Here is a 54652-nt window from a genome sequence, read left to right on the forward strand (position 1 = left end):
GGTGATCGAGGTAGCGATCGTTCGCCCCGGTCCCATCCAGGGCAATATGGTGCATCCCTATCTGAAGCGGCGCGAAGCCCAGCGGGAAAGAGGGGAGCCTATTAACTATCCGAGCCCGGAGTTGAAGGCGGTCCTGGAAAGGACGCTGGGCGTGCCGCTGTTCCAGGAGCAGGCGATGCAGATCGCGATCACAGCGGCCGGTTTTTCGCCCAGCGAGGCCGACCGCCTGCGCCGCGCCATGGCCACCTTCAAGCGGACCGGTACGATCCACACCTTCGAGCGGAAGATGGTGGAGGGCATGGTCGCGAATGGCTACGAGAGGGAATTCGCCGAGCGCTGCTTCAACCAGATCAAGGGATTCGGCGAATACGGCTTCCCCGAAAGCCATGCTGCCTCCTTCGCCTCTCTCGTCTATGCCTCGGCCTGGCTCAAGACCTATTATCCGGACATCTTCTGCGCCGCGCTCCTGAACGCACAGCCGATGGGTTTCTATGCGCCGGCGCAACTGGTGCGCGATGCCCGTGAACACGGGGTCAGAATGCTGCCGGTCGATATCAATCATTCGGATTGGGATGCCCTGCTCGAAGGCGAGGGCGCCTTCGACAAGAATGCTGTCCACCCGCGCCACGCCAGCATGCGGGAGGTGATCAAAACCCGGAAGGCCGTGCGGCTGGGCTTCCGGCTGGTCAAGGGCCTGAAGCAGACGGATATGAAGGCGCTCGTCGCGCGCCGGGGGGAGGGATACCGCTCCGTTCATGACCTGTGGCTTCGATCAGGGCTCTCCCGCTCCGTTCTGGAGCGTCTTGCGGATGCCGATGCCTTCCGGTCGATAGGCCTCGACCGGCGGGCGGCCCTCTGGGCGGTAAAGGCGCTCGACGAGCAGTCGGCGGTGGAGCGATTGCCGCTTTTCGAGGGGGCGGGTTCCGACGATCTGCAGATCGAGCCCAAGGTCGCTCTTCCCGATATGCCGGCAGGCGAACAGGTCATTCATGACTATCGCACCCTGACGCTCTCCCTGAAGGCGCACCCCGTTTCCTTCATGCGGGAGGATTTTTCGCGAATGGGTATCCTGCGCAGCCGGGATCTGGCGGCAACCGCAACTGGAAGATGGGTGACGGTGGCAGGCCTTGTACTGGTCAGGCAGCGGCCGGGCTCTGCCAATGGCGTCATCTTCATGACGATCGAGGACGAAACAGGGATCGCCAATATCATCGTCTGGGAAAAGACGTTCCAGAAATACCGGCGGCAGGTCATGGGATCGCGGCTTGTGAAAGTCCGCGGCCGCTTACAGAACCAGAGCGGCGTCATTCACGTGGTCGCCGATCATCTGGAGGATATAACGCCGATGCTTGGCCTGCTGCGCCGGGAGGCGCGGCGTTTCGGCGTCAACGACCGCGCGGACGGGGCCTTGCGGCCGAGCGCGGACGCCCGCGAAAAGAAAAAACTCCGGCAATTGCGCCTGGGCCTGCCCGCTCGCGCAGCGCCGGAGGGCGAGGCGGCCGCCCAGGTAGCGGAGGTCATGCCGAAGGGGCGCAATTTTCATTGAGCCCCAGTCGTTACGCGCATCGAAGTCGCCTTGCGCTTGAGGCCTCCAGGGCGCCCCCTGTGTAAAAATGTCGCAGGCACCGCTGCCGGAATTACAAGTCATGGAGGAAAAATCCTCTCCTTAGAATCGCCTAATGTAATGAAAATGCGATGATTTCCGTCAAGTTTAGAATCGCTCTAATGCATTCCTCAACCATATGGAGAAGAGTTTTTAGTTGACGGCAAATGTCCTCTTTTGCTTTATCGCAAAATCAGAGCGTTGCGTATGATGGACACGACGAAATGCTGGTTTGCAGTTGCAATTTCATCACCGAGAAAGAGATCGAGGACACGATCGTCGGCCTCCTCGACGAGGACTGTTGGCAGTTGATCGTGCCGGCGAAAGTCTATCATGCGATGGAAAAACGCGGCCGTTGCTGCGGCTGTTTTCCCAATGTCGTCGACATCATCATCCGCACCACCGAGCAATATCACGCCCGCCGCGACTCGACGGACGCCGATATATTTGATTTCATGACCCGCCTCAGACAATTCCATGAAGAAAACCGGAGGGCGGATCTTGAAAGGCGACGCAAAGGTCATCGAGCAGCTTAACGAAGCGCTCTATCTCGAACTCGGTGCCGTAAACCAGTACTGGCTGCATTACCGCCTTCTCGAAGATTGGGGCTATACGCTGCTCGCCAAGAAGGAGCGCGCCGAGTCGATCGAGGAGATGCACCACGCCGACAAGCTCGTCTCCCGCATCATCTTCCTCGAAGGCCACCCGAATCTGCAGACGGTCGCGCCGCTGCGCATCGGTCAGAACGTCAAGGAGGTCCTGGAAGCCGACCTAGCCGGCGAGTACGACGCGCGCACGGCGTATAAGAATTCCCGCGACATCTGTCACGCGGCCGGCGATTACGTCTCGATGAAGCTCTTCGAGGAACTGCTCGCCGACGAGGAGGGCCACATAGACTTCCTCGAAACACAGCTCGATCTGCTCCGGAAGATCGGTGAGGAAAAATACGGCCAGCTCAACGCCGCTTCGGCCGACGAAGCCGAATAAGTTCCAACCTTCTCAAGGGGCGGCGAATTGAATCAGCCCCTCATCCGGCTGCCGCCACCTTCTCCCCGCCTGCGGGGAGAAGGGACACGCCGCTCTGCCTTGCCCCGCATTCGACGGCGGAAGAGGCCTGGCGTTTGCCGCTTGTCCCCTTCGCCCCGCTTGCGGGGAGAAGGTGGCCGGCAGGCCGGATGAGGGCGACATGCCGGTCTTTTCTCTCATCGCACCAAATGCGAAAACGCAGCGACGACCTCTTCATAGGCCTTGCGCTTGAAGGGCACGATCAAGCCCGGAAGTTCGTGCATGGGCTTCCATTCCCAGGCGTCGAATTCCGGCTCGTGGCCGCCGGGCGGCGGGTTGATGGCGATCTCGCCTTCGTCTCCCTCGAAGCGGAATGCGTACCAGCGTTGCCTCTGGCCGCGGTACTTGCCCTTGAGGCCGATCCCGATCAGGTGCGACGGCAGGTCGTAATTGATCCAGTCCGGCGCCTCTGCGAGGAGCGAGACCGAGCGGATGCCGGTCTCCTCGTAGAGTTCGCGATAGGCGGCCTCGAGCGGGTCCTCGCCCTCGTCGATGCCGCCTTGCGGCATCTGCCAGAGCTGCGGCGAACCGTCATATTCGGAATTGCCGACGGCGAGCCGGTGCCCGGCCCAGACAAGTCCCTGCCGGTTGAGAACCATGACGCCGACACATGGCCGATAGGGCAGATCCTCAGCCGTCATGACGCGCCCCTTATCCTTCCCCATATCGTCCTTCCTTGCATGTTGCCGCGAGCCGTATGACCCGGTGGTCTACTGCGCTTAAATCAGTTTTGTTTCGGATCTTTGACGAGTGCGGCGACGCCGATCACCTCGATGCCCCGTCCACCGGCTTCCTCTATCCATTCGGCAATGGCCGCCACGCTTTCATCGAAGGCGGAAGCGACCCCGATCGCGGTGCCGTTCCTCCGCGCGATCCGCTCCAGCTCGTCCAGCCTGCGCAGGACGGCATTGCGGCTGAGTTCGCCATCGAGCACGAGATCGGCAAAACCGTGCGGCACGTCGAAGGCCCCGGCGAGCGTTCCCGAGAGCGATTGCGCCGACGTCCCGTCGTCCAGGAACAGAAGGCCCCGCTTGCCGAGATCGCGCATGACCGGCTCGAGAGCATCCGCATTGGAGAGAAAACGGCCCCCGAGATAGTTCATGACGCCGGTGTAGTTGGTGATCTGTCCCATGCTGCGATGCAGTTCCGCAAGGTTCTTCCCGGCATCGGAAGAAACGCGCAGCGCGTGCGGGCCTGGATCGTTGGTGGCGTAATCGAATGGTTCCATCGGCACCTGCAGCAGGATCTCGTGGCCGTCACGCCTCGCCTCCTGCATCCAGCGCTGGAGGCTGTTTCCGGCCGCAGCGAAGGCGAGCGTCACCTCCGGCGGCAGATCGCGGATGGCGCGCTGCGTGCCCGTCTGGCTGAGGCCGAGGCCGCCGACGACGATGGCGATCCGGGTTCCGCGCGCGCCGGACCAGGGGCGCGCATACTGCTCCATCGGCCTCAGCCCGTCCGGGCCGATGACCGGCAGGCGGCCTTCGGGGCGGTCTTCCAGAAGGCTTTCATTCGGAAGGGCTGCCATGCGGGGGTCCTGCCCGCGCGTCGGCTCGACATCGATCAGTGCGGGGCCGCCGGTTTCGCGCGAACGCGGCGTGTATTTCCTAACCGTCGCGCCATCATCGGTCAGAACTTCCTCGACATGTGCGCCGGAGAGAGCACCGCTCCGGTGGAGCGCCCCGGGCCCGTTGCTTTGGCCCTCGGAGGGTGGCGCTGGTTCGGTGGCGAGGGTCGCTTCGGTCGCTGCGGGCATTGCAGGCGAACGGGTCTGGTGACCGGGAGAAAGGGCGCTCCATGCCGAGATCCCGATGACCGCAAGGGCTCCCAGACTGAGGCCGCAATAGCGCAGGAGGCGACCGAGATCGCGCTTGCGTGCCGGTCTCTCCTTCCGGTTCTGGCCCAGGGGGGCATTGAGGTCAGTTGCCAAACGGGGCCTCGGTCGAGCTGCGATCCTGGCGCGAATCGCCGCTGGCCATGACGATGGACTTGAAGGAGGCCAGAATCATCGCACATGCGGCTGCATGCCGATGGATAATATAAAGGCGCCGGGTTGAACAGCCCGGCGCCTCCTTGATTCATGTTGCCCGGAACTCTGCGGGTGAGGGGGCTATTCCTTCAGCTGCGCCTGTTCCGGATTGGCCGGGAAGGACGGATCCGTCTTCTTGCCGCGCAACAGGTCGAACGCATAGTTCAGCTGAATGTCGTCCTTGGTTTCCGGCGGCACGTAGGCGACCGAGCCGGAGCCCTCTTCGGTCTCCTCCTGGCCCGGAATGTGGCCGCGCAGATCGGATTCGCCCTGCGCTTCCACCTTGCCCAGAAGCTCGGGCGGCAGCGGCTGCTCCACCTTGATGTCGGGCGTGATGCCGGTGCCCTGGATCGACTTGCCGGACGGCGTGTAATAGAGCGCCGTCGTCAGACGCAGCGCGCCGGCGTCGCCGAGCGGGATGATCGTCTGCACCGAACCCTTGCCGAAGGAGCGCGTGCCGAGAACGGTGGCGCGCTTCAGGTCCTGGAGAGCGCCGGCCACGATTTCCGACGCGGATGCTGAACCGCCGTTGACGAGCACGACGACGGGCTTGCCGCCGGCCAGATCGCCCGGGGTCGCATTGAAGCGGCGGGTTTCATCCGGATTGCGGCCGCGGGTCGAAACGACCTCGCCACGCTCCAGGAATGCGTCCGAGACATTGATCGCCTGGTCGAGCAGGCCGCCCGGATTGAGGCGCAGGTCGAGAACATAGCCCTTGAGCTTGTCCGCGGGAACTTCCGCCTGGATCTTCTCGATGCCCTTCTTCAGGTCCTCGAAGGTCTTCTCCGTAAACGAGATGACCCTGAGATAGCCGACATCTCCTTCGACACGGACCTTCACCGCGCGTACTGCGATCACGTCGCGTACGATCGTCAGCTCGATCGGCTTTTCGGCTCCCTTGCGCAGGATCGTCAGCTTGATCGGCGTGCCGACGGCACCGCGCATCTTGTCGACCGCTTCCTCGAGCTTGAGGCCGCGGACGTCCTGACCGTCGATCTTCGAGATGAAATCGCCTGCGAGCACACCGGCGCGCGCGGCGGGCGTGTCGTCGATCGGACTGGTCACCTTGACGAGATCTTCCTCCATAGTGACCTCGATGCCGAGGCCGCCGAACTCGCCGCGCGTCTGGGTGCGCATATCTTCGGCGTCGGTCGAATTCATGTAGCTCGAATGCGGGTCGAGAGACGTGAGCATGCCGTTGATCGCGTTCTCGATCAGCTTGTCGTCCTGCGGCGGCGTCACGTATTGCGCGCGCACGCGCTCGAAGACGTCGCCGAAGATCGCCAGTTCGCGGTATGTCGACGAATTTGCTGCCACGGCCGGCATGGTTGCCGAGTAGACGACGCCCATCGCCGTCGCGCCCATCAGCGCCCCGACCAGGACAAGTGAAGCTCTACGTATCATTTCGCGCCCTTCCAACCTCTGCTGCGGTCCACCACGGTCGGGAATCAACCGGCTTCCCGTCTTTTCTGAATTCAATGTAAAGCGTTGGCCTGTCGGTTTCCAGCGCCAAGGCCGCCGCACTCGCCACTCTTTTTGCACCCATCGCCGCCACCGGCTCCCCGGCCACGACGAATTGCCCCGGCCGGACGCTGACGTTCTCCATGCCGGCAAGCACGATATGATACCCGTCGCCGGCATTGAGAATGATCATCTGCCCGTAGCTGCGGAAACTCCCGGCATAGACGATCCACCCGTCCGCCGGCGTGGTCACCAGCGCGCCTGCATTGGTCTCGAGCATGATCCCCTGCAGCGAATGCCCTGTTCCGTCCGCGTCGCCAAAACGGCGCACAAGCGAACCCGCAACGGGATAAGCCAGCCGCTCCCGCAGCTCGGAAAAGACATATGCCGGCGCAATGCGGTTTTTGTCGGGCACCGCACTCCTGGCGAGCTCCCGCGCAGCCTCGCGTTCGGCCTCGCTCATGCGGCGGCGTTCCTCCTCCTCGGCGCGGGCCGCGGCGGCCGCTTCGCGCACGGAGGAGATCTCGTTTTCGAGCGATGAGATCAGGCCCTCGAGGTTCTCCGCCTGCAGGGCGAGTTCCTCGGCCTTGCGCTGTTCGGCCGCCAAATCGGCCGCATTGCGTTGCCTCAGCTTCTCCTTTTCTGCAACGAGCATCGACATGCGCCGCTCTTCCTCGAGCCGGGCGGTCATTGCCGCGGTCAGTTCCTCGCGTTCCCTGGCGATGCCGCTGCGGATATCCGCAAGCGCCTTCAGGTCGGCGACGAGGCTGTCGGTCTGCTCGCGTATTTCGGGAACGACGGCGCCGAGCAGAATGGCGCTGCGGACGGAGCCGAGCGCATCCTCCGGGGTCACGAGGATTGCCGGCGGCGGATTGCGGCCCATGCGCTGGAGGGCGGCGAGCACTTCGGCCAAAAGGCCGCGGCGGGCGCGCAGCGAGCGCCGCACCACATCCTCCTTGACGCGCAGATCGCCGAGCGTTCTTTCGCCGTCTGAAATCCGGCGTTCGAGTTCCTGCCGCTTGGCTGCCGAATCCACGAGGGCGTCACGCAGGGTCTCGTTGCTCTTGTCGATCTCGGCAATCGTCTTTTCGAGTGCCTCGGAGCGATCCCGCGAGAGCGTGATCGTCTTCGACAGCGCCTCGAGCTCGCTCGCGGTACTGTCGCGCCGGACCGCCAGATCGGCAGCCGGATCCGGCGGCGTCGCCTTGGCGGCCCCCGCATCGGCCGGCGCGGCGGCGGGCGCGTCCTGAGCCGCAGTCGGGCCGATCACCGACAGGAAGAGCGCCGCAACCGCAGCGCCGCGGCGGATCCGCCGCGCGCCGGATAGCAAACCGGCTCTGTTCGTTGGAGGTTTCATCCAGTCTCGTAAGTCCAAAAGTTAGAAGACCCTAATCCGATTTGGCTGGGCACACCAATACATATTCTCGTTATTGGCGGGGAGGGGCCGTCTCCGACCCGTGGTCTACGCCCGATGATAAGGATGTCCCGAAAGGATCGTTACGGCGCGATAAAGCTGTTCGGCGATGAGGATGCGCACGAGCTGGTGCGGCCAGGTCATCTTGCCGAGGTTGAGCACGGCGTCGGCGCGGGCGTGGAGTGCGGGATCGAGTCCGTCGGCACCGCCGATCGCTATCATCAGATCGCGCTTGCCGCTGTCTCTTAAGGTTCCGAGCAGGCGCGCGAAGGCTTCCGAGTCGAGCGCCTTGCCGCGCTCATCGAGCAGCACGAGAACGCTGCCGTCGGCGAGCGCTTTTTTAAGCTGGCCGGCTTCCTCGCGTTTGCGCGTCTCCGCATTGGCGGCGCGGCTTTCGGCGGTCTCCACGACGCGGGCCAATTCGAGGCCGACGGCCGGGCCGGCCTTGGCGAACCGGTCGAGATAGCGGCCCGCGAGATCCTTTTCCGGCCCCGCCTTGAGGCGGCCGACTGCGAAAAGTCCGATACGCATGACCCGATCCGTCCCCGCCGGCGCCGATCGGAAATTATCGACCGGCAAAATTCTTGCCGCCATCCGCCTTATCGGCGATGGCAACCGCATGTCACCTTCGGCACCGGCCGCCGCTCCGTCCTGAGTCGATGGTCAGGATCGGGCGACGTGTCTCAGTGCAGGGTACCGTCTTCGATCTCGGGAGCCGCCCACATCTTTTCGATGTTGTAGAACGCCCGGATCTCCGGCCGGAAGATGTGAACGATCACATCGCCGGTGTCGATCAGTACCCAGTCGCCACCCTCAAGACCTTCGACGCGAGCCCTGCCGAGGCCGTCGTCCTTCAGGTCCGTGATCAAGTGGTCGGCAATGGCCATCACATGCCTGTTCGATCGCCCGGAGACGACGACCATGAAGTCTCCCAGCGCCGATTTTCCGGCAATGTCGATGGTAACGATATTTTCTGCCTTCGAGTCCTCTAGGCTTTCGAGGACCAGTTGAAGCGCACGGACAGCGGCTTCGTCGCTCGATTCCGTGCTGCGCGGGAATGCGGATGCCGCAAATCCCTTGGCGTGTGCTGTTGTCAGGGTTTTTCCTTTCCAAATGAACAGAACAGGCACGTTCGATTCGAAATATTTCTTCGAACCGTATCTAAATGTAGGCATCAAACCTATACGGTTTCAAGACACGAGATCCGAATTACGGGAAATCACCCGGATTTGGCCGAACGAAGCGCCGTCGAGCTCAAGCCCGAACGGGGGCCGTGAATGAAGGTCCAGGCGGGCGCGCGGCGGAAAGCGAGGGTTCCCGCATCATCCTCGTCGACGCGGGCGCTGCTGAAAGCCCTCGCCATCGGCGAGGACAGATAGGCAAGGGTCGATCCCGGCCGGTCGACGACGGCGATCGGGAAAGTGGCGACGATCTTGCGCCAGTCCTGCCAGCGGTGAAAGTTCTTGAGATTGTCGGCGCCCATGACCCAGACGAAACGGACATCGCGGTTGCGGGCGCGGATCACTTCCAGCGTGCGGGCCGTGTAGCTCTGACCGAGCGCCTGCTCGAAAGCGGTCACCTTGATGCGCGGGTTGCGGGCGATCTTCTCGCTCATGGCGATACGTTCGGCAAGCGGCGCGAGATGGTTGCGGTCCTTGAGCGGATTGCCGGGCGTCACCATCCACCAGAGCTGGTCGAGCCCGAGCCGGCGCAATGCGGTCTCGGCGACGAGCGCATGCCCGTCATGCGGCGGATTGAAGGACCCGCCGAACAGGCCGACGGCCATGCCGGACTCGACATGCGGCATGCTGAGGTAGCGCGCATTCACTTCGCTCGGTGTCGTCAGGGCCGCACCTGTCCGGTGCCGCGCACACGATACTTGAACGAGGTGAGCTGCTCCACGCCGACGGGCCCGCGGGCGTGCATCTTGCCGGTGGCGATGCCGATCTCGCCGCCCATGCCGAACTCGCCGCCGTCGGCGAATTGCGTCGAGGCATTGTGCAGCAGGATCGCCGAGTCGATCTCTGAGAAGAATCGCTCGACCACCGCAGGGTCCTCGGCGATCACGGCTTCGGTATGGGCGGACGACCAGGTGTTGATGTGCTCGATCGCGCCGGAAATGCCGTCGACCAATCTCGCCGAAATGATCGCGTCGAGATATTCGGTCGCCCAATCCTCGTCGGTCGCAGCTTTCAGGCCGGGCATTACACTTGCGAGGTCATCGGAGGCGCGCACCTCGCAGCCGGCATCGACGAGCGCCTCAAGGAGGGGCTTTGCGAATTTCTCGGCGGCGTTGCGGTCTATCAGCAGCGTCTCGGCGGCGCCGCAGATGCCGGTCCGGCGCATCTTCGCATTGACGACGATCTTCTTCGCCATGTCGCGATCGGCCGACGCATCGACATAGATGTGACAGAGACCTTCGAGATGGGCGAAGACCGGCACCCGCGCCTCGTTCTGGACGCGCGCGACCAGGCTCTTTCCGCCGCGCGGGACGATCACGTCGATCGCGCCGTTCAAGCCGGTGAGCATGGCGCCGACGGCAGCACGGTCGGCGACCGGCACCATCTGGATCGCATCTTCCGGCAGGCCCGCGGCCTTCAATCCCTCGGTCAGGCAGGCATGGATCGCCCGCGACGAGTGAAAGCTGTCGGAGCCGCCGCGCAGGATCACCGCATTACCGGCTTTGAGGCAGAGCGCGCCGGCGTCCGCCGTGACGTTCGGACGGCTTTCATAGATGACGCCGATGACGCCCAGGGGCGTGCGCACCCGTTCGATGTGGAGCCCGTTCGGGCGGTCCCATTCGGAGATCACCTCGCCGACGGGGTCCCTGAGTTCGGCGATCGCGCGGATGCCGTCCGCCATGTCGCGGATGCGGCTTTCCGTCAGCGTCAGCCGGTCGATGAAGGCGCTGGCGACGCCGCTTTCGCGCGCGTTTTCGAGGTCGAGCGCATTGGCGGCAAGGATTTCCGCGGTCCGTGCGACGATGACGCCTGCCATGGCGACGAGTGCCGCATGCTTGCGCTCGGCGCTTGCGGTCGCGAGCGGCCAGGCGGCCGCTTTGGCGCGGCGTCCGATCTCCAGCATCATCGCGTTGACGTCCTTGTCCTGTTCGACCGTCTCAAGCATGGAGCTTGCCCTTTCCCTCGTCGCTTTCCTCTACAAGGCGCGCGCCCGATGGAGCCGTCATGACCAGATCGTCGCGATGCACCATGGCGGTGCGGCCGGCATAGCCGAGGATGGCGGCGATCTCGGCCGACTTCTTGCCGGCGATCTGGCGCGCCTCGTCGGCATCGTAGCCGGCAAGACCGCGGGCGATCTCGCGGCCGGAAGCGCCGATTATCGCAATCGTATCGCCGCGGCTGAAGCTTCCCGTCACCTGCCGGACGCCGGCCGGCAGCAGGCTCTTGCCGGAACGCAGCGCCGTTTCCGCTCCGGCATCGATCGAGAGCGAACCGGCCGGCAGGAGCTGTCCGGCGATCCAGGTCTTGCGGGCGGTCACCGGAGAGCCTGATGGCGCGAACCAGGACGAGCGCGCGCCCGCCTCGATCGCGGCCAGCGGATGATCCGGCTTGCCGGAGGCGATGATCATCGCGCAGCCGGCAGTGGTGGCGATCTTGCCGGCGTCGATCTTGGTGCGCATGCCGCCGCGCGAAAGCTCGGAGGCAGCGCCGCCCGCCATTGCCTCGATTTCGGGCGTGATTTCGGCGACCGTTTCGAGGAAACGGGCGTTGGGATCGAGATGCGGCGGCGCGGTATAGAGCCCGTCGATATCCGAGAGCAGGACCAGGAGATCGGCGCCGACCATGGTCGCGACCCTCGCTGCCAGCCGGTCGTTGTCGCCATAGCGGATTTCTGTGGTCGCGACCGTGTCGTTCTCGTTGATGATCGGCACCGAGCCGAGCTTCAGAAGCTGGCCGATCGTCGCGCGGGCATTGAGGTAGCGCCGGCGCTCCTCGGTGTCGCCCAGCGTCAGGAGAATCTGGCCGGCGACGATCGCGTGGGTCGAGAGGCTCTCCGACCAGGCACGCGCCAGCACGATCTGGCCGACGGCGGCGGCCGCCTGGCTCTCTTCGAGCTTCAGCGCACCCGCCGGCAGGTCGAGCACCGTGCGTCCAAGCGCGATCGCTCCAGAGGAGACGACGAGCACTTCCACGCCCTTGGCCCTGAGGGCCGCAATGTCGGCGCAGAGCGCGTCGAGCCAGCTCTTCTTCAGCCCCGTCCTGCGGTCGACGAGGAGTGCCGAGCCGATCTTGATGACGACCCGGCGGTATTTCTCGAGCGCTTTGCGGGCCTTGGTCATGCTTAAGCTTCCTCTTCGCCCGCCTTGGCCGCGGCGATGACGCTGCGCAATGCTCTCAGCGCCTCCGTCATACCCTTGTTGGTCACGGCGGAGATGAGGAGCGGCGGCGTGCCGCAGGCTTTTCCGAGCGCCTTGGCCTTCGCCTTCAATTCCTCCTCGTCCAGCACGTCGATCTGCGACAGAGCTACGATCTGGGGCTTCTCCTCGAGCCCGCCGCCATAGGCCTCGAGCTCGTGCTTCACGGTCTTGTAGGCCTTGGCGACATCCTCTTCCTGCGCGGAGACGAGATGCAGCAGCACCCGGGTGCGCTCGACATGGCCGAGAAAGCGGTCGCCGATGCCCACGCCCTCATGCGCCCCTTCGATCAGCCCCGGAATGTCGGCGATGATGAATTCCTTTTCATCGATGGTCGCAACGCCGAGATTGGGATGCAGCGTCGTGAAGGGATAATTGGCGATCTTCGGCCGAGCCCGGGTGCAGGCGGCGAGAAAGGTCGACTTGCCGGCATTCGGCAGGCCGACGAGACCGGCATCGGCAATCAGCTTCAGCCGCAGCCAGATCGTCTTCTCCTCGCCCTCGAGGCCCGGATTGGCCCAGCTCGGCGCCTGGTTGGTGGAGGACTTGAAATGCGCGTTGCCGAAGCCGCCATTGCCGCCGGCGGCGAGCCGGTAGCGCTGCCCTTCCGCCACCATGTCGACGATCAGCGTCTCGTTGTCTTCCTCGAAGATCTGGGTGCCGACCGGCACCTTCAGCGTCACGTCGCCGCCCTTTGCGCCGGTGCGGTTGCGGCCCATGCCGTGCGTGCCGGTCTTGGCCTTGAAATGCTGCTGATAGCGGAAGTCGATGAGCGTATTGAGGCCGTTGACGGCTTCCACCCAGACATCGCCGCCGCGGCCGCCGTCGCCGCCGTCGGGGCCGCCGAACTCGATGAACTTCTCGCGGCGGAAGGAAACGGCGCCCGCGCCGCCGTCCCCTGACCGGATATAGACTTTCGTTTCGTCGAGGAATTTCATCGGTTCGCCATTTCTACGTGATCGCTTCAAGTTGAGGACGGAATGCGGGGCAGCCCGCGCACGTTCCCGATCCCGCTCTGCTTTTGCGCCATCGATATAGGCGCTTCCGGCAGAGGTCAAAGATTATCGACATGAAGAACCCCGCCAGGAGCGGTACTGGCGGGGTCCCGTATCCGTTCAGTCCGGGCGGCGCAGGTCCTCGGCCGCAAGCCGGGTTTCGATATGCGCGACCATCGCATTGCGGGCGAGCGCATAGATCTGGCTGCAGCCGGTGATCCGGAAGCCGAGCTTTTCCTGCACCTTGAGCGAGGCCGGATTGTCGGCGAAGACGCCCGAATGCAGCACCGTTTCCGGCATGCGGCGGAAGAAGCGTTCGACCGCGGCATGGACCGCCTCGCTCGCCAGCCCCTTGCCCCAGTAGAACCGGTTCAGCCAGTAGCCGACATGCCATTGGCCGTGCCGGAGCTCGATGCCGATGCAGCCGATATGGACGTCGTCGCCCGGGGTAGTGATGGCGAGCGTCCAGTCCGGCAGCATATCGGCCGTCTGGCGGTTGAGCCAGTCGAGCGCATCCTGGTGGTGGTAGGGCGCTGGAACGCGCGAAAGCATCCGCGCCACCTGGAAGTCGCCGAGCGACTCGGCGATGGCCGCCGCATCGGAAAGCCGGTGCGGCCGCAGCCGCAGCCGTTCCGTTTCGATGACCGGAGCCGGGCCGGGGCCGGGGCGGGCGACCGTCCGGGCGCGCTCCGTGACCAGGGCGTTCATCGGACACCTCCCCAGCTTCTTAGGGAGACCCAGGTCTTGCGGTCGAGCCTGTACCATTCGACCGGGACCATGCCGCCGAGCGCCAGGCTGCCGACCATGCCGGAACCCTGGAACTGGAAGCCGCACTTCTGGATGACCCGGCGCGACGCGATGTTCATGACCCGGCAGCGCGCATCGATCTGGTCGATGTCGCGGGTGCGGAAGGCCATGTCGGTCAGGGTCTGTGCCGCCTCGGTCGCATAGCCCTGGTTCCAGTAGGGCTCGCCCAGCCAATAGCCGAGCTCGACGGTCCTTTCGTCGGCGTGCGGCTCGACACCGCAGCAGCCGAGGAATGCGCCATTGTCCGCTTTCGTGATCGCGTAGACGCACTTGCCAATCGTGCCGGCTTTTGCGCGTCGCACGAAATCGGCCGCATCCGCCGTCGTATAGGGGTGCGGCATGCGCGAGACCATGGTGGCGATGTTGGCATTGTTGGCAAGATGGGCAAGGGCGTCGATATCGTCTTCATGGGGCGCGCGCAAAACGAGCCTGGGCGATAACAATATCGGGCAATCGGTCCTTGACCGCTGAGGCCTCAGCCTTTGTTCGGGAGACCGGGATTGGTCTTCCCTGACGAGCTCGGTTTGCATGGTTCTTCCTCCAGACATGCGAAAAGGGGAGTTGGGTATCGCCCCATCTCCCCTTTGAAGTCTGGCTTTTGAACCTTGCGGTGCGTCAGCCGGGTCGATGAGACGCCGGCTGTTTTAGAGCGCTACCGGCTTATTCCGCTGCTTCGGCTTTCGGCATTACAGACACGTAGACTCGGCCGTTGGCCTTCTTGCGGAAGTCCACGTTGCCCGTCGTAAGCGCAAAAATCGTATGGTCCTTGCCGAGGCCTACATTGGCGCCGGCATGCCACTTCGTGCCGCGCTGGCGCACGATGATGTTGCCTGGAATGACGGCTTCGCCGCCGAACTTCTTCACGCCAAGGCGCTTGGACTCGGAATCGCGACCGTTACGCGACGAACCGCCAGCTTTCTTGTGTGCCATTGGTGTTCTCCTTTAAACCTTCGATCCCGGAACTCAGTTTGCAGCTTCAGCGGCGGCTTCGGTCTTCTTCGAAGCCTTCTTCGCCTTGCCGCCGGCGGCAGCGATGTCCAGGATACGGACGATCGTCTGATGCTGGCGATGGCCGCGCGAGCGCTTGGAGTTCTGGCGGCGGCGCTTCTTGAAGGCGATGACCTTCTTGGCGCGGCCCTGGTCCACAACTTCGGCGCTGACGACGGCACCTTCGACAAACGGAACGCCGATGGTGGCATCGGCGCCGACGCCGACCATCAGGATCTCGGTGAATTCGATCTTGTCGCCAGCAACGCCTTCCAGCTTTTCGATGGTAATGACGTCATTGGCCGCCACGCGGTACTGCTTACCGCCGGTCTTGATGACTGCGAACATATTTTGTCCTTTCATGTTCGGTCCGGCTCTTTGCCCGAAGACAAGGCCGTCTTTTTGTCAGTCGCTAACGTGGAGCGAAGCGCCTCGGAAATCCTCGACCTTCGCCAGTGAACGGGCACAACACTTACCCGGCGCGGCGGAGGCTAAGCCCACACCACCTCATGGCGCGGATTACGGGAACGGCCCTTGCTTGTCAAGGCGAAAGCCACCATATCGCAGATATTCTTATCGGAAGCCCTTGCCAGCGGCAGAAACTGCCGCTATGAACCGGCCGCGCTTGAACAGCGCCGACCGGCCCCGCGGAGAGGTGGCAGAGTGGTTGAATGCACCGCACTCGAAATGCGGCATGGGTGCAAGCCCATCGGGGGTTCGAATCCCCCCCTCTCCGCCATAAATTCTCTGGTTACAAGTGCTTTGCTTCCCAAGAGAGCGGCCTGGACGTCCGATTGTCTTTCACTCACTTAGTTACACTCCGGCACGCCCGAGCTTATGAGGCGGGATGAGCTTGCACACCGGTTTTACTTCCATCGTCGGCTTCGACTCGGCCTGGACTGACAACCCGAAAGCTCCCGGAGCGATCTGCGTCATTCGTCTGGATGGAGACGGCGCTCATTTGTATCTCGCACCCCGGCTTGCCTCGTTTGCGGAGGCTCTGGATGTCATCGAGCGCGAGCGCAAGGAGGCCCAGAAGTGCCTTGTGGCACTGGATCAGCCAACGATCGTCCCGAACCTCACCGGCTCGCGTCCCGTCGACAGGGTAGCCGGATCGCTGATCTCCTGGATTGGAGGCGGCGTTCAGCCTGCAAGCCGGTCGAAGAAGGGTATGTTCGATGACGGCGCACCGATCTGGCGGTTCAAGCAGGCCTTGGGAGCGACGGAAGAGCCGGAACTCGCACGAGCAGCATCCAGCGGCCTCTTCCTGATAGAGGTTTTTCCGGCTCTGGCACTGGCTGCTATCGAGGGAACCTTCTGTTCGAGGCTTGCAGCCCCGAAGTACAATCCTGCCAACCGGCAGCGCTTCAAGATCAGCGACTGGCAGGCAGTCGCAGAAGCGGTCAGGCGGTTCGGCATGCTGAACTCGCTGCGGCACCTGGACGAATGGTGCTTGATAGCGGCAAACTCCGAGGCGCCGAGGAAGGCGGACCAGGACAAGGTCGACGCATTGATCTGCGGCCTGATCGGGCTGCATTGGCTTGCCGCTCCGCGTGACCAATCGGTGATGCTCGGTGACCTGGAGAGTGGCTATATGATAGCGCCGGCGACGCGCGGCGTGCATGAGAGGTTGCGCGCAGCGGCGCGACAGCGGGATGTGGCGATTGCGTGAGAAGAGGCCACAGACACAGGCCCGTCACTTCCATTGCTGGAAAATCGGTCCTAAAGGCAGGGAGGCGGATCTCAACTCGGTCCTATAAGGTTTAGCCTATGAGGACACAGGTCGAAGCATCCTTATGCATCCCCTCCCGCATCACTCCCCCGCATTCCTCCTAAGCCACGCCTCCAATCCCGCGATTACCGACAGCCTCAAACTGGCATTGCGCGTCAGCGCCCGGGCAAGCGGGCGGCCGTCGGGCGGGAAGCCCATTTCGGCCATGACGTCGGCAGGTTTCAGCCCGCGCCGGGCCATTATCGTTCTGATCTCGGCGATCGCTGAGGGAAGCAGGTAGCGGCCGCTGGCGATCGGGGTTTCGGCGGGCTGCGGGCCGGCATCGGGCGGGGCGGCGGCGGGCGCGGGCAGCGTGCCTTTGGATTTGAGCCAGGCGAGGAAGCTTTCGCGTTCGGCATCGCTTGCCTTCGCCCAGGAGTTCTTGAGCTTCTCCAGCCGGCTGCGCTCCGGCTTCAGGCCGGCGAGGACCAGCGCCCGGCGCAGCGACGGGATCTTGCCGGTGGCAAGCGCGGCGTGGATTTCCGGAAATTCGGCCTTGAGGCGGTGCAGGTCGGGGGCGTCGTCGCCTTTGGTTTTCTTCGCCATCTTGGCTCCGCTTGTGACTCTCCCGGGCGGTCTAGAGCATTTCAACGTTTCATAGAAACACTGAAATGCTCTAACGGATCCAACGCAGTTTCGGACGGAAAACCGTTACACACTTTCCTGGAAGTGCTCCAGCGCGCCGGGGACGAGCGAAATATCCGGTGTCCGCTGCCCTTCGTTTGAAAGCCGGTCTCGCTCCAGTTCTGCACAAGTCAGCCTTTCTAACGTCGCCGGACAGCCGTAATGAATGCGGCGAAGGAAGGACGATTCGATGTCTGACGATTTTGAGCGCTACAGCGACCCGCAGGATGCGACCGTGGCCCTGTACCTCATGAACAATGACGGTGGCGAGCTGACCGAGGTGCTGGTCGCTGCGCTCGAAGACGCGTTCCGGATTCTCAAAGAGGAATGGTCGAGCCGGTCGATGCATTGAGGTATTGCCGGTAAAGCCTGTCCCTCGAACGGCCATCCCGCGCGAGGGAACGCGAAGCTGTTCACCCGTTCTTCAGCAGATCCTCCATTGCGGCCGCAGCACCAAGCAGCATCGCGTCCGCGCCGTGCTGGCCCATCAGCATCAGCCCCGCCGGCCGGCTCGTGCCTGCCATCGGCAGGCTTATTGCGGTCAGGTCGAACTGGTTGGCGACCTGAGTGTTGCGCAGCAGCACGTCCTCCACGCGGCGGTATTCGGCCCTGTCCTCTTCGACCGAGGCGATGCTGACGGCGGGGATGGGTGTGGTCGGCAGCAGCGTGAGATCGAAGGGTGCCAGCCGCTCGTCCATGGCGCGCATGAGCTCTTGCCGCTTCCGCAGCAGGTCCTCGATCGCTGCGTCGTGGACCGTGAGGCGGCGGCGCAATGTGGATTTTACGCGGATGTCGACCGGCGCATTGTCGTCCAGGAGCCAGTCCGCGTGCACACGGCTTGCCTCGAGGCCCGCAAGCGAGCCGATCGCGGTTGCCTCGGCGAAGCGGGCGAGGAGATCGTCGATCCCGCATGCGGCGAGTTTCGCACCCGCGCGGGAGAAGGCTTGCAGGCTTCTTTCGAAAGCCGCCGCAATTTCCGGCGCAAGCCCTTCGAGAAGAGCGCCTTCGGGAATGCCGAGCTTCAGGCCGGCGAGCGGCATGGGCTCGAGCGGTCTCGGCGTCTCGCCGGCCATGACCGCGTCGGCGGCCGCGCAATCGGCGACCGTGCGCGCAAGCGGGCCGATCGAATCGAGGCTGGGGGACAGGGGAAAGGCGCCTTCCAGAGATATGCGGCGGGCGGTGGGCTTGAAGCCGACGAGGCCCTGCAGGGCGGCCGGAATGCGCACCGAGCCGCCGCTGTCGGAGCCGATGGCGATCTCGCTCGTGCCCTCCGCCGCCGAGACGGCGGCGCCCGAGGAGGAACCGCCGGGAATGAGGCTCGGGTCGATAGCGTTGCCGGGCACCGGGTAATGCGGATTGAGGCCGACGGCGGTAAAGGCGAATTCCGTCATGTGAGACTTGCCGATGATGACGGCGCCGGCCGCGCGAAGGCGCCGGACGATCGCCGCGTCCGCTGTTGCCGGAGGCGCCGCGCGGCGGATGATGGAGCCCGCAAGCGTCGGCTCGCCCGCGATGTCGAAGAGGTCCTTGATGGAGACGATCCGCCCGTCGAGGGGCCCGAGGCTCTTGCCCTCGCGCCGCCTCCCGTCGGCAGCGTCCGCTTCCGCGCGGGCTGTCTCGGGATAGAGCTTCACAAAAACGCGTTCATCGTTCCGCCGCCCGTCGAGGCGGGCGAGAACGGTTTCGAGGCGGTCGCGGGCGGGCGTATCTGACGGGGGCAAGGAAGGACCTCGTGAATTGCGGGCCAAGTCCGGAAGGAAGTCCTTGGAAGCGCTCCAATATTTAAAGGATCGCACGATTGATGTACAATAGGGGGCGATAGGGACAAGCAATCGGGAAGACGCCGATGCGAATTCTACGATCCTCCGCAATCCTCGACTCCTCCGCGATCCATGAGGTCAGATACGATGTACCGCGCCGGACGTTGAGCGTCTGGTTCCTCGGCAACCGCAGGCCCTATCATTACCTCGACGTTCCGGAAGAGGTTTACGAGGAACTGCTGCATGCGGATTCCGCCGGCAACTATTTCAATCGGCACATACGCCATCACTACGGGTTCCTGCATTAGGGATTGCCCCTTATCCGCCTGCAGGCAGCCCCTTCACAGAACTGTCGCCAAACCGTCCGAATAGTTTCATCCGCCTGTAAAGCCGCTGACATCTGGCTCGCCAATGGTCCGCTCGCGAGAACCGACGATTCGCGAAACGGAACCGGAGGCAGGGATTGGCCGCTCTTCGAAACACCCTCACCAGGCGTTCTTTCCTCTTCTCCGCCGGCGCCGCCGGTCTTGTCGCTTCTTCCGGTCTCGCCACGCCGTTCTACGCGCGCGGCTACGGACGGCCGGAATTCGCCCATGGGGTACAGTCCGGCGACGTCGATACGGGCTCGGGGATGATCTGGACGCGGGTCGATCGGCCGGCGCGCGTTTCCGTCGAGTATTCGACCACGGAAAGCTTTTCGAATGCCGTCAGGCTTGCCGATATCGATGCGACGCCGCTGACCGACTGCGCCGTCAAGTGCCGGCTCGACAGTCTGCTGCCGGACCAGGACATCTTCTATCGCTTCATCGCGACCGATCTCTACGACGCCAATCGCGTCTCCGAACCGGTCGTCGGGCGCTTCCGGACGGCTCCCTTGCGCCGCCGCTCCGTGCGCTTCGTCTGGTCCGGCGACACGGCGGGGCAGGGCTGGGGCATCGACGAGGTCGGCATGAAGACCTATTCGACCATGCGGCTGCACGAGCCGGATTTCTTCATCCATTCCGGCGACACGATCTATGCCGACAATCCTATCCCCGACGAGATCAAGCTGCGCGACGGCGGCATGTGGAAGAACCGGATCGTCACGCCCGAGAAGCGAGACGTCGCGCGGACGCTCGAGGAATATCGCGGCCAGTGGAAATACAACCTGCTCGACGAGCATGTGCGGAGGCTCCATGCCGAATGTCCCACCTTCTATCAGTGGGACGACCACGAGGTCCTGAACAACTGGTCGGCCTCGACCGATCTCAGCGACGACCCGCGCTATCCGGAGAAGGATGTCGCCGTCTATGCCGCCCGCGCGGCCCGCGCGTTTCACGAGATGACGGCGATCCGCACGCTGCCGACGGAGCCCGGCCGCATTTTCCGCAAGATCGCCTATGGTCCGCTGCTCGACGTCTTCTTCGTGGATCTGCGCTCCTATCGCGGCCCCAACCAGGAAGAGGGGGGTGGCGGCCTCTTCGGCTGGCGGCAGGCGGACTGGCTGAAGCGCGAGCTTGCGGCGTCCAGCGCCACCTGGAAGGTGATCGCCTGCGACATGCCGGTCGGCCTCATCGTCTGGGACGACTATTCGGCAAGGCGCGGATCGGATGCCATCGCCGACGGCGACCATGGCGCGCCGAAGGGGCGCGAGAGCGAATTTGCGGATCTCCTGCGCTTCGTCCGCGACAATGCGATCGAGAACCTCGTCTGGCTGACGGCGGACGTGCATTACACGGCGGCGCATCACTACGATCCCTCGCGGGCCGCCTTCAAGGACTTCTCGCCGTTCTGGGAGTTCGTCTCCGGGCCGCTTCATTCCGGCACCTACGGGCCGAAGGAGCTCGACATGACCTTCGGCCCCGAGGTTCGCTTCATGAAGGCGTCCGGCGGAGGAATCGACAGCAACCTGCCGCCGTCGGCGGACCTTCAATTCTTCGGCATCGTCGATATCAGCGGCCAGACGCGGCAGATGACGGTGCGGCTGATGGACCGGCAGGATCAGGAACTCTGGCGGGTAACCCTCGATCCGGCGGTTTCCGCTTGAGCCGGCGGCGCCTCACGCAGGTCAGCCCTGCGCGCCGGCCCCCTTTCGCTTCCGGGAAAAAACCTGTATGAGCGCGGCAACTGAAAAGCGGTACCTGCCTCGTCGCGCGTGCCCACGAACTTTCCGAGACAAAAAATGAGCATTCGTAACATCGCGATCATCGCGCACGTCGACCATGGGAAAACCACGCTCGTCGACGAACTTCTGAAGCAGTCGGGCTCCTTCCGCGAAAACCAGCGCGTCGCCGAGCGCATGATGGATTCCAACGAACTGGAAAAGGAACGCGGCATCACCATCCTCGCCAAGGCGACTTCGGTCGAGTGGAAGGGTACGCGCATCAATATCGTCGACACCCCCGGCCACGCCGATTTCGGCGGTGAAGTCGAGCGTATTCTGTCGATGGTGGACGGCGCCATCGTTCTGGTCGACGCCGCCGAAGGCCCGATGCCGCAGACGAAATTCGTCGTCGGCAAGGCGCTCAAGGTCGGTCTTCGGCCGATCGTGGCGATCAACAAGATCGACCGACCCGATGCCCGTCACGAGGAAGTCATCAACGAGGTATTCGATCTCTTCGCGGCGCTCGATGCGACCGATGAGCAGCTCGACTTCCCGATTCTCTACGGTTCCGGCCGTAACGGCTGGATGAACGTCGCGCCGGAAGGTCCGCAGGATCAGGGCCTGGCACCGCTCCTCGATCTCGTTCTCGATCACGTTCCGGAGCCGAGCGTCGGCGAAGGCCCGTTCCGGATGATCGGCACCATTCTCGAAGCCAATCCCTTCCTCGGCCGCATCATCACCGGGCGCATTCATTCCGGTTCGATCAAGCCGAACCAGGCGGTCAATGTCCTCGGGCAGGACGGCAAGGTGCTCGAGTCCGGGCGCATCTCCAAGATTCTTGCATTCCGCGGCATCGAGCGTCAGCCGATCGAGGAAGCCCATGCGGGCGACATCGTGGCGATCGCCGGCCTCTCCAAGGGCACCGTCGCCGACACGTTCTGTGATCCGGCCATCAACGAGCCGCTGAAGGCGCAGCCGATCGATCCGCCGACCGTCACCATGTCCTTCCTCGTCAACGATTCTCCGCTCGCCGGCACCGAAGGCGACAAGGTCACTTCGCGCGTCATCCGCGACCGTCTGTTCAAGGAAGCCGAGGGCAACGTCGCATTGAAGATCGAGGAATCCTCCGAGAAGGATTCGTTCTACGTGTCCGGCCGCGGCGAACTGCAGCTCGCGGTTCTGATCGAAACGATGCGCCGCGAAGGCTTCGAGCTCGCCGTCTCGCGTCCGCGCGTGGTCATGCACAAGGATGAGAACGGACAGCTCCTGGAGCCGATCGAAGAGGTCGTCATCGACGTCGACGAGGAGCATTCGGGCGTCGTCGTCCAGAAAATGTCCGAACGCAAGGCCGAAATGGCCGAGCTTCGTCCCTCCGGCGGCAACCGCGTCCGGCTGGTGTTCTTCGCGCCCACCCGCGGTCTCATCGGCTATCAGTCGGAGCTTCTGACCGATACGCGCGGCACGGCGATCATGAACCGCCTGTTCCACGACTACCAGCCCTATAAGGGTGAGATCGGCGGCCGCGTGAACGGTGTTCTGCTCTCGAACGACGCCGGCGAATCCGTGGCCTATGCGATGTTCAACCTCGAAGATCGTGGCCCGATGATCATCGACGCCGGCGAAAAGGTCTATGCGGGCATGATCATCGGCATTCACACGCGCGACAACGATCTGGAAGTCAACGTCCTCAAGGGCAAGAAGCTCACCAACATGCGCGCGTCCGGCAAGGACGAGGCGGTAAAGCTGACGCCGCCGATCCGCATGACGCTCGACCGGGCGCTGTCATGGATCCAGGACGACGAACTGGTCGAGGTCACGCCGAAGTCGATCCGGCTTCGCAAGATGTATCTCGATCCGAACGAGCGCAAGCGCTTCGAGAAGTCGCGGACGGCCGGCGCTGCTTAAGGGGCTAAAAGCGAGCCCCTCATCCCGCTGCCGCGACCTTCTCCCCGCATGCGGGGAGAAGGGGTATGCCGCGCCGCCTCCGTCCGCTCTCCCCGCGAGCGGGCTAGTCCTCGGGTTAAAGCCGAGGAGAGGGGCAAGTCCAACCTTCTGATTTCGTCGATCTACAAACCCCCGGAGCGATCCGGGGTTTTTGCTGTGTGTGCCTTTCGCGGGCGGCTTGCGGATAAAGTTAAAAAGGCGTTAACCTTGGGGCAGGTGCCGTTAAAGTTGCCTGTGGGTTAACGCCGCGCGACAGCCCGGCGGGATTCCTGTCCGCCGCGTCGTGTGATTAGAGTCGCAAGTCATGAAGACTGTTTCGATCGAGGTTCGGCCTGGGGAGCCGCATGAGGCGGCGGCAATCGCCGACGTGCATCGCGTTTCCTGGTTGCAGGCCTATGGCGGCATCATTCCGCACCGCCCCCTTGTCCGAATGGTCAATCGCCGCGACGAGACCTGGTGGCGCAAGGCCACGCGCGGACCGGCGACCCTTCTCGTCGTCGACGTCGCCGGCACGATAGCCGGCTACGCGACGCTGGGCCTGAGCCGGGCGCGGGCGCTGCCGCAGGAAGGCGAAATCTACGAGATATATCTGAGGCCCGAATATCAGGGCATCGGCCTCGGGCGTGTCCTCTTTGGGGAAGCAAAGAGCCTTCTGAAATCGCTCGGCTGCGAAGGGCTCGTCGTCTGGTGCCTGGAAGACAGTGCGAATGCCTATAATTTCTTCCATTCGGCGGGCGGTCGCGACATTGCCGAAGGCATGGAGGATTTCGGCGAGAAGCACCTGAAGAAGGTCGGCTTCGTCTGGAGTTGAGGAGTGCCGCAAGGCGCTGTCATCGGTCCGGGCGTCTCGCAGAGCCTCATTTAGGCAGGAAGTGCATGGGTTCGCCCGCCTTCTCGCCGCGATTTCCGTGATAGGATGCCTGGTCCGTGCCGCAGCGGAAGCTTGCGGCTCTTTCGTCGGCTATCCTGCGCGCCAGCGTGTTCGCATCGGCATTGGCGAGCGCGTCGACATAGCCGATGACGCAGCCGTCGCCGTCCTCCTTCTGCGCGACCTTCGAGATCACCAGAACCTGTCCCTCGAACGCCTTGGTGCTCCTGTCCGTCTGCGGATCCGGGTTCTCGATAATCCAGCGCAGGATGGCGGCGACCGGCTTCCCGTTGGCGTCGAGGCGCCATTCGACGGTCGTTTCGGCATGGTTGAAGGTACCGAAACTCTCGAAGCCGTTCTCCAGATAGCTTTGCCTGGCATGGCCGAAGAAGAAGCTCTGGCGCATATCGCTCTCGATGAAATGGACGGGATAGTCGCCTATGCCGGGACAAAGCATCTGCGACGAGGCGCCTTCCCACTCGCGCAGGAGCCGGCACTTGTCGCGGCTGGCGTCTGTGTAGGCGCTGTCATTGGCAAGTGCAGGCGCCGAGATCAGGGCGGCGGAAAGAAAATAGCGAAGTTTCGGGCGCATTGTCTCTCCTGCGAAGATAAATATCAGCCCTGCCCCTTTTTGGCCGCGCGGCGTGCCTACAGCAAATCCGCCCGCCCGGAACCAAAGTCATGTTGCATCGCGGCATGTTTCCCTTTATCCGACGGGACGACTTTTCAAACGACCCCTGGAGGTGCTCATGCGGATCGACGCGATTTCCATCGGAAAGAATCCACCGGAAGATGTCAATGTAATCGTGGAAGTCCCGGTCGGCGGGCATCCGATCAAATACGAAATGGACAAGGAGGCCGGCACGCTGGTGGTCGATCGCTTCCTCTACACGCCGATGACCTATCCGGGCAATTACGGCTTCGTGCCGCACACGCTTTCCGACGACGGCGATCCGATCGACGTGCTGATCTGCAATACCCGTCCGCTGGTTCCGGGCTGCGTCATCAATGTCCGCCCGATCGGCGTGATGATGATGGAAGACAATTCCGGTCAGGACGAAAAGATCATCGCGGTCCCCTCCGCCCATCTGACCAAGCGCTACGACAAGGTGCACGATTACACCGACCTGCCGGAAATCACCCTCAAGCAGATCGAGCACTTCTTCGAGCACTACAAGGATCTGGAGCCCGGCAAGTGGGTGAAGATCTTCGGCTGGAAGGATGCCAGCATGGCCAAGCAGCTGATCCGGGAAGCGGTCGAGCGCGCCAAGACGAAGAAATAATCGTTTCGCTGTTTTACTGAGACATGAAAACCTCCGGCTCGGCCTCGATCCGGAGGTTTTTTGCGCTTTAGTCTAGATCACGATGATTTTAGGTGGAGTCGGCCTGCACGGGCGAAACCGCACACACTTTTCCTTATCCCGCTCTAACGCAGCAGCGCAGGAGCGATGGTGGTGTTCAGGAAGAGCTGGATGAAATAGAGGATCACCAGCACGACGAGCGGCGAAAGGTCGACGCCGCCCATGTCGGGCAGCACGCGGCGGATCGGCCGGTAGAGCGGCTCGGTCAACTGATAGAGCGAGCGGCCGATCATGTTGATCGCCTGATTGTTCACGTTGATCACGTTGAACGCATAGAGCCAGGAGAAGATGGCCGAGGCGATGATCAGGAACCACGCAATGTTGATGATGAAATTCAAAGTGCCGATGACAGCAAGCATGCCGGTCTCCAATTCGTTGTTGACAGACATGTAGACATTAGGAACTAAACGAGCAAGTACGCCGGCCTGCCTCGCGTGATCATGTTTAATGGCACGGAGCGCGCCTTTCTTCCCTTCCCTGCAGTGCTCCGCGGTTTTTCCGATGCGCAAGGATCGCTGCAGGATTTCAATTTCTGCACGCTCCCGCTGCTCGGTCGGCGACGTATCAGGAGCCTGCAGCAGGAGCATTCCAGCATGTCGGCCGTCCATGCCGCGCACCGTTTCGCCGCCTTCAGGCATGTCGGATACCGGCGTTATTTCTTCTCCCGCCTGCTCGCCTATTTCGCCGTCCAGATCATGTCCGTGGCCGTCGGCTGGCAGATCTACGATCTGACGCGCGATCCTTTCTCGCTCGGTCTCATCGGCCTCTTCCAATTCCTGCCATCCCTCGTTCTCATCCTCGTGACGGGCAGCGTGGCGGACCGCTACAATCGCCGGGCGATCATGGGCATCTGCATGCTGGTCAGCACGCTCTGCGGCGCAGCACTTCTCCTTTTGACGGTGACGGGACTATTTTCACCCTGGCCGGTTTACGCGATCCTTGTCGTGTTCGGCATAGAGCGGGCTTTCCTGGGGCCCGCTTCACAGTCGCTGGCGCCCAATCTGGTGCCTGCGGAAGATCTGCCCAATGCGATCGCGTGGAATTCGACCTCGTGGCAGACGGCGATGATCGTCGGCCCGGTGGCTGGCGGGCTTCTGTACGGATTCGGCCCGACCGTGCCCTATGCGGTCAGCCTCGGCTTCTTCGCTGCCGGCGCCCTGATGGTCTTCGCCGTGCCGAAGCCCGCAAGGCGCTCGCCGCCGTCGGCCGCAAACTGGCAGACGATCACCGCAGGGTTCCGCTACATCAAGGCCGAGAAGATCGTGCTGGGGGCGATCTCGCTCGATCTCTTCGCCGTGCTGCTCGGCGGCGCCGTCGCGCTCATGCCGGTCTTCGCGCGGGACGTCCTGACGCTCGGGCCGTGGGGCCTCGGCCTCCTGCGGGCCGCGCCCGGTGTCGGCGCGGTCGGAATGGCGGTGTGGCTGGCCGCCCACCCGATCCGCAATCGAGCCGGTCTCTACATGTTCGTCGGCGTTGCCCTCTTCGGCCTGGCAACGGTCGTTTTTGGCCTGTCGGCGACGCCATGGATATCGATCGCCGCGCTCGTCGTAATGGGCGCTTCCGACATGATCTCGGTCTATGTGCGCGAGATCCTCATCACGCTCTGGACCCCGGATGAGCTGCGCGGCCGCGTAAACGCCGTCAATATGGTTTTCGTCGGCGCCTCAAACGAACTCGGAGAGTTCCGCGCCGGCATGATGGCCTCCGGCTTCGGCACGGTCTTCGCGGTCGTCTTCGGCGGCGCAGGCACGCTTCTCGTGTCGCTCCTCTGGGCACTCGGCTTTCCGCAATTGCGCCGGATCGACACGCTGGATGTGCCGGAGAAGCAGCGGAGGGGGTGAGCATCTGAACTGGAGGCCGCCCCTCATCCCGCTGCCGCGACCTTCTCCCCGCAGGCGGGGAGAAGGGACAAGACGCGCCCGCTCGCCCCGAATCGCGGGATGTTGAAGAAGGAAGCGGAAAACTCGTCCCCTCGCCCCGCTTGCGGGGAGAGGGTTAGGGTGAGGGGCATTCGCAACTCACGACTGCAAGCTCTTCCGGAATTCCTCCCCGCTTTCACCATTCATGAAAATCAGCTCCAGGAAATTCTCCATCCATGTCCGCAAAGGATGGTCGTGCAGCATGCGGCCCTCCAGATGCGCTTTGCCCAATTGGGCACCGGGGAGCTCGAAGCGATGGGCGCCGTGCACCACCCAGCGATGCATCATCGCCCGCGTCAGCTCGCCGTGGAACTGGATGCCCCAGGCGTTCTCGCCGTAACGGAAGGCCTGGTTCGGGTAGGTGTCGCCGGTTGCCAGCAATTCGGCGCCATTCGGCAGGTCGAAGCCTTCGCGGTGGAAGTGATAGACCATCGCCGGCCAGTCCATCAGCGCCTTGCCGGCCTGCGTGGCTCTCAAGGGATACCAGCCGATCTCGGTCATGCCTTCGTGATGGGCTTCGACCCTGCCGCCGAGATTGCGGGCCAGCATCTGCGCCCCGAGACAGATTCCGAGATAGGGCTTGTTTTCCAGAAGCGGCACGGACAGCCAGTCGATTTCGCGCCGGACGAACTCCTCCTCGTCATTGGCACTCATCGGTCCGCCGAAGATGATCGTCCCCGAATGTGCTTCCAGCGTCGGCGGCAGCTCGTCGCCGAGCGCGGGGCGGCGGATGTCGAGCGAAAAGCCCTTCCGCTCGAGAATGTGGCCGACGCGGCCGGCGCTCGAGCGCTCCTGATGGAGCACGATGAGGATGGGTCTCTTGGCGTCTCTCTTGGTGTCTGGGGCCTCTGGCGGCATCGTCAACTTTCCTGTTGCGCCTCGTTCTCCTCCACCATGTCGATCTTGGCCGCTGCTTCTTGGCGTTTCAAGACCCGGTCACGCCCGGAAACGCCGAGGAGGTCGGCAATCCGCCAGATCACGTGGTCTTCCATCTCGCTGCGCGCACCGTCGGCGTAAACGATTTCCCACAGCATGCCGACGAGCTCGATGCGTTGCTCCTCGGGCAGGTGCCGCTTTATGTCCGACGTGAACTGGTAGAAGTCGATCGCTTCGCTTTCAGCGCTCTCGCCGGCCGCGACCAGGGCATTGAGAGCGGCATCGTCGAGCTTGTAATGCTCCTTGATGAGCTTGCGCATCTTGCGGCGCTCGGAGCTGCGGACCGCGCCGTCCGCTTCCATGACCTGGAAGCAGAGGCCGATCACCGCAATGCGCGGGTCCCCCGCTTCAATCCGCGCCGAGCCGGTCATTCCTTCCAGAAATGCGCGAAAACGTTCAAACATGCACTATCGCCTGCAGCCTATGGAGATGTCTGGGTTCAGAAAAGACGGAAGTTGGTGGTGGTCCGTTCCGCCGCCGCCGGCTCGCGCACGCCCGGATCGTCCGGGGGGCGGCCGAAAAAGGGATCCGGTGCCTCCTCGGCATCCTTGCCCGTTGCGGGCGATGCGGCCGGTTCCTTCCGGTCGGGAACGCTGATCGCCTTCTCCGGCCCGGCCCGTTCTCGCTCGGCCCGTTCTCGCTCGGTTTGATCGCGCTCGGCTGTCGGGGCAGCCTCGGCCGTCCGTCCAGGAGCCGGTTCCTCGACCGGGCGGGGCACGGTCGCGACTGGCGGGAGGCTGCGAATTGCCTGGTCGGGGTTCAGATGCCCGTCCTCCGTTGCCGCCGCGATCTGCGACGGCGGAGCCTTCCACTCGAAGGCGTCGAGGCGGCCGCTGACCGGGGAGACCGGCAGCCAGACCGGTGAGGTGACGCCGTCGGCGGTCCAGGCCGGATCGCGCGGGCTCTTCAGCGCCTGTGCCATCCAGTGACGGATGCGGCCCTCGTCGCCGGTGTCTGCCTCCTCGATGTCCGCGAGCAGCAGAAAAATGCTCTCCCTCGGCTCGAGGCGGGCGGCGGCCTCTGCCTTTGTGCGCGCAAGAGCAAGTTCGCGCGCGTCGAGCGCCGCCTCGGCGACGGTCGCCAGTGCGACGGCATTGTTGCTGCGGAGCGATTCAAGCTTCTTCGCCCGCTTCAGCCGGTCGAGGGCGGAGTCCCCGCCGCGCGCCCGCACATAGAGACGCGCGATATCGGGATGCGGATCCAATTTCCACATCCTCTCGAGGATCGAAGCACCCTTGCGCAGATTTTCCTCGCGAAAGAGCGCCTTGGCGGCAACGAGTGCCGCCGGCACGAGGCGATCGTCGAGCTTCAGCGCCGCCTGCGCGTCGTCCCGGGCGGATTTCGGGTCTGCATCCAAACTTTCCATTGCCCGTGCGGTCAGAAGAACGGCCTTTTTCCGGTCCGCTTCGTTCTTTTCGAGCACATGGGCGGCGCGGCTCTGGTCGAGCAGGCGGATTGCCTCGTCCCACTGGCGCGCCTGGCTGCGATGGTCGAGCGTTGCCAGGGTCGCCCACGGCAAGTGCGGCGCTTTCTCGGAGGCGCGCTCGGCATATTGGCGCGCAGCCTCGTTGGCGCCGAGCCGCTTGGCTTCGAGATACAGCCCGCGCAGGCCGAGTTCGCGCGTCTCCGGGTCGTCCGCCATCGCCTCGAATTTTTTGCGTGCGTCGTCGTATTTGCCTTCGATCAGCGCCGTCTGCGCTTCGAGCAGATGGATGAGCGGCTCCTGATCCGAGCTGATGAGGTTTCGCGTGCGCGCGGCCATCTTGCGGGCGAGATTGGCGTCGCCGGCGCCGGCCGCGATCAGGCCGGTCGACAATGCCTGATAGCCGCGGTCGCGCTTGCGGGAGCGAAAGTAACGCGTGACGGTGTGCGGCGACAACCAGATCGTGCGAAGCAGCCAGACGACGATCAGAACGGCAGCGAAGAGCGAGATCAGGATCGAGGCGGCGCGCATCAGGCTCATCTCGATGAGTTGGCCCTGCCAGATCAGCGACAATTCCCCCGGACGATCCGCGAGCCAGGCAAAGCCGAGAGCCAGGCAAAGGACGAGCAGTACGAAGAACAGTATCCGGATCATATAGTCTTCTTCCCCCGCTAACCTTGCTTGCCCGTGCGCGTCATCGTGCCGGCTACGGCGGCATCGATCACCGTTTCGACGCCAAGCCGCCGGTCGAGCTTTTCCTTGAACCCCTGGCCGGCGGATTTCGCGGTTTCGGGAAGGCTGTCCCATTCGAGCGATGCGCCCTTGAGATCGCCGTTATCGAGCTTGTCTTCGATGCGGGCGATCACCGCTTCCGGTGTGTCGCCTTCGACGCTGCCGACCGGCCGCACGCGGATGCCCGACATTGCGCTGGAGACGAGGCGATCGAAAATGCCCTGATTGGGGTCTGGCCGGTGCAGCGCGTCCAGCATCGCGTCCGCCGCCGGCCGGAAACTTTCCTTCAATTCCGTCCGCGTGGGGACACCTGTCGCGGCGACATCGGCCAGTTCCTTGACGGCCGGATCCTGGGGGGCGATGCTGCGCAAGGCGTCGAGTTCGGCGAGGAACGGCCCGCCGCGATCGATCGCCGTCTTCAGCGCGGTGACGGCAACGGCTTTCGCCATCTCGATATCGTTCGCAGGCTCGTTGAGCTTCTGCTCCGCCTGGTCGATACGGCCGGCAAGTTCCGCCCTGGCGGCGTCCGCCGCCTGGCGAGCCTCGGCAAGCTCGGTCTTCAGGGCGGCCATTTCATTCGTCAGGTTGGCGACCTCGGCTTCGAGCGCCTTGACCTCGGGAGCGCCCGCCGCAGCCGCGCCGGGCTCTCGGGCCGCCTGTTCCAGGGCCGCAAGGCGGTTTTCCAAAGGGGCGACGTCCACTGGCGCCGCCGGGGCCCGTGCCTGAAGCTCCGCCTTGATCGCTTCGATCTCGCTCGCAAGGTTCTGCTCGGTGCCCGGCTGCTCCGGTCCGGGCGCCGGAACGTAGCCGGCATATTGCAGCACGCCGGCACCGGCGAGCGCTATGAGACCGCCGAGGATGCCGGCAGCAAGCGCACCTGCGCCTGTGGCCTGTCTCCTCTTTGCCTCGGGCAGTTCGCCGTTGGTCGCGTGCGGAAGCTCCGCGTCGAAGGCGGCCGCAGCCGCGTCGGCGCGTGCCTCCTCCGTCTCTGTTTCCTCTTGCGGAGTTTCCTCTTGCGGATCGCCCGCCGGCAAAGGAGGTTCGCCGATGCCGGCTTCGTTGCTTTCGACTTCGCCGGTTCTTACTTCGCCGGCTTCAGCCGCCTCGCTCGTCGAAATATCCGCCGGCTTGCTCTTCGCCGCATCCGGGCCGGCCGCTGCCTCGGCCGCCGCAGGTTCGGTCTTCTCCGCCTCGAGATCGATCGTCAGCGGTTCTTTCCCGGGTTTCGAGCGGCGCGGCGGCTTTTCCGATGCCATGGTCACCTCTTTACCGTTTCATTGCCTGTCGGTGTAGGCCTGAGCGGATCTGCAGCAGGAACGCTCTGCACTTTCCTCATCCGATCTAAACGCAAACCTAGTCAGCGAGGATGACGAGGGAAAGCCCCAGACCGTGCTTTTTGACGGAAATGCCCCAGATGACCCGAGCAATGTGCAGAAGGCAGGCGGAAAACCGGCGCCGACTTTGCTGATTTGGCCTCAAAGAAGCCGCAAGAGATTTTCCTCGTCGGGCACCGCCGCGACCCCGCAGGGTAGACCGTCCGGCAGGGTCTCTCTTATCGGCCAGCTCAGGCAGAGAAAGCGCGAGGCGAGGTCCGCGGGTTCAAGCCCGCTCTCCCGCAATGCTGCGTCCAGGCGCCGCGCGCTCTCGCGGGAATAGAGCATGACCGCATCGAAGGGGCCCGCGCGGAGGAGTCCGGGCAGCGTCTCCGCAGGATAGTGGACCGGCGCCATCCGATAGCATTCGGCGGTCCTGTGCTCGATCCGCCGTTGGTGCAATGCCCGTTCGAAACCGTCGGTTCGCGGTGAACCGGCGAGATAGACCAGCGTTTCCCCGGGGGGGAGAAGGGCAGCCACCGTCTCGGCGAGTCCCTCGCCGGTTCCCGGTCCGATGCGGATATCGGTAAATCCGAGATCGCCCGCAGCGCGCGCCGTCGCTTCGCCGACTGCAAAGAGCGGTGTTGCAAGGTGTGGCTCAAGCGCCGGTCCGAGCGCGCCGAGGACGCGGACCGCCTCCCCACTGCTGACGGCGATCGCCTGGTGGGGCTCACTCAATGCTGCCCGGGCCGCGCCGGCGAGATGCTGCGCCTGCATAAGCGGCAGGATGACCGCTTCGTGACCCATGGCGCTGAGCCTTGCCGCCGTCCTTTCGGCGGCCGGGCGTGGCCGGGTCACGAGCACGCGCATCGGATCAGCTCCAGCTCGAGAAGAAACCCGGTCCGGCCTTGGTGCGGATACGCTCGCCGGCCTCCTGCCCAAGCCTTTCCGCGTCTGCCGCTCTGCCGTCGATTTCGATCTGGTGGGAGGTGGTGCCGTCGGGCGTCAGGATCATGCCGGCAAAGCGGATATGTGTCCCGTCCGATTGCGCGTAGCCGGCGATCGGCGTGCGGCATGAGCCGTCGAGCGTCGCCAGGAAGCCGCGCTCGCAGGAAACCGCCTCGTGTGTGCGCGGATCGTCGATTGCCGCAAGCAGCGTGTTGATACGGTCGTCGCCGATGCGGGCCTCGACGCAGATCGCGCCCTGGGCCGGCGCCGGCGGAAATTCTTCCGGATCAAGCAGCTCCGTCGGCACTTGCTCCATGCCGAGGCGCTTCAGGCCGGCATAGGCCAGAAGCGTGCCGTCGACCTGACCTTCGGCAAGCTTGCGCAGGCGTGTCTCGACCTGTCCGCGATAGGTGATCACGTCGATATCGGGCCGCAGCCGCCGGATTAGCGCCTGACGGCGCAGCGAAGACGAGCCGACGGTGGCGCCTTGCGGGAGATCGACGAGCCTTTTAGCCGAGCGGCCGACAAAGGCGTCGCGGATGTCCTCGCGCGGCAGGAAAGCGGAAAGGAACAGCCCGTCGGGCAGCTTCGTCGGCATGTCCTTGGACGAATGCACGGCGAAGTCGAGGTCTCCCGACAGAAGCTGCTGCTCGAGCTCTTCGGTGAACAGGCCCTTGCCGCCGATCTCCGCAAGCGACCGGTCGGTGATCCGGTCGCCCTTCGTGGAAAGGATGACGATCTCGAACATTTCCGGTGGCAGACCTTGTGCGGCGGCGAGCCGATCGCGCGTTTCATGCGTCTGGGCCATCGCCAGCGGGCTGCCGCGCGTGCCGATGCGGAAAGGTTTCGTTTGCATCCTTCGCCATCCGTTGTTACTGCATGCTTCCTTAAATCGGAACCGGTTTTAGGACAAAACCATGCAGCAGTTCAAAGCGTTACAGCGTCCCTTGTGCGTCTGAAGGCGCACGGCGCTGTTTGAGGTTCGTGTAGCCACCTTTCACTGCGACCGCAATCTTTGAGTATAGCACGTGACGTCCCCGCCTTTGCGCATCCTCGGCATTGAGACAAGCTGCGACGAAACCGCCGCTTCGGTCGTGCTGCGTGACGAAGAGGGCCGCGGCCGGATTCTCGGCGACGTGGTGCTGAGCCAGCTGGAAGAGCATAGTGCCTATGGCGGCGTCGTTCCCGAGATCGCGGCGCGCGCCCATGTCGAGGCGCTCGACGCGCTGATCGAGGAAGCGCTCCTGCGCGCCGGGGTGACGCTCCGGGACATCGACGCGGTCGCTGCGACAAGTGGTCCCGGCCTGATCGGCGGGCTCATCGTCGGGCTGATGACCGGCAAGGCGATCGCGCGGGCGACCGGCAAGCCGCTCTATGCGGTCAATCATCTCGAAGGCCACGCGCTGACGGCGCGGCTGACCGACGGCCTTTCATTTCCCTATCTGATGCTGCTCGTCTCGGGCGGCCATACACAGCTGATCCTCGTCAAGGGCGTCGGCGAATACGAACGCTGGGGCACGACGATCGACGATGCGCTCGGCGAGGCCTTCGACAAGACCGCAAAGCTGCTCGGTCTTCCCTATCCGGGCGGGCCGGCCGTCGAGCGGGCGGCGCAAGCCGGTAATGCGGAGCGCTTCGATTTTCCCCGGCCGCTCGTCGGCGACGCCAGGCTCGACTTTTCGTTTTCGGGCCTCAAGACCGCCGTCCGCCAGGCCGCACAGTCGCTGGAGCCGGTGACGGATCAGGATATCGCCGACGTCTGTGCCTCTTTTCAGCGCGCCATTTCCCGCACGCTCAGGGATCGGGTCGGGCGCGGCTTGAAGCGGTTCAGGGCGGACTTCGCCTCCGTCGACCAACCGGCTCTCGTCGTGGCCGGCGGGGTTGCCGCGAACCAGACATTGCGCCGGACACTGCAATCGCTTTGCGACGAGCACGGCTTCCGCTTCATCGCGCCGCCGCTCCAGCTTTGCACCGACAACGCGGCGATGATTGCGTGGGCCGGTGCGGAGCGCCTCGCGGCGGGCCTGCCGGCGGACGGGCTCGATGCAGCTCCGCGTTCGCGCTGGCCGCTCGATTCCGAAGCCAAGGCATTGATCGGCTCCGGCAGACGCGGCGCCAAGGCATGATGGACAGAAGATGAGCGGCAAATCGAAGAGCGCGCCAAAAATCGTGGTCGTCGGGGCGGGCGCCTTCGGAACGGCGCTTTCGGCCGTCGCGGCAGCGAAGGACAAGGCGAATGTCACTCTGCTTGCCCGTCGGGAAGAAGCGGCCGCGGAGTGTCGCCGTACCGGGCGGAATGACGCGGTTCTCCCGGGAATTCCGCTTCCCCCGCGCCTTGTCTATTCTTCGCAGGCGGATGCGCTCGAAGACGCCGACATCGTGCTTTTCGCGATGCCTTCGCAAGCGCATCGGGACGCGGCGCGTAGCTACGGTCCCGCGATCGGCGCCAGTGCCGTCGTCGTCACCTGCGCCAAGGGCATGGAGCAATCGACCGGCCAACTCCTCACCGACGTTCTCGAAGAGGAGTTGCCGGGCCGCCGTATCGGGGTGCTTTCCGGCCCGGGCTTCGCCGCCGATATCGCTAGCGGCCTGCCGACTGCCATGGTGATCGCCGCCCCCGATACGGCGATCGCGACGGAGCTTGCGGAGGTGCTTTCCGGGCGGACGTTCCGGCTCTATCCCTCGGCGGATCGCACCGGCGTTCAGCTTGGCGGTGCGCTCAAGAACGTGCTGGCGATCGCCTGCGGCATCGTCGAAGGCGCCGGTCTCGGCGACTCGGCGCGCGCTGCGCTGATCTCGCGCGGGCTTGCGGAAATGTCGCGCTTCATCGTCGCAAGAGGCGGCGAGGCGGACACTGTGCGCGGCCTTTCGGGATTGGGTGACCTCGTGCTGACCGCGACGAGCCACCAGTCGCGCAACCTGCGCTTCGGCATAGCGCTCGGCAAGGACGGCCGGGCCGCGGCCGGAAGCAGCGAGCTGGTCGAGGGCGCCTTTGCCGCATCCGTCGCCGCCCGCGTGGCGGGCGCACTCGGCATCGAGATGCCGGTCACCGAGGCCGTCGCAGCCATCGTCGACGGAAAGCTGGATGTCCGCTCGGCCCTCGAACAACTGATGTCCAGACCGATCACCCACGAATGATGTCTTCAGGAGGATCCATGCTCTTCGCACTGCTCTGCACGGACAAGCCCGGCGCGCTGCAACTCAGGCTCGACACGCGGCCTGACCATGTCGCCTATCTCAACGACCTCAATGCCCGGGGCATCCTGAAGATCGCGGGGCCTTTCCTCGGCGCCGACGGCAAGCCGACGGGGAGCCTCGTGATCGTCAAGGCCGATACGCTCGAAGAGGCCAGGGCGCTCGCCGAGGCCGATCCCTATGCGAAGGCGGGTCTCTTCGCCAATGTCGAGATCAAGGCCTACAACTGGGTCTTCAACAATCCGGAGGCTTGAGGGGCGATGGCGTTCTGGCTCTACAAATCCGAACCGGCGAAATGGTCCTGGCAGATGCAGAAGGATGCGGGCGAGAAGGGCACCGAATGGACCGGCGTGCGCAACTACCTGGCGCGCAACAACATGCGGGCGATGAAGATCGGCGACAAGGGCTTCTTCTACCACTCCAACGAGGGGCTCGAGATCGTCGGCATCACCGAGGTCTGCGCGTTGTCGCATCCGGATTCGACGGCCGAGGGCGACGCCCGCTGGGACTGCGTCGACATCCGCGCCGTCATGGACATTCCACGGCCGGTTTCACTCAAGGAAATCAAGGAAAATCCGAAGCTCGCCAAGATGTCGCTCGTTACGTCCATGCGCCTTTCGGTGCAGCCGGTGACGGATGACGAGTGGATCGAGGTCTGCCGCATGGGCGGGCTGGACAATCCGCCCCGATAGCGCCCCTGAATATCGTGAAGACCGATCCCGAAAGCTTCATCCGCGCCAACACCGACATTCTCGCGCCGCCGCACGTGCCGGAAATCCGCCTGCATCTTGCGGGAGAGGCGCATGAATTGTGGCTGAAGACCGAGGAAGAGCTGGAACGGATCGGGCTGCCGCCGCCCTTCTGGGCCTTCGCCTGGGCGGGCGGGCAGGGGCTTGCCCGCTATCTCCTCGATCATCCCGAGACGGTGCGCGGCCGCCGCGTCATCGATTTCGCCTCCGGTTCCGGCCTCGTCGCCATCGCGGCGAAGTTGGCCGGCGCCGATGAGGTCGTCGCCGCCGACATCGATCCTTGGTCCGAAACGGCCGCGCGGCTGAATGCCGGGCTCAACGGCGTATCGTTCGCCTTCACCGGCGACGATATCGTCGGCTCGGAACGGGCGGCCGACGTCTACCTCGCCGGAGACGTCTTCTACGACAAGAGCTTCGCCGATCTGCTTCTGCCCTGGTTCGAAGCGCTCGAACGCGCCGGTGCCGTCGTTCTCGTCGGCGATCCGGGCCGGGCCTATTGTCCACGCGGGCGGATGACTGACCTTGCGACCTACGAGGTACCGGCGACTCGGGCGCTCGAAGACAGCGAGGTGAAGCGCACGACCGTCTGGCGGTTCGGCACCCTCACGGGGTGACCGCGATTTGCAGGGAAGCCCCTCCCCAACCCCTCCCACAACTACGGCATGCACATATCTCTTGCGCGCCGGTGCGGCGGATACTGCCCATGAAAGGGATCCCTCGGGAACCCAACCGCCTCAACCCCGCTCGGTCGGGGTTGCCCCCTCAACCGGCTGCCGCCACCTTCTCCCCGCAGGCGGGGAGAAGGGATATGCCGCGCCCGCTCGCTCCCTCGGGCGGGCGGTGAATGCGGGGTTCAGTTGGCGCCGCTTGTCCCTTCTCCCCGCCTGCGGGGAGAAGGTGCCGGCAGGCGGATGAGGGGCGGGTGACCGCTAATGCCAATGTTAGCGCATACGGGTTTGATCCCAAGGACCCATCCCCAAGCCTCGCCACTGCTGGAAATACAGATGCCGCCACTCCGGAGTAAGTCCGCGAAGGGCTGGACAACAAGAGATATGTGCATGCCGTAGGTCCCCACAAGGGGGAGCGGCTTAATCTGCCGCGCCCATTGCTCATATTTCATCGGTTTCGCAGGTGTGAACGCCGGGATGGCACTGGCGCCGCAACAGGCTCTAAGCCCCTCCACCCCCCCCTTTGTGGCCCTTTGTGGGGAGGGGTTGGGGAGGGGTAAGGACGGCCCGCAGCGCAGCCGCAAATCCTACGGCCGGACGACGCAGACGCCGTGCTCCCACGAACATGCGCTGGCGTTTACCTGCGGCGAGACGATGATGATCTTCGCGCGCTTCGAAGACGGATTGGCTGCGACGGTTTCCCCGGCGAGATAGGCGTAGCCGCCGTCCCCGCTGAAATAGATGCCGTTCCCTTCCTCGCGGAACGCCGAAAGGCCGCCGGCATAGGTACCGATATCCGGAATGGGTGTCGGGAAGTCGTAACTCCCATAACTGTCGTAACCGCCGGATGCGTATCCGCCGCCATTGATGACGATCACGGGACCACGATCCCGCCCGCGGCGGGCGTTACGATGCCAGGGATATCTCGGCCATGGATATCTTGGCCGCACATGACGGGTGCGGGTCTGAACATCGGGCAGGCCCCTGGAATCGGCGGATGAGAAACCGCCGATGGTCGTTATTGACCGGTGGCCCTTGCGCCAGGAGTGATGGGGCGTGCGATGCTTGATCCGGACATGGCGGGTTCGGGTCTCCACATTGCGGAAACCGTCGCTTTCGGCGGCCCGTGCCGGTAAACCGGCGGGCATCGCAAGTGCGAAGGCCACGACTAGAACTTTGGTCGTGCGGATCATTCGCGAGAGGTCCATTCTCGCTGCCTCCGGATCATCGTTAACAAACAGTTAAAGTGCATCCTGCGGCAACCGGCGGGAAATGTCACGGATTCGGTTGGGTTTTTTTCCCTGTACGGTTAAAAGACCCGATGTCTCTCGAAGGCTGGAAAATGCCGTTTTCCGTCAAATCGATTAAATTGATTTTGCACTGCAAACACACTTGTCGGGAAGCCTTATGGTGATTAAAGGTCCGGGTGACTGAATTGCGCACAATCGGGTGCGATACCGGACCAAACCAGTCCAGTTTTGGACGAAAATCCGGTCATCCCGCGAGGTTCCGATGACGAATGTCACAAGAAGCCGGCCGCTCTCGCCGCATCTTCAAATCTACAAGCCGATCCCCACCATGATCATGTCGATCATGCACCGCATCACCGGCGGCGCGCTCTATTTCGGCACCGTCCTGGTGGCCTGGTGGCTGATCGCCGCTGCTTCCGGCACTGCCTATTACGACTGGGTGAACTGGCTGTTCGGCACGTTCATCGGCAAGGTCGTCCTCTTCGGCTATACCTGGGCCCTTGTACATCACCTGCTGGGCGGCATACGCCACCTCGCCTGGGATCTCGGCTACGGCTATGAGAAGCACTTCGCGACGAGGATGGCGAAGGCCATGATCGTCGCATCGGCGACGCTGACGCTCGTCATCTGGGTCGTCGGCTACCTCGCTCGTTAAGGACTTCGACATGAATATGCGCACACCTCTCGGCAAGGTCCGGGGTCTCGGTTCGGCAAAGGAAGGCACGGATCACTTCTGGCGGCAGCGCCTCACGGCCGTCGCCAGCATTCCTCTCACGATCTTCTTCGTCGTCTTTCTCGCCCATTATGCGGGCGCACCGCATGCGGAACTGATCGCGGCCCTTTCGAACCCGTTCGTGGCGGTGACCATGGGTCTGATGGTCGTCGCCGGCCTCGTTCACATGAAGATCGGCATGCAGGTCATCATCGAGGACTACGTCCATGGGGAGGGCCCCAAGATAGCGCTTCTCATGCTCAACACATTCTTCACGATCGCGGTCGGCGGGCTCTGTCTTTTCGCCGTCCTGAAGATCGCATTTGCAGGGTAATTTCGTCATGGCATCGATCAGTTCACCCGCTGCAAACGGCAAGGCATATCAATATGTCGACCATTCCTTCGACGTCGTCGTCGTCGGCGCCGGCGGGGCGGGCCTGCGCGCGACCCTCGGCATGGCCGAGCAGGGCCTGAGGACGGCCTGCATCACCAAGGTCTTCCCGACGCGTTCGCATACGGTCGCGGCACAGGGCGGCATCGCCGCTTCGCTGCAGAACATGACGCCCGACTCCTGGCAGTGGCATCTTTACGACACCGTCAAGGGCTCCGACTGGCTCGGCGATGTCGACGCCATGCAGTACCTCGCCATGGAGGCGCCGAAGGCGGTCTACGAACTCGAGCACTATGGCGTTCCCTTCTCGCGCAACGAGGAAGGCAAGATCTATCAGCGCCCCTTCGGCGGCCACATGCAGAACTACGGCGAAGGACCGCCGGTGCAGCGCACCTGCGCTGCCGCCGACCGTACCGGCCACGCGATCCTGCATACGCTTTACGGTCAGTCGCTCCGGAACAATGCCGAATTCTTCATCGAATATTTCGCCATCGACCTGATCATGTCGGATGACGGCCGCTGCACCGGCGTGGTCGCCTGGAACCTCGACGACGGCACGATCCACCGCTTCGCCGCCAAGATGGTGGTGCTGGCGACCGGCGGCTACGGCCGCGCCTATTTCTCCGCGACCTCGGCGCATACCTGCACCGGCGACGGCGGCGGCATGATCGCCCGCGCCGGCCTGCCGCTGCAGGACATGGAATTCGTGCAGTTCCATCCGACCGGCATCTACGGCGCGGGCTGCCTGATCACCGAAGGCGCCCGCGGCGAGGGCGGCTATCTGGTCAATTCCGAGGGCGAGCGCTTCATGGAGCGCTACGCGCCTTCTGCCAAGGACCTTGCCTCGCGCGACGTCGTTTCCCGCTGCATGACGATGGAAATCCGCGAGGGCCGGGGCGTCGGCAAGAACAAGGACCATATTTTCCTGCATCTCGACCATCTCGATCCCGCGGTGCTGCATGAGCGCCTCCCGGGAATTTCGGAATCGGCGAAAATCTTCGCCGGGGTCGACGTCACGCGCGAACCGATCCCGGTGCTGCCGACGGTTCACTACAATATGGGCGGCGTGCCGACCAATTATTGGGGCGAAGTGCTGAACGCGGACAGCCAGAACCCGGAACGCATCGCGCCCGGACTGATGGCGGTCGGCGAGGCCGGCTGCGCCTCGGTGCACGGCGCCAACCGGCTCGGCTCGAACTCGCTGATCGACCTCGTCGTCTTCGGCCGGGCGGCGGCAATCCGCGCCGGTCAGATCATCGACCGCAACGAGGCGGTGCCGGAGGTCAACACGGCCGCCTGCGACCGCATCATGGAGCGTTTCGACCGGCTGCGGCACGCCAACGGCGCCACGCCGACCGCCGTGCTGCGCGACAAGATGCAGCGCGCCATGCAGGAAGACGCGGCCGTGTTCCGTACGCAGGAGTCGCTGGAATCCGGCTGCCGGCGCCTCTCGGCGATCTGGAAGGAACTGCCGGACGTCAGGGTCACCGACCGCTCGATGATCTGGAACTCGGATCTCGTCGAGACGCTGGAGCTCGAAAATCTGATGGCCAACGCCATCACCACGGTCTACGGCGCCGAGGCGCGCAAGGAAAGCCGCGGCGCGCATGCGCGCGAGGACTACAAGGACGGCCCGCTCGGCGGCCGCGACGACGTCAACTGGCGCAAGCACACGCTTGCCTGGGTCAACGACGCGGGCGACGTCCGGCTCGATTTTCGTCCCGTGCACACCGAGCTGATCGCCGAAGGCATCGATCCCTACAAGATCGAGCCCAAGGCCCGCGTCTACTGATCTCGAGGACTAAGGCACATGGTTGAACTCGCTCTCCCCAAGAACTCGCAGATCACCGAAGGCAAGGTGTGGCCGAAACCGGTCGGCGCGGCGAACCTGCGCGAATACCGGGTCTATCGCTGGAATCCGGACGACGGCAAAAACCCGCGGATCGATACCTATTACATCGATATCGACGATTGCGGCCCGATGGTTCTGGACGGTCTGCTCTACATCAAGAACAATATCGATCCGACGCTGACGCTGCGTCGCTCCTGCCGCGAAGGCATTTGCGGCTCCTGTGCGATGAATATCGACGGCACCAATACGCTCGCCTGCACCAAGGGCATGGATGAGGTGAAGGGCGCCGTGAAGGTGTATCCGCTGCCGCATATGCCCGTCGTCAAGGACCTCGTGCCTGACCTCACCAATTTCTATGCCCAGCACCGTTCGATCGAGCCCTGGCTGAAGACGGTGTCGCCGACACCGGCCAAGGAATGGCGGCAGAGCCACGAAGACCGCCTCAAGCTCGACGGGCTCTATGAGTGCATTCTCTGCGCCTGCTGCTCGACCTCCTGTCCCAGCTACTGGTGGAACGGCGACCGCTATCTCGGCCCTGCCGTCCTCCTGCAGGCCTATCGCTGGCTCATCGACTCCAGGGACGAGGCGACCGGCGAGCGTCTCGACAATCTCGAAGATCCGTTCCGGCTCTATCGCTGCCACACGATCATGAACTGCGCCCAGGCCTGTCCGAAGGGGTTGAACCCCGCCAAGGCGATCGGCGAGATCAAGAAGATGCTGGTCGAGCGGCGGTTCTGACCATCCGCCCTGCAGGTGTTTTCAGCAGCATTTCAACGGCGGGCCTCGGCTCGCCGTTTTGCTTTCACGTCCGTCACATCGACGTGTTGCTAAGTGATTTGAAACGCGCGGCGAGGCAGTTAGGTAATAGCCGAGGATGGAGGTCCGCCGATGCTTCGCCTGCTGTTCGGTTTTCTCGTCACGTGTTTCCTGCTGCTGCCGGCGCGGGCGGCGGAACCGCAATATGCTATCTTTGCCGGCGGCTGCTTCTGGTGCGTCGAGAGCGACTTCGACGCCGTGCCCGGCGTTCTCGAAACGATCTCCGGCTATGCCGGCGGCAAGAGCGCGAACCCCACCTACGAAGATTATGCGAAGGGTGGACACCGCGAGGTGGTGCGCGTGAAGTTCGACCCGGACCGGGTCTCCTATGCGGAGCTCGTCGGCGTCCTGTTCCGTACGACGGACCCGACGGATGGCGATGGCCAGTTCTGCGACCGGGGCTTTGCCTATACGACCGCCATCCATGCGCTGAACGAGCGGCAGGCGATGGACGCGAAGGCGGAAAAGATCAAGGCCGAGGCGGAGCTCGGCCGACCGATCGTAACGCCCGTCGAAGGCGCAGCGAAATTCTGGCCGGCGGAAGAATACCATCAGGACTTCGGCAAGCGGAACCCCATCCGCTACTGGTACTACCGCAACGGCTGCGGCAGGAACCGGACGGTCGAGAAGCTCTGGGGCGATCGCGCCTATGCGGGCGTCGACCACTGATCCGATTGCCCCTCATCCGCCTGCCGGCACCTTCTCCCCGTTTCACGGGGAGAAGGGACATGGGGCATCCGTTCATTACGCCGCGATCACCGAGGAGTGAGGGGAGCGTGCCACTTGTCCCTTCGCCCCGCCCGCGGGGAGAAGGTGCCGGCAGGCGGATGAGGGGCAGCGCCGGATGCCAGACAGAAACGGCGGAACTCAACCGATCCACCGTCTCCCTCAGCGCGCAGCCCAATTCGCGCCGCGGCGGAAGATCGTGCGCATCTCGGGCACCTCGAACTCTTTCGCCACATGGCCGAGCGAGGAGTAGAAGACCCGGCCTTTCCCATGTTTGCGCTTCCAGACCACCGGCATCACCACGCCTTCGATCCAGGAGGCATGCTCGCCGGAGAAGGTGGTCGTTGCCAGCACCTCGTTGGACGGGTCGACATGCATGTAATATTGCTCCGAGGTATAGGGAAAATCGGAGATGCCCTCCATCAGCGGGTCGTCGGGGCGCGTGACGTTCACGCGATAGTCGATCACGTTGCCGGGATGGGCCACCCACTGGCCGCCGATGATGAACTGGTATTCGACGCTCTCGCGGAAGGCATCGCCCGCGCCGCCGTGATAGCCGGCGATACCGACGCCGCCCTCGACGGCCGCGGCGAGATTCTTCACCTCTTCCTTCTCGATCTTCGACATCGTCATGATCGGAACGATCAGCGACAGGTCGTGGATCGACGGATCGGCGAAGGCTTCGGTCGTGTGTTCCAGATAGACCTTGAACCCGTCCTCCTGCAGTATGTCGCGGATGATATGGGCGCATTCCTGCGGCTCGTGGCCGCTCCAGCCGCCCCAGACGATCAGTGCCTCGCGCATGTCGAACTCCTCCTAATGCGATTTATGCGTTAGCGGCCGATGCGGCCGTCGACGAGCGATTCCGACAGAGGTGCCGGCCGCTCGGTTTTCGTGCTGATGCTGACGGTGGTGCCGGTGTCGGCCGCCTTGTGGAACGCTTCCATGACCTCCAGCACGTGCAAGGCGAGATCTCCGTTTGCCCGGTGCGGCCGGCCCGAGCGGATGGCGTGTGCCATGTCGGCCACCCCGATCGAGCGGTAATTGCCGTCGGCATAGGGCTCGCTCGTCGCAGTCTGCTCGAAGGCGCCGCCCTTTTTCAGCAGTTCGATCTGGCCGCCGAAATGGTTCGGATCCGGGACGATCAGCGTGCCCTCGGTTCCATAGAGCTCGAGCGGCACATGCCTGTGGCCCGCGACATCGAAGCTCATGCCGATCTGCACGACGGCTCCATTCTCGAAGGCCATGATGCCGGCGACATGGGTCGGCACGCGGACGGGGATGCGTTCGCCGTTGCGCGCTTCACTGGTGATGGTCCGCTCCTTCCGGGCCGCCGTGGCAAAGCCGGCAACCTTGGAGACCGGGCCAAGGAGGTTGACGAGGTCTGTGATGTAGTAGGGACCCATGTCGAGCATCGGCCCGCCGCCGACGTCGTAATAGAAGTCCGGATTTGGATGCCAGCGCTCGTGGCCGGGGCACATGAAGGTGGCGGTGCCGCCGACGGGCGTGCCGAGCACGCCGGAATCGACGATTGCGCGCGCCGTCTGATGCGAGCCGCCGAGGAAGGTGTCGGGGGCGGCGCCGATCCGCAGGCCCTTCTCGCGAGCCATCGCCACCAGCTTGCGCCCGTCTGCGAAATCGGTGGCGAGCGGCTTTTCGGAATAGGTGTGCTTGCCTGCCTCGAGCGCCTGCATGGCGACTGTCACGTGCGCCTTCGGCACGGTCAGGTTGACGATGAGTTCGATCGAAGGGTCCGCGAGGAGATCGGCGACGTTGCGGGCCTCGACCTTGAACTCCGCAGCGCGCTCTTCGGCGAGACCGCGGTTCAGATCAGCGATCCCGCGGATGTCCAGGATCGGAAAGGCTGCCATCGCCTTCAGATAGGCCGACGAGATGTTGCCGCAGCCGATGATGCCAATACCGAGTTTTTCCATCAGTCTCCTCCCGAAATGGATAGATAAGTTCGGCGCGGCGCATCAAAGCGCCGGCGCCGGTCCGGTCGTCCCCCAGGGGGACTCGTAGAGTTCGCAGAGCGCCACGACGGCCGCTCCCTGCGCCCAGGTCTCGTCGGCCGATTCGTCGAAGACGAGTTCGGCGACCGTCGAGATCGAGGGCGGGATCGCGTTCTGAAAGGATCGGCGGATGCTCTCCACGAAGACGGTGCCGAGCGACAGGCTCGAACCGACGATGACGACGCGCGGCGGTCCGAACAGCGTGACGATGTTGGCGACGGCGAGCCCGATCGCTTCTCCGGCCCGCGAGGCGGTCGCGATCAGCGCGTCGTCCTCGGCTGCGATCAGCGTCTGCGCATGCGTCATGCCCCGCCCGAGGCGTACCGCCTCGGCGAACCGCCCGTCCATCGGGTGTTCGCCGAGAATCGCGTTCTCCCCGGCGAGCGTCGAAAGGCGGACGGTGCGGCTCTCGCCGACCCCGAGCACGAGATCGCCCAGATTGTGGCTCAAGCCTCCGGCGCCTCGGAAAAGCTGGCCGCCATGCAGAACGCCGAGCCCGAGGGTCTGCTCCAGCGAGACGAGCACCATGTCGTCGAGGTCGCGGGCGCGCCCGAACCAGTGGTGCGCAAGCGTGATGGCGTGTGCGTCGCTCTCGACGATCGTCGCGACGTTGAGCCTGCTCGTCATCTCGCTTGCGAAATCGACGTCCGTTTCCCGGAAGATCGGGCTCGAGCGGACATGACCGGTGCGGTGTTCGACCACGCCCGGCAGGCCGATGCAGATAGAATCGATGTCGTCGAGCGAAAGGTCGGCGTCGACCACGCAGCGGCGCACGCCGTCCTCGATCAGATCGGCGATGACGGCGATCGGCTGGCGATCGACCCGGATCGGCAAAGTCAGGTCGGAGAGCACCTCGCCGCGGAAGTTGGTGACGGCGAAAACCATACGGTTGGCGGCGATCTTGGCGCCGACGACGCGAGCGGCCTCCGGGTCGAGCTCCAGCATGACGCGCGGCCGACCCCTTGCGGCCGCATTGCGGATATCGCCCTCGTGCCGGGTCAGGATGAGGCCGTCGTCAAGCAGCGACGCGGTGATCGCGGAAACGGTGGTCGTGGACAGTTCGGTGCGCTCGCTGATCTCGACGCGGGAAATAGGGCCGTGCCGGCGGATCGTATCGAGCACGTTGAAGCGATTTATCGCGCGCATCAGTTCGGGATCGGCGGTCTTCATCGGTCTGCAGGATGCTCGCGTGCTCGATTGGCTGGCTGGGCGGGGTCAAATCATTTAGCAGGAATACGAATTAAATAACTGGCAATTAGCGTCCCCTGTCAAGCGGAGCGCCCGAAATATTCGCGGCGGCTGTTGACATTTGTCGGCATCTCCTCTGAATTAATCCGCATCGGGGACAAAATGAAGAGGACGTTTTGCCCCCTTCTGAAGGAAATATGGGAGGAGAAAGATATGATGCTCGAACGTGGGTCGGCGCCTCCGCGCGCAACCAGACTTTCTGCGCTTGCTGCAGTAGCCGGCATGGCGCTTCTCTTCGATGCGAGCCACGCATCCGCCGATACGGTGGTCAAGTGGCTTCATCTGGAGACTGTGCCGGCCTATGTGAAGATGTGGGAGGACATCGCTGCAAAGTACGAATCGGAACATGCGGGCGTCGATATTCAGCTCCAGTTCCTGGAAAACGAGGCATTCAAGGCGAAGCTGCCGACGCTCCTGCAGTCGGACGACGCGCCTCACTTCTTCTATAGCTGGGGCGGCGGCGTGCTGAAACAGCAATCCGAGACCGGCGCGCTCATGGATCTGACGGAGGCGATGCGCGCCGATGGCGGAGCCTGGGAGAAGAGCTACAATCCGGCTGCGCTCAAGGGCTTCACCTTTGACGACAGAATTTATGCGGTTCCCTTCAAAATGGGAACGATCAGCTTCTTCTACAACAAGGAGCTCTTTCAGAAGGGCGGCGTCAAGGCCGAGGATATCAAGACCTGGGACGATTTCCTCACGGCGGTGAAGACGCTGAAGGAGGCCGGTTTCACGCCGATCGCCGGCGGCGGCGGCGACAAGTGGCCGCTGCATTTCTACTGGAGCTATCTGGTCATGCGCAACGGCGGCCAGCAGGTCTTCGAGGATGCCAAGAACAACGAGGGCGAAGGCTTCCTGCAGCCAGCGATCATCAAGGCCGGCGAGCAGCTCGCCGAACTCGGCAAGCTCGAGCCGTTCCAGGGCGGCTATCTCGGAGCGAACTGGCCGCAGACGCTCGGCCTCTTCGGCGACGGCAAGGCGGCGATGATCCTGAGCTTCGAGAATACCGAAGCCACCCAGCGCGCCAATTCCGGCGACGGCAAGGGCCTCGCAGCCGAGAATATCGGCCGCTTTCCCTTCCCCGCCGTCGAGGGCGGGGCGGGTGCCGCCACCGACACGCTGGGCGGTCTCAACGGGTGGGCGGTAACCAAGAATGCTCCGCCCGAAGCGCTCGATTTCCTGCGCTACCTGACCAATGCGGAAAACGAGCGGCTGATGGCGAGCGTCGGCATGATCGTCCCGGCGGCGGCAGGTGCCGAGGATGGCGTCACCAACCCGCTTGTGCGGGCTTCGGCCGACCAACTCGCAGCCTCGACCTGGCACCAGAATTATTTCGACCAGGATCTCGGCCCTTCCGTCGGCCGCGTCGTGAACGATGCTTCCGTCGAGATCGTCTCCGGACAGATGTCCTCGGAAGAGGGCGCCCGGATGATCCAGGACGCCCGCGAACTCGAATGAGTGCGTAAGCGGCGGCGGCGGGGACCCCGCCGCCCGGCCTTCCTTCGACCATTCGGAACGACCTTTGCGAGGACCAGATGACCGACGCGACTGCGACGATGACCGCGGTGCCGGCCACGGCAAGCCGCAAGAATGTGCGCTACAAGAGCCCGACCGTGCGCGGGCGCCTGCCGGTGCTCATCCTCTTCCTGCCGCCGGCCCTGCTGCTGTTCACGGTCTTCGTCATCCTGCCGATGGGAGAGGCGGCCTGGTACAGCCTCTACCGCTGGAACGGCTACGGAACCCCGACGCAGTTCGTGGGCTTGCGCAATTTCGAGGTGCTGTTCAACAATGCGGCCTTCTCGCGGGCGCTGATCAACAACGGCATCATCATTCTCGTTTCGGTGCTCCTGCAGATTCCGCTCGCCCTCTGGCTTGCGATGATGCTCGCGCACAGGATCGCCGGCGTCGTCGCCTTCCGGCTGATCTTCTTTCTGCCCTACGTGCTGGCGGATGTCGCGGCCGGGCTCATCTGGCGCTTCGTCTATGATGGCGACTACGGGCTTGTGGCGGCGATCGCCGGCTTCTTCGGCGTGGCCACCCCTTACGTGCTGGCCGACCGCAGCCTTGCCATCTATGCGGTGCTTGCCGTCATCATCTGGAAATATTTCGGCTTCCACATGATGCTGTTCATCGCCGGCCTGCAGGCGGTCGACAGGAGCGTGCTCGAAGCTGCCGAGATCGACGGGGCGACCGGCTGGCAGAAATTCCGATACGTGACCCTGCCGCTCCTCGGCTCGACCGTCAGGCTGTCGATCTTCTTCGCCGTCATCGGATCGCTGCAACTCTTCGATCTCGTCATGCCGCTCACCGGCGGCGGGCCGTCGAACTCGACGCAGACCATGGTGACCTTCCTCTACACCTACGGCGTCACCCGCATGCAGGTGGGGCTCGGAAGCGCGGTCGGCGTGGTCCTCTTCGTCATCTGCGTCACCCTCGCCTTCGGCTACAAACGGATATTCATGCGCCATGACTGACACGACTTCTTCCGTTCGCATGACCGCAGCCACCCGCCTCTATCTCTATGTGTCGCTGTCGCTGGTGGCGATGCTGGTCTTGCTACCCCTGGTCACCACGGCGCTCGGCGGCTTCAAGTCACTCGGCGACCTGCGCGTCAACCCTTTCGGCCTGCCTTCCGAATGGCTGTGGTCGAACTATCTCGATATCCTTTTCGGCGACCGCTACTGGCGGCAGATGCTGAACTCGCTGTTCATCGCGGCCATAACCGTGGTGCTGACCGTCATCGTTTCGGCCATGGCCGCCTTCACCTTCGCCCATGTCAGGTTCTTCGGCTCGAACCATTTGCTGAACTACTTCCTGATCGGGCTCATGTTCCCGGCGGCAACCGCGATCCTGCCGCTCTTCATCCGCATCCGCGATCTCGGTCTGCTCGATACCTATTGGGGCGTGATCCTGCCTCAGGTGGCGTTCGGCCTCGGCATGAGCATCCTGCTTTTCCGCAATTATTTCCGGAACCTGCCGGAAGAACTCTTCCAGGCCGCCTTCGTCGACGGCTGCGGCTACATCCGCTTCTTCTGGTACATCTCCCTGCCGCTTTCGCGCCCCATCGTCTCGACGGTCGGCATCATCACCTTCGTGCATAGCTGGAACAGCTACATCCTGCCGCTGATCATGCTGAACACGGAGGCGAAATATCCCTGGCCACTCGGCATCATGGTCTATCGCGGCGAGTTCGGCACCGATTGGCAGCTCGTGCTCGCCTTCATCACGCTGACGATCCTGCCGACGGTGATCGTCTTCTTTCTCGCCCAGAAGCACATCATCGCAGGCCTCACGGCCGGCGCGGTGAAATCCTGAGCCCTTCCCTGACGCATCGTTCCAAGGAGAAAGCATATGGCATCGGTCGAACTCAGGGACATCCGCAAGAGCTACGCTGCGCTCGAAGTGGTCCACGGCGTGTCTCTCTCGATCGCGGAGGGCGAATTCATCGCGCTCGTCGGTCCCTCCGGCTGCGGCAAATCCACGTTGCTGCGCATGATCGCCGGATTGGAAGAGATCAGCGACGGCGAGGTGCTGATCGGCGGCAAGGTGGTCAATCCGCTGACGCCGCGCGAGCGCAACATCGCCATGGTCTTCCAGTCCTACGCGCTCTACCCGCACATGTCGGTCGCCGAGAACATGGGCTTCAACCTCAAGCTCTCCGGTCTCTCCCGTCCCGAGATCGACAAAAAGGTGGGCGAGGCGGCGCGCATGCTGGCGCTGACGGAGCTTCTCGATCGCAAGCCGAGTCAGCTTTCCGGCGGCCAGCGCCAGCGCGTCGCCATGGGACGGGCGATCGTCCGCGATCCGGCCGTCTTCCTGTTCGACGAACCGCTCTCCAATCTGGATGCCAAGCTCCGGGTACAGATGCGCACCGAGATCAAGGCCTTGCACCAGAAGGTCGCCACCACCTCGATCTACGTGACTCACGACCAGATCGAGGCGATGACGCTCGCCGACCGCATCGTCGTCTTGAACGGCGGCAGGATCGAGCAGGTGGGCACACCGCTGGAGCTCTACCGCACCCCGGCCAACCTCTTCGTCGCGGGTTTCATCGGTTCGCCGGCCATGAACGTGCTCGACGGAACGGTCGATGCCGATGACGGGGAGCCGGCGGTGCGCCTCGGCGACGGGTCGGCGATCCGCATCGCGCCCGAGCGCAAGGTGCGGCCCGGGCAGGCGGTCCGGATCGGTCTGCGCCCGGAACATTTCGTCGCAGGCGGGGAGGGCAATGCCATTGCCGGCCAGACGCTGCTGGTCGAGCCGACCGGTGCCCAGACGCATGTGCTCTTCGAATTCGCCGGCGAACAGATAACCGCCGTCGTCGACGGCGATCACCCGGCCCGCCACGGATCCCTCTTCAGGGCGGCGATGGACCGCAGCCAGGTCTATGTCTTCGACCGGCAGACGGGCGCGGCACTCTGAGCATCGCGCCCGGCCGCCCGCCGGGGCGGGCCCGTGTCCGTGTGAAGGCACATGCGAGCGAATTCGTCGGGCGTCTCAATCCTGCAACTGCCGGGCGCGAAATGGCTTGCCTTGATTTGAAAGGTGGTTTTGCTGTAATTCGGCCTATATTATCGCGTTGCGTTATGGTTCGCGGACAATATCGGGGGTAAAGATATGCGGGTTTCACATGCGGCGGCCGGGTTGGCGGTTGTACTTGCGCTAACCGGATGCCAGCGGACGTCCTTCGGTGGTTTCGGATCTCAGGATGTTTCTCGCGCTCCCGCTCCCCTGCAGGCGCAGCCCGTACCCTCCGTCTCGGCGGGGCAGCTGCCGCCTCCGGCCGGGGCGTCGCAGTTCCCGGCCGCACCGACGACAGGCACCGCAGCGCCCGGCGCTGCTGCCGGCACGGAAGTGGCCGCAGCCACCAATGCGCTCGACGTGACGAAGGAATCGATGGTCGGCAACTGGCGCGTTTCGAGTGCCGGCAGTTCATGCGACATGTTCCTGACGCTCACCAATCTCGGCAGCGGTTCGCGCGGCGGCACGCGCGGCTGCGCCGGCGAGCTGACGGCCATGGGGTCGTGGGAGGTGGCGGGCAAGCAGGTCGTGCTCAAGGATCGCAGCGGCAATCCGATCGCCCGGCTCTACAAGACGGCCGATGCGCGCTTCGACGGCTCGACCAATGGCGGGCAGCCGGTCAGCCTCAGCCGCTAGGGCGGAGGAGAAGTGTTTGCGGTTTCGCCCGCATCCCGCATCTCAACTTGCAGGAATCGATCACGTTCATGATTTTAGGTCGATCCGACCTAAAATCATCGTGATTAGCGCTGCTTGAGCTAGCTGTGCGTGGGCTTTCCGCCCGCGTTGCCTCATCCGATAACGTTCTCGAACCCCTCTGTTGCGCTCTCCATGTGCAGCGTGTTACGTATCGCGTATGATTCAAAGCTTCGGGAACAAGGAGACTGAAGCAGTGTTCAAGCGGCAGCGAACGCGCCGCTTTGGCGCGTTTCAGAAACCCGCTCTCGTGAAGCTTCTCATGCTTCACGCGGCTACGCGCATCGAGGATTTGCGTGTTCCGCCCGGCAATCGGCTGGAAGCGCTGAAAGGTGATCGGGCGGGGCAGTATTCGATCCGCATTAACCAGCAATGGCGGATTTGCTTCCGCTTCGAGAACGGAGACGCCTACGATGTCGAAATCAGCGACTATCATTGATCCTATCATGCCCGGCGAAATCCTCGCCAGCGAGTTTCTCGAGCCGATGAATATCAGCGCCCGCAAGCTGGCGGGTCATATCGGCGTTCCGGCGAACCGGATCACCGAGATCATCAAGGGACGCCGGAGCATTACCGGCGATACGGCTCTGCGGCTTTCCAAGGCCTTTGGTACGACGCCGGAATTCTGGATCAATCTCCAAAGCCATTATGAACTGGAACGCGCGCGTGATGCCGCAGGTGATCTGAGCATTTCTCCGCTTCACGCCGCATGATGGACCAGAGCCGCAAAACCACGAAACGATAGAAGCGCATCGTGCTCAATCCTGACGACAGCATTCTTCACAAGCTCGAGGCGCTCGTTGCCGCCGGCGAACGGCAGCGTGACCCCGCTCAATTCGCAATCGCAAGAAGGCTCGACAGCCTGACGGCAAATCTCCTGGCAAGCCGCCCCTCGCGCAAGACCAATGCGCTCGGCTGGCTCTTTGCGGCGCGCAAGAAGGACCAGCCGCCGGTCAAGGGCCTCTATATCCACGGCGGCGTCGGGCGCGGCAAGACCATGCTGATGGACATGTTCTTCGATGCGGTGCCGATCCAGCGCAAGCGCCGCGCCCATTTCCACGAATTCATGGCCGATGTGCATGAGCGCATCTACAGGCACCGGCAGAAGCTCAAGAACGGCGAGACGAAGCAGGCCGATCCGATCCCGCCCGTCGCTTCCGATCTCTTCGGCGAAGCGCGGCTTCTGTGTTTCGACGAGTTCACCGTCACCGACATTGCCGATGCGATGATCCTGGCGCGGCTCTTCGGCGAACTGTTCGCCAAGGGCTGCGTGCTTGTCGCGACCTCAAACGTCGAGCCGGACAATCTCTATCGCGACGGCCTCAATCGCGGTCTCTTCCTGCCGTTCATCGATCTCCTGAAGGCGAATGCCGAGATAATCTCGCTCGATACGGAAACGGATTATCGCCTGGGCAAGACCGATGGCGCGCCCGTGTGGCTGTCGCCGCTCGGGCCCGAAACGGAAGCCGCCATGGATCGTGCCTGGTATCGGGAGACGAGCGGAGCGCCGGCCGCCTCGGCCGAGATCGGCCGCAAGGGGCGGACGATCCGCGTGCCGGCGGCGGCCGGCCGGGCCGCGCGGTTCACCTTTGCCGACCTGTGCGCGCAGCCGCTCGGTGCCGCCGACTATCTTGCGATCGTCGCGCAGTACAGCACCATCTTCCTCGACCATGTTCCGCATCTCGGGCCGCACCTGCGCAACGAGACGAAGCGCTTCATCATTCTTGTCGATGCCCTCTACGACCAGGGCGCCCGCCTGTTCGCCTCGGCTGCCGCGGAACCGCAGCATCTGCTGACCGCCAGGAAGGGCACCGAAGGCTTCGAATTCGACCGTACGGTTTCGCGTCTGATCGAGATGCAAAGCCAGGAATATGCCGCGGCTCACCCGCAAAATTCAGCGGCGGAATGACGGTCCGGCGACATCAGTTCTTACGTTTACGTAAGAATTTTACGATCTAACCGATTGAAATTGCTCTGCCAAAAAGTATCGATTGATATTTTTCCCTTTGCCGTTTAAGGGCTTTCGCGAAGGTTTGGCGTTTGCCGCGTTTCAGGCCTTGATCATTTTGGGATCACAAAGGAAGCACTTTCATGGCGCGCAACAAGATCGCACTTATCGGTTCGGGGATGATTGGTGGCACGCTGGCGCATCTCGCCGGCCTGAAGGAACTGGGCGACATCGTCCTCTTCGACATTGCCGACGGCATTCCCCAGGGCAAGGGTCTCGACATCGCGCAGTCCTCCCCGGTCGAGGGCTTCGATGCATCGCTGACCGGTGCGAGCGACTATTCCGCGATCGAGGGCGCCGACGTCTGCATCGTCACCGCCGGCGTGCCGCGCAAGCCCGGCATGAGCCGCGACGATCTGCTCGGCATCAACCTCAAGGTCATGGAACAGGTCGGCGCCGGCATCAAGAAATACGCTCCAAACGCCTTCGTCATCTGCATCACCAACCCGCTCGACGCCATGGTCTGGGCGCTGCAGAAGTTCTCCGGCCTGCCGAAGAACAAGGTCGTCGGCATGGCCGGCGTGCTCGACTCTTCGCGCTTCCGGCTCTTCCTCGCCGAGGAGTTCAACGTCTCTGTCAAGGACATCACCGCTTTCGTGCTCGGCGGCCATGGCGACACCATGGTGCCGCTCGCGCGTTATTCGACGGTTGCCGGCATCCCGCTGCCCGACCTGATCCAGATGGGTTGGACCACCAAGGAAAAGCTCGACCAGATCATTCAGCGCACCCGTGACGGCGGCGCCGAGATCGTCGGCTTGCTCAAGACCGGCTCGGCCTATTATGCGCCGGCCGCCTCGGCGATCGAAATGGCCGAAGCCTATCTCAAGGACAAGAAGCGCGTGCTGCCCTGCGCCGCTCATCTCTCCGGCCAGTATGGCGTCAAGGACATGTATGTCGGCGTGCCCACCGTGATCGGTGCCGGCGGCATCGAGCGCATCATCGAGATCGACCTCAACAAGGGCGAGAAGGAAGCCTTCGACAAGTCGGTTGCGGCCGTCGCCGGCCTTTGCGAAGCCTGCATCAACATCGCACCCAGCCTGAAGTAACCGCCATCCGGCCTATCAGACAGGAAAGAACCCATGAACATCCATGAATACCAGGCCAAGGCTCTGTTGAAGAGCTATGGCGCGCCGGTCGCGGAAGGCGTCGCGATCTTCTCCGCCGACGAGGCCGAGGCGGCCGCGAAGAAGCTGCCGGGGCCGCTTTACGTGGTGAAGAGCCAGATCCACGCCGGCGGCCGCGGCAAGGGCAAGTTCAAGGAACTCGGCCCCGATGCGAAGGGCGGCGTGCGCCTGGCCAAGTCGGTGGACGAGGTCGTCGCCAATGCCAAGGACATGCTCGGCAACACGCTGGTGACCAAGCAGACCGGTCCGGCCGGCAAGCAGGTCAACCGCCT

At 63.8% G+C, this 54652-nt stretch carries 59 protein-coding genes and 1 tRNA gene (2 of these 60 only partly in view); 32 read left to right on the forward strand and 28 right to left on the reverse strand.

All coding sequences use genetic code 11. The annotated features are described in order from the left end of the window. The 3 genes from M1D34_RS16555 to bfr all read left to right on the forward strand — a co-directional run. Positions 1-1546, forward strand: the 3' portion of a protein-coding gene (locus tag M1D34_RS16555) for an error-prone DNA polymerase (protein WP_498779960.1). Its footprint begins 1808 nt before the window's first position; 1546 of the gene's 3354 nt are visible here — the last part of the coding sequence; its start codon lies beyond the left edge, outside the window; its stop codon occupies positions 1544-1546. A 281-nt stretch (positions 1547-1827) separates the two neighbouring features. Further along, positions 1828-2139 carry a (2Fe-2S)-binding protein gene (locus tag M1D34_RS16560; protein WP_003531270.1) on the forward strand — a complete coding sequence of 104 codons (312 nt, stop codon included), beginning with the start codon at positions 1828-1830 and terminating at the stop codon, positions 2137-2139. Continuing rightward, on the forward strand, positions 2105-2590 hold the full coding sequence (gene bfr / locus M1D34_RS16565; RefSeq protein WP_003531268.1) for a bacterioferritin: 486 nt from the start codon (positions 2105-2107) through the stop codon (positions 2588-2590). The genes M1D34_RS16560 and bfr overlap by 35 nt, the downstream gene beginning before the upstream one ends. Before the next feature lie 215 nt (positions 2591-2805). Here the strand turns inward: bfr and M1D34_RS16570 are convergent, their stop codons facing one another. The 14 genes from M1D34_RS16570 to rplU all read right to left on the reverse strand — a co-directional run bounded on the left by M1D34_RS16570 (position 2806) and on the right by rplU (position 15081). Beyond that, entirely contained in the window at positions 2806-3333 is a 528-nt protein-coding gene (locus M1D34_RS16570) for an RNA pyrophosphohydrolase (protein ID WP_027992467.1), read from the reverse strand. 59 nt (positions 3334-3392) lie between these two features. After that, positions 3393-4595, reverse strand: a complete 1203-nt coding sequence (locus M1D34_RS16575) for a divergent polysaccharide deacetylase family protein (RefSeq protein WP_498779963.1) — start codon at positions 4593-4595, stop codon at positions 3393-3395. Positions 4596-4775: 180 nt separating this feature from the next. Further along, positions 4776-6098 (reverse strand): S41 family peptidase, encoded by a 1323-nt coding sequence (locus tag M1D34_RS16580; protein ID WP_003531244.1) that lies wholly within the window; start codon positions 6096-6098, stop codon positions 4776-4778. Continuing rightward, on the reverse strand, positions 6088-7512 hold the full coding sequence (locus M1D34_RS16585; RefSeq protein ID WP_498779965.1) for a murein hydrolase activator EnvC family protein: 1425 nt from the start codon (positions 7510-7512) through the stop codon (positions 6088-6090). Before M1D34_RS16585 ends, M1D34_RS16580 begins: the two co-directional genes overlap by 11 nt. Positions 7513-7617: 105 nt before the next feature. After that, positions 7618-8100: a 23S rRNA (pseudouridine(1915)-N(3))-methyltransferase RlmH gene (gene rlmH, locus M1D34_RS16590; RefSeq protein WP_498779967.1), complete on the reverse strand. Its 483-nt coding sequence runs from the start codon at positions 8098-8100 to the stop codon at positions 7618-7620. 152 nt (positions 8101-8252) lie between these two features. Continuing rightward, positions 8253-8744, reverse strand: coding sequence for a ribosome silencing factor (gene rsfS / locus M1D34_RS16595; RefSeq protein WP_003531234.1), 492 nt, complete (start codon positions 8742-8744; stop codon positions 8253-8255). Between the two features lie 44 nt (positions 8745-8788). Beyond that, positions 8789-9355, reverse strand: a complete 567-nt coding sequence (locus M1D34_RS16600; RefSeq protein ID WP_498781740.1) for a nicotinate-nucleotide adenylyltransferase — start codon at positions 9353-9355, stop codon at positions 8789-8791. Between the two features lie 56 nt (positions 9356-9411). Further along, positions 9412-10695, reverse strand: coding sequence for a glutamate-5-semialdehyde dehydrogenase (locus M1D34_RS16605; protein ID WP_498779970.1), 1284 nt, complete (start codon positions 10693-10695; stop codon positions 9412-9414). Continuing rightward, positions 10688-11869, reverse strand: coding sequence for a glutamate 5-kinase (proB, locus tag M1D34_RS16610; RefSeq protein ID WP_498779972.1), 1182 nt, complete (start codon positions 11867-11869; stop codon positions 10688-10690). Before proB ends, M1D34_RS16605 begins: the two co-directional genes overlap by 8 nt. Positions 11870-11871: 2 nt before the next feature. After that, positions 11872-12882 (reverse strand): GTPase ObgE, encoded by a 1011-nt coding sequence (gene obgE / locus M1D34_RS16615; RefSeq protein WP_003531226.1) that lies wholly within the window; start codon positions 12880-12882, stop codon positions 11872-11874. A 177-nt stretch (positions 12883-13059) separates the two neighbouring features. Further along, a complete protein-coding gene (locus tag M1D34_RS16620) occupies positions 13060-13647 on the reverse strand; it encodes a GNAT family N-acetyltransferase (protein ID WP_028010515.1) in 588 nt (195 codons plus the stop codon). Then, a complete protein-coding gene (locus tag M1D34_RS16625; RefSeq protein WP_003531222.1) occupies positions 13644-14276 on the reverse strand; it encodes a GNAT family N-acetyltransferase in 633 nt (210 codons plus the stop codon). Before M1D34_RS16625 ends, M1D34_RS16620 begins: the two co-directional genes overlap by 4 nt. A 130-nt stretch (positions 14277-14406) precedes the next feature. Further along, on the reverse strand, positions 14407-14676 hold the full coding sequence (rpmA, locus tag M1D34_RS16630; RefSeq protein ID WP_003531206.1) for a 50S ribosomal protein L27: 270 nt from the start codon (positions 14674-14676) through the stop codon (positions 14407-14409). A gap of 33 nt (positions 14677-14709) precedes the next feature. Continuing rightward, positions 14710-15081, reverse strand: coding sequence for a 50S ribosomal protein L21 (rplU, locus tag M1D34_RS16635; RefSeq protein ID WP_498779976.1), 372 nt, complete (start codon positions 15079-15081; stop codon positions 14710-14712). Positions 15082-15382: 301 nt separating this feature from the next. On the opposite strand from rplU, the gene M1D34_RS16640 reads away from it, so the two are divergent. Continuing rightward, positions 15383-15472 (forward strand) — tRNA-Ser (locus M1D34_RS16640). A gap of 108 nt (positions 15473-15580) precedes the next feature. Next, positions 15581-16405, forward strand: coding sequence for a DUF429 domain-containing protein (locus M1D34_RS16645; protein WP_498779977.1), 825 nt, complete (start codon positions 15581-15583; stop codon positions 16403-16405). Positions 16406-16546: 141 nt separating this feature from the next. On the opposite strand, the gene M1D34_RS16650 is transcribed toward M1D34_RS16645, so the two are convergent. Then, positions 16547-17050, reverse strand: a complete 504-nt coding sequence (locus tag M1D34_RS16650; RefSeq protein WP_318856753.1) for a hypothetical protein — start codon at positions 17048-17050, stop codon at positions 16547-16549. A 268-nt stretch (positions 17051-17318) separates the two neighbouring features. Between M1D34_RS16650 and M1D34_RS16655 the strand changes: the two genes are divergently transcribed. After that, on the forward strand, positions 17319-17480 hold the full coding sequence (locus M1D34_RS16655; protein ID WP_498779979.1) for a hypothetical protein: 162 nt from the start codon (positions 17319-17321) through the stop codon (positions 17478-17480). Between the two features lie 61 nt (positions 17481-17541). Here the strand turns inward: M1D34_RS16655 and M1D34_RS16660 are convergent, their stop codons facing one another. After that, complete coding sequence (locus M1D34_RS16660; protein ID WP_498779981.1) at positions 17542-18849, reverse strand: amidase; 1308 nt, start codon at positions 18847-18849, stop codon at positions 17542-17544. Positions 18850-18974: 125 nt separating this feature from the next. Between M1D34_RS16660 and M1D34_RS16665 the strand changes: the two genes are divergently transcribed. From M1D34_RS16665 to M1D34_RS16680, 4 genes are all read left to right on the forward strand, one after another. Continuing rightward, positions 18975-19196: a KTSC domain-containing protein gene (locus M1D34_RS16665; protein ID WP_003531190.1), complete on the forward strand. Its 222-nt coding sequence runs from the start codon at positions 18975-18977 to the stop codon at positions 19194-19196. A 155-nt stretch (positions 19197-19351) separates the two neighbouring features. After that, positions 19352-20914 carry an alkaline phosphatase D family protein gene (locus tag M1D34_RS16670; protein WP_153313639.1) on the forward strand — a complete coding sequence of 521 codons (1563 nt, stop codon included), beginning with the start codon at positions 19352-19354 and terminating at the stop codon, positions 20912-20914. Positions 20915-21049: 135 nt separating this feature from the next. Beyond that, positions 21050-22876: a translational GTPase TypA gene (typA, locus tag M1D34_RS16675; RefSeq protein WP_498779984.1), complete on the forward strand. Its 1827-nt coding sequence runs from the start codon at positions 21050-21052 to the stop codon at positions 22874-22876. Positions 22877-23219: 343 nt separating this feature from the next. Further along, positions 23220-23726, forward strand: coding sequence for a GNAT family N-acetyltransferase (locus M1D34_RS16680; protein ID WP_003531187.1), 507 nt, complete (start codon positions 23220-23222; stop codon positions 23724-23726). A gap of 46 nt (positions 23727-23772) precedes the next feature. Here M1D34_RS16680 and M1D34_RS16685 read toward each other — a convergent pair whose 3' ends face one another. Beyond that, positions 23773-24375: a hypothetical protein gene (locus M1D34_RS16685; RefSeq protein ID WP_498779986.1), complete on the reverse strand. Its 603-nt coding sequence runs from the start codon at positions 24373-24375 to the stop codon at positions 23773-23775. A 157-nt stretch (positions 24376-24532) separates the two neighbouring features. Between M1D34_RS16685 and ppa the strand changes: the two genes are divergently transcribed. Next, complete coding sequence (ppa, locus tag M1D34_RS16690) at positions 24533-25066, forward strand: inorganic diphosphatase (RefSeq protein WP_003531185.1); 534 nt, start codon at positions 24533-24535, stop codon at positions 25064-25066. Between the two features lie 143 nt (positions 25067-25209). Here the strand turns inward: ppa and M1D34_RS16695 are convergent, their stop codons facing one another. Then, the gene (locus M1D34_RS16695) at positions 25210-25503 is read right to left on the reverse strand and encodes a YggT family protein (protein ID WP_003531184.1); all 294 of its coding nucleotides are present in this window, start codon (positions 25501-25503) and stop codon (positions 25210-25212) included. 234 nt (positions 25504-25737) lie between these two features. Here M1D34_RS16695 and M1D34_RS16700 point away from each other — a divergent pair, with 234 nt between their 5' ends. Further along, positions 25738-26985: an MFS transporter gene (locus tag M1D34_RS16700; protein ID WP_028010508.1), complete on the forward strand. Its 1248-nt coding sequence runs from the start codon at positions 25738-25740 to the stop codon at positions 26983-26985. A 177-nt stretch (positions 26986-27162) separates the two neighbouring features. Here M1D34_RS16700 and M1D34_RS16705 read toward each other — a convergent pair whose 3' ends face one another. From M1D34_RS16705 to hemC, 6 genes are all read right to left on the reverse strand, one after another. Then, positions 27163-27921, reverse strand: a complete 759-nt coding sequence (locus M1D34_RS16705) for a glutamine amidotransferase (protein WP_248448752.1) — start codon at positions 27919-27921, stop codon at positions 27163-27165. A gap of 2 nt (positions 27922-27923) precedes the next feature. Next, positions 27924-28403, reverse strand: a complete 480-nt coding sequence (locus M1D34_RS16710) for a tellurite resistance TerB family protein (protein ID WP_003531180.1) — start codon at positions 28401-28403, stop codon at positions 27924-27926. A gap of 35 nt (positions 28404-28438) precedes the next feature. Further along, positions 28439-30076, reverse strand: coding sequence for a heme biosynthesis protein HemY (locus M1D34_RS16715; RefSeq protein WP_498779989.1), 1638 nt, complete (start codon positions 30074-30076; stop codon positions 28439-28441). A 17-nt stretch (positions 30077-30093) separates the two neighbouring features. Beyond that, a complete protein-coding gene (locus M1D34_RS16720; protein ID WP_498779991.1) occupies positions 30094-31410 on the reverse strand; it encodes a COG4223 family protein in 1317 nt (438 codons plus the stop codon). A 219-nt stretch (positions 31411-31629) separates the two neighbouring features. Continuing rightward, complete coding sequence (locus M1D34_RS16725; protein ID WP_028010504.1) at positions 31630-32337, reverse strand: uroporphyrinogen-III synthase; 708 nt, start codon at positions 32335-32337, stop codon at positions 31630-31632. Positions 32338-32341: 4 nt separating this feature from the next. Next, positions 32342-33271, reverse strand: coding sequence for a hydroxymethylbilane synthase (hemC, locus tag M1D34_RS16730; RefSeq protein ID WP_498779993.1), 930 nt, complete (start codon positions 33269-33271; stop codon positions 32342-32344). Between the two features lie 172 nt (positions 33272-33443). On the opposite strand from hemC, the gene tsaD reads away from it, so the two are divergent. From tsaD to M1D34_RS16755, 5 genes are read left to right on the forward strand one after another with little or no spacing between them, the layout of a single operon-like run. Beyond that, on the forward strand, positions 33444-34541 hold the full coding sequence (gene tsaD, locus M1D34_RS16735; RefSeq protein ID WP_028003767.1) for a tRNA (adenosine(37)-N6)-threonylcarbamoyltransferase complex transferase subunit TsaD: 1098 nt from the start codon (positions 33444-33446) through the stop codon (positions 34539-34541). A gap of 10 nt (positions 34542-34551) precedes the next feature. Then, positions 34552-35553 (forward strand): NAD(P)H-dependent glycerol-3-phosphate dehydrogenase, encoded by a 1002-nt coding sequence (locus M1D34_RS16740; RefSeq protein ID WP_248448749.1) that lies wholly within the window; start codon positions 34552-34554, stop codon positions 35551-35553. Between the two features lie 17 nt (positions 35554-35570). Next, positions 35571-35864 carry a YciI-like protein gene (locus tag M1D34_RS16745; protein WP_003531173.1) on the forward strand — a complete coding sequence of 98 codons (294 nt, stop codon included), beginning with the start codon at positions 35571-35573 and terminating at the stop codon, positions 35862-35864. Positions 35865-35870: 6 nt separating this feature from the next. Beyond that, complete coding sequence (locus tag M1D34_RS16750) at positions 35871-36302, forward strand: EVE domain-containing protein (RefSeq protein WP_003531172.1); 432 nt, start codon at positions 35871-35873, stop codon at positions 36300-36302. 14 nt (positions 36303-36316) lie between these two features. After that, the gene (locus M1D34_RS16755; protein WP_498779996.1) at positions 36317-36973 is read left to right on the forward strand and encodes a class I SAM-dependent methyltransferase; all 657 of its coding nucleotides are present in this window, start codon (positions 36317-36319) and stop codon (positions 36971-36973) included. A gap of 641 nt (positions 36974-37614) precedes the next feature. Here M1D34_RS16755 and M1D34_RS16760 read toward each other — a convergent pair. Then, a complete protein-coding gene (locus M1D34_RS16760; protein ID WP_498779998.1) occupies positions 37615-38235 on the reverse strand; it encodes a hypothetical protein in 621 nt (206 codons plus the stop codon). A gap of 304 nt (positions 38236-38539) precedes the next feature. On the opposite strand from M1D34_RS16760, the gene sdhC reads away from it, so the two are divergent. The 5 genes from sdhC (at position 38540) to msrA (ending at position 42717) form a co-directional block, all read left to right on the forward strand. After that, entirely contained in the window at positions 38540-38932 is a 393-nt protein-coding gene (sdhC, locus tag M1D34_RS16765) for a succinate dehydrogenase, cytochrome b556 subunit (protein ID WP_003531169.1), read from the forward strand. Between the two features lie 10 nt (positions 38933-38942). Beyond that, positions 38943-39323 (forward strand): succinate dehydrogenase, hydrophobic membrane anchor protein, encoded by a 381-nt coding sequence (gene sdhD / locus M1D34_RS16770; RefSeq protein ID WP_498780001.1) that lies wholly within the window; start codon positions 38943-38945, stop codon positions 39321-39323. A gap of 7 nt (positions 39324-39330) precedes the next feature. Then, on the forward strand, positions 39331-41172 hold the full coding sequence (gene sdhA, locus M1D34_RS16775; protein ID WP_003531165.1) for a succinate dehydrogenase flavoprotein subunit: 1842 nt from the start codon (positions 39331-39333) through the stop codon (positions 41170-41172). Positions 41173-41190: 18 nt separating this feature from the next. Then, entirely contained in the window at positions 41191-41970 is a 780-nt protein-coding gene (locus M1D34_RS16780) for a succinate dehydrogenase iron-sulfur subunit (RefSeq protein ID WP_003531162.1), read from the forward strand. A gap of 150 nt (positions 41971-42120) precedes the next feature. Next, the gene (gene msrA / locus M1D34_RS16785) at positions 42121-42717 is read left to right on the forward strand and encodes a peptide-methionine (S)-S-oxide reductase MsrA (protein WP_003531155.1); all 597 of its coding nucleotides are present in this window, start codon (positions 42121-42123) and stop codon (positions 42715-42717) included. A 219-nt stretch (positions 42718-42936) separates the two neighbouring features. Here msrA and M1D34_RS16790 read toward each other — a convergent pair whose 3' ends face one another. From M1D34_RS16790 to M1D34_RS16800, 3 genes are read right to left on the reverse strand one after another with little or no spacing between them, the layout of a single operon-like run. Further along, on the reverse strand, positions 42937-43578 hold the full coding sequence (locus M1D34_RS16790; protein WP_003530232.1) for a ThuA domain-containing protein: 642 nt from the start codon (positions 43576-43578) through the stop codon (positions 42937-42939). Positions 43579-43607: 29 nt separating this feature from the next. Further along, positions 43608-44708: a Gfo/Idh/MocA family protein gene (locus M1D34_RS16795; RefSeq protein ID WP_003530234.1), complete on the reverse strand. Its 1101-nt coding sequence runs from the start codon at positions 44706-44708 to the stop codon at positions 43608-43610. A 42-nt stretch (positions 44709-44750) separates the two neighbouring features. Beyond that, positions 44751-45956: an ROK family transcriptional regulator gene (locus M1D34_RS16800; RefSeq protein ID WP_003530236.1), complete on the reverse strand. Its 1206-nt coding sequence runs from the start codon at positions 45954-45956 to the stop codon at positions 44751-44753. A gap of 231 nt (positions 45957-46187) precedes the next feature. Here M1D34_RS16800 and M1D34_RS16805 point away from each other — a divergent pair, with 231 nt between their 5' ends. The 10 genes from M1D34_RS16805 to sucC form a co-directional block, all read left to right on the forward strand. Further along, positions 46188-47492: an ABC transporter substrate-binding protein gene (locus tag M1D34_RS16805; protein WP_498780006.1), complete on the forward strand. Its 1305-nt coding sequence runs from the start codon at positions 46188-46190 to the stop codon at positions 47490-47492. Between the two features lie 77 nt (positions 47493-47569). Then, positions 47570-48508 carry a carbohydrate ABC transporter permease gene (locus M1D34_RS16810; protein ID WP_003530241.1) on the forward strand — a complete coding sequence of 313 codons (939 nt, stop codon included), beginning with the start codon at positions 47570-47572 and terminating at the stop codon, positions 48506-48508. Next, complete coding sequence (locus M1D34_RS16815; RefSeq protein ID WP_003530243.1) at positions 48501-49349, forward strand: carbohydrate ABC transporter permease; 849 nt, start codon at positions 48501-48503, stop codon at positions 49347-49349. The genes M1D34_RS16810 and M1D34_RS16815 overlap by 8 nt, the downstream gene beginning before the upstream one ends. Positions 49350-49385: 36 nt before the next feature. Continuing rightward, positions 49386-50456 carry an ABC transporter ATP-binding protein gene (locus M1D34_RS16820; RefSeq protein ID WP_013844902.1) on the forward strand — a complete coding sequence of 357 codons (1071 nt, stop codon included), beginning with the start codon at positions 49386-49388 and terminating at the stop codon, positions 50454-50456. Positions 50457-50651: 195 nt separating this feature from the next. Continuing rightward, complete coding sequence (locus M1D34_RS16825) at positions 50652-51191, forward strand: protease inhibitor Inh/omp19 family protein (RefSeq protein WP_003530248.1); 540 nt, start codon at positions 50652-50654, stop codon at positions 51189-51191. 217 nt (positions 51192-51408) lie between these two features. Continuing rightward, the gene (locus M1D34_RS16830; RefSeq protein ID WP_003530250.1) at positions 51409-51687 is read left to right on the forward strand and encodes a type II toxin-antitoxin system RelE/ParE family toxin; all 279 of its coding nucleotides are present in this window, start codon (positions 51409-51411) and stop codon (positions 51685-51687) included. Further along, positions 51662-51961: a HigA family addiction module antitoxin gene (locus tag M1D34_RS16835; RefSeq protein ID WP_003530252.1), complete on the forward strand. Its 300-nt coding sequence runs from the start codon at positions 51662-51664 to the stop codon at positions 51959-51961. Before M1D34_RS16830 ends, M1D34_RS16835 begins: the two co-directional genes overlap by 26 nt. A 41-nt stretch (positions 51962-52002) precedes the next feature. Then, positions 52003-53157 carry a cell division protein ZapE gene (gene zapE / locus M1D34_RS16840; protein ID WP_003530254.1) on the forward strand — a complete coding sequence of 385 codons (1155 nt, stop codon included), beginning with the start codon at positions 52003-52005 and terminating at the stop codon, positions 53155-53157. A 182-nt stretch (positions 53158-53339) separates the two neighbouring features. Beyond that, positions 53340-54302, forward strand: a complete 963-nt coding sequence (gene mdh, locus M1D34_RS16845) for a malate dehydrogenase (RefSeq protein ID WP_003530257.1) — start codon at positions 53340-53342, stop codon at positions 54300-54302. Positions 54303-54335: 33 nt separating this feature from the next. Beyond that, positions 54336-54652 carry the 5' end (the start) of an ADP-forming succinate--CoA ligase subunit beta gene (gene sucC / locus M1D34_RS16850; RefSeq protein WP_003530260.1) on the forward strand. The gene runs 880 nt beyond the window's last position, so 317 of the gene's 1197 nt are visible here — the first part of the coding sequence; its start codon is at positions 54336-54338; the stop codon falls past the right edge of the window.

This window comes from Ensifer sp. D2-11 (assembly GCF_054161295.1).

Excerpts from the sequence above, each read along its gene's own strand:
- M1D34_RS16650 (WP_318856753.1), bottom strand. The coding sequence starts at position 17,050 with ATGGCGAAGAAAACCAAAGGCGACGACGCCCCCGACCTGCACCGCCTC.
- typA (WP_498779984.1), top strand. The coding sequence starts at position 21,050 with ATGAGCATTCGTAACATCGCGATCATCGCGCACGTCGACCATGGGAAA.
- M1D34_RS16705 (WP_248448752.1), bottom strand. The coding sequence starts at position 27,921 with ATGCCGCCAGAGGCCCCAGACACCAAGAGAGACGCCAAGAGACCCATC.
- rplU (WP_498779976.1), bottom strand. The coding sequence starts at position 15,081 with ATGTTCGCAGTCATCAAGACCGGCGGTAAGCAGTACCGCGTGGCGGCC.
- M1D34_RS16665 (WP_003531190.1), top strand. The coding sequence starts at position 18,975 with ATGCGAATTCTACGATCCTCCGCAATCCTCGACTCCTCCGCGATCCAT.
- obgE (WP_003531226.1), bottom strand. The coding sequence starts at position 12,882 with ATGAAATTCCTCGACGAAACGAAAGTCTATATCCGGTCAGGGGACGGC.
- M1D34_RS16825 (WP_003530248.1), top strand. The coding sequence starts at position 50,652 with ATGCGGGTTTCACATGCGGCGGCCGGGTTGGCGGTTGTACTTGCGCTA.
- M1D34_RS16720 (WP_498779991.1), bottom strand. The coding sequence starts at position 31,410 with ATGGCATCGGAAAAGCCGCCGCGCCGCTCGAAACCCGGGAAAGAACCG.
- M1D34_RS16715 (WP_498779989.1), bottom strand. The coding sequence starts at position 30,076 with ATGATCCGGATACTGTTCTTCGTACTGCTCGTCCTTTGCCTGGCTCTC.
- M1D34_RS16820 (WP_013844902.1), top strand. The coding sequence starts at position 49,386 with ATGGCATCGGTCGAACTCAGGGACATCCGCAAGAGCTACGCTGCGCTC.
- M1D34_RS16600 (WP_498781740.1), bottom strand. The coding sequence starts at position 9,355 with ATGGCCGTCGGCCTGTTCGGCGGGTCCTTCAATCCGCCGCATGACGGG.
- sdhA (WP_003531165.1), top strand. The coding sequence starts at position 39,331 with ATGGCATCGATCAGTTCACCCGCTGCAAACGGCAAGGCATATCAATAT.
- M1D34_RS16645 (WP_498779977.1), top strand. The coding sequence starts at position 15,581 with ATGAGCTTGCACACCGGTTTTACTTCCATCGTCGGCTTCGACTCGGCC.
- M1D34_RS16810 (WP_003530241.1), top strand. The coding sequence starts at position 47,570 with ATGACCGACGCGACTGCGACGATGACCGCGGTGCCGGCCACGGCAAGC.
- M1D34_RS16725 (WP_028010504.1), bottom strand. The coding sequence starts at position 32,337 with ATGCGCGTGCTCGTGACCCGGCCACGCCCGGCCGCCGAAAGGACGGCG.
- M1D34_RS16815 (WP_003530243.1), top strand. The coding sequence starts at position 48,501 with ATGACTGACACGACTTCTTCCGTTCGCATGACCGCAGCCACCCGCCTC.
- sdhC (WP_003531169.1), top strand. The coding sequence starts at position 38,540 with ATGACGAATGTCACAAGAAGCCGGCCGCTCTCGCCGCATCTTCAAATC.
- M1D34_RS16685 (WP_498779986.1), bottom strand. The coding sequence starts at position 24,375 with ATGCGCCCGAAACTTCGCTATTTTCTTTCCGCCGCCCTGATCTCGGCG.
- ppa (WP_003531185.1), top strand. The coding sequence starts at position 24,533 with ATGCGGATCGACGCGATTTCCATCGGAAAGAATCCACCGGAAGATGTC.
- M1D34_RS16790 (WP_003530232.1), bottom strand. The coding sequence starts at position 43,578 with ATGCGCGAGGCACTGATCGTCTGGGGCGGCTGGAGCGGCCACGAGCCG.
- M1D34_RS16605 (WP_498779970.1), bottom strand. The coding sequence starts at position 10,695 with ATGCTTGAGACGGTCGAACAGGACAAGGACGTCAACGCGATGATGCTG.
- M1D34_RS16625 (WP_003531222.1), bottom strand. The coding sequence starts at position 14,276 with ATGCAAACCGAGCTCGTCAGGGAAGACCAATCCCGGTCTCCCGAACAA.
- M1D34_RS16800 (WP_003530236.1), bottom strand. The coding sequence starts at position 45,956 with ATGAAGACCGCCGATCCCGAACTGATGCGCGCGATAAATCGCTTCAAC.
- msrA (WP_003531155.1), top strand. The coding sequence starts at position 42,121 with ATGCTTCGCCTGCTGTTCGGTTTTCTCGTCACGTGTTTCCTGCTGCTG.
- M1D34_RS16830 (WP_003530250.1), top strand. The coding sequence starts at position 51,409 with ATGATTCAAAGCTTCGGGAACAAGGAGACTGAAGCAGTGTTCAAGCGG.
- M1D34_RS16570 (WP_027992467.1), bottom strand. The coding sequence starts at position 3,333 with ATGGGGAAGGATAAGGGGCGCGTCATGACGGCTGAGGATCTGCCCTAT.
- M1D34_RS16760 (WP_498779998.1), bottom strand. The coding sequence starts at position 38,235 with ATGGACCTCTCGCGAATGATCCGCACGACCAAAGTTCTAGTCGTGGCC.
- proB (WP_498779972.1), bottom strand. The coding sequence starts at position 11,869 with ATGACCAAGGCCCGCAAAGCGCTCGAGAAATACCGCCGGGTCGTCATC.
- M1D34_RS16835 (WP_003530252.1), top strand. The coding sequence starts at position 51,662 with ATGTCGAAATCAGCGACTATCATTGATCCTATCATGCCCGGCGAAATC.
- M1D34_RS16805 (WP_498780006.1), top strand. The coding sequence starts at position 46,188 with ATGATGCTCGAACGTGGGTCGGCGCCTCCGCGCGCAACCAGACTTTCT.
- M1D34_RS16680 (WP_003531187.1), top strand. The coding sequence starts at position 23,220 with ATGAAGACTGTTTCGATCGAGGTTCGGCCTGGGGAGCCGCATGAGGCG.
- M1D34_RS16795 (WP_003530234.1), bottom strand. The coding sequence starts at position 44,708 with ATGGAAAAACTCGGTATTGGCATCATCGGCTGCGGCAACATCTCGTCG.
- rlmH (WP_498779967.1), bottom strand. The coding sequence starts at position 8,100 with ATGCGTATCGGACTTTTCGCAGTCGGCCGCCTCAAGGCGGGGCCGGAA.
- M1D34_RS16740 (WP_248448749.1), top strand. The coding sequence starts at position 34,552 with ATGAGCGGCAAATCGAAGAGCGCGCCAAAAATCGTGGTCGTCGGGGCG.
- M1D34_RS16655 (WP_498779979.1), top strand. The coding sequence starts at position 17,319 with ATGTCTGACGATTTTGAGCGCTACAGCGACCCGCAGGATGCGACCGTG.
- rpmA (WP_003531206.1), bottom strand. The coding sequence starts at position 14,676 with ATGGCACACAAGAAAGCTGGCGGTTCGTCGCGTAACGGTCGCGATTCC.
- M1D34_RS16745 (WP_003531173.1), top strand. The coding sequence starts at position 35,571 with ATGCTCTTCGCACTGCTCTGCACGGACAAGCCCGGCGCGCTGCAACTC.
- M1D34_RS16780 (WP_003531162.1), top strand. The coding sequence starts at position 41,191 with ATGGTTGAACTCGCTCTCCCCAAGAACTCGCAGATCACCGAAGGCAAG.
- M1D34_RS16560 (WP_003531270.1), top strand. The coding sequence starts at position 1,828 with ATGCTGGTTTGCAGTTGCAATTTCATCACCGAGAAAGAGATCGAGGAC.
- M1D34_RS16585 (WP_498779965.1), bottom strand. The coding sequence starts at position 7,512 with ATGAAACCTCCAACGAACAGAGCCGGTTTGCTATCCGGCGCGCGGCGG.
- M1D34_RS16700 (WP_028010508.1), top strand. The coding sequence starts at position 25,738 with ATGTCGGCCGTCCATGCCGCGCACCGTTTCGCCGCCTTCAGGCATGTC.
- mdh (WP_003530257.1), top strand. The coding sequence starts at position 53,340 with ATGGCGCGCAACAAGATCGCACTTATCGGTTCGGGGATGATTGGTGGC.
- M1D34_RS16695 (WP_003531184.1), bottom strand. The coding sequence starts at position 25,503 with ATGCTTGCTGTCATCGGCACTTTGAATTTCATCATCAACATTGCGTGG.
- M1D34_RS16620 (WP_028010515.1), bottom strand. The coding sequence starts at position 13,647 with ATGAACGCCCTGGTCACGGAGCGCGCCCGGACGGTCGCCCGCCCCGGC.
- M1D34_RS16750 (WP_003531172.1), top strand. The coding sequence starts at position 35,871 with ATGGCGTTCTGGCTCTACAAATCCGAACCGGCGAAATGGTCCTGGCAG.
- rsfS (WP_003531234.1), bottom strand. The coding sequence starts at position 8,744 with ATGCCTACATTTAGATACGGTTCGAAGAAATATTTCGAATCGAACGTG.
- M1D34_RS16710 (WP_003531180.1), bottom strand. The coding sequence starts at position 28,403 with ATGTTTGAACGTTTTCGCGCATTTCTGGAAGGAATGACCGGCTCGGCG.
- M1D34_RS16580 (WP_003531244.1), bottom strand. The coding sequence starts at position 6,098 with ATGATACGTAGAGCTTCACTTGTCCTGGTCGGGGCGCTGATGGGCGCG.
- hemC (WP_498779993.1), bottom strand. The coding sequence starts at position 33,271 with ATGCAAACGAAACCTTTCCGCATCGGCACGCGCGGCAGCCCGCTGGCG.
- sdhD (WP_498780001.1), top strand. The coding sequence starts at position 38,943 with ATGAATATGCGCACACCTCTCGGCAAGGTCCGGGGTCTCGGTTCGGCA.